The following is a 57671-nucleotide window of genomic DNA, read 5'->3' as shown; positions in this document are numbered from 1 at the left end:
CCTTGGTGGAAACACCCGGCAGCGGCTCGTCCAGGTCTGGCATCGCCTGCACCTGGCGTAAGTGCTTGGTGGCCTGGGCAGAGTACCTGGTGCCCCAGGGCGTCCGGGGCATCATGGTGGAGTTCGAGGGCACGGACATCCGCAGCCGGGAAATCCTCATCGCGTCTCCCACCCCGGCCAACACCTCGTTCGGCGTCCCGGTGGCTTTCTCCAACAACCGCTTCCTCGTCGCCTGGAGCAGTGATGCCCTGAGTCTCCCGAAGGTCTTCGCTGCCCGCGTGACGTACGATGGGACCGTGCTCGACCCGGGTGGCTTCCTCCTCTCGGACACACCAGGAGCGCAGACCTTCCTGGACGCTGTCGGGACAAGACAGGGCTTCCTCGTCGCCTGGAGCGACTCGCGCACAGGGACCCTGGACATCTTCGGAACGTTCGTGAGACCCGATGGCTTCGTGCCCAACCGCGAGGGCTTTCCCATTTCCACCGGCCCGGATGAAGACTTCACTCCCGCCCTCGCCTACGACGGGCACCGGGTGCTCGCCACCTGGGCCCGGCAAAGCCCGGGACAAATCACCCTCCTGGGCAATTTCGTGAGTGCTGGCGGCACGCTGGATCCTGAGGACAGCTTCCTCTTATCGGATGGCGCGTTCGCCCGCGAACTCGACCAGGATGTGGTCTCCCTGAACGGAAAGTTCTTCATGGCCCATGGCGCCGCGTCCATCGTCGACGAGCCACCCTTTCAGGTCATCCTCGGTACCCGCGTGAAGAAGGACGGTACGCGTGTCGATGATCCAGCCATTCGTATCTCGCACTCGCCATCGGTCGAGGAGACTTTGCCGGCGTCCCAGCCCTTGGCGCCGAAGGGGCGGACACAGGACTGAAGCCGCCCACGTCGCGATGCACGTGATTCACACCGTGCTTCCTTCCATGCAGGCGCCATCCCCCGCGCTCTGCCCTCGCGCGGAGGCCAGGTGAGCACTCGCCGGGGGCAATCCCAGGTGCTCCAGAATCGCTCTCACACCTCCTGCTCCCTTCACGGACGCCAACACCCGTAAGCCCCGGCTCCGCCCCTGCTTGTCGAGGATGGCGCTTGCCATCAGAACGTTTCTGGCGGCCTTTGCGGAGTCCGAAGCAGGAGGAGGTTCGGCTGCTTCGCAATGAGTTCATCTTCCCTTTTTCTGCTTCACGGCTCGTTTCACGAAGTGTTTCAGAAGGAATCGCCCCAGTCGTATTTCTCGCTTGAATTGGGTTACACCCACCAGCATCCTTGCATCTGCAGCCTTCAATCGAACAAAGTCCTCAGCAATCGGATGATTCATTCCCTCTTGAGATAAAATAATCTCTGCGAGGAGTCTCGAAGCTTCTGAAATGAGGGGACCTGCCCCACCGCGTGGCTGCACTAGTCCAAAAATATAGAGATTAGCTATTCCAGGAGCCATCATATTGGCCACTCGTTTTGGATAGCCATTTTCCCATTCGAAAAATTTCCTATCCAGAAACGGAAGGGAGGCGTGAAAACCCGTGGCCCAAACCAAGGTATCAATCTCCTTTTGAGTTCCGTCCTTGAAGTACACATTTTTATTTTCGAATTTCTCAATATCAGGCTTGGGTGAAATGCGTCCATGCCGAATGAAATACATGAGTTGAGAATTAAGGATCGGATGATAGTCGTACAGGTTATGGTCTGGCGTTGCCAGCCCGTATTTTTCATTGGATCCATTGGTCAACCTGAGCATCGTCTTTAGAAAAAGCTTCTGAGCAAACATCGGGAACCAAGGGCGATCAACCTCGGCAGTGGGTATGCCAAGCACAGTCTTAGGAAGAAAGTGATATCCACGTCGCATGGAAATCGTACTTTCAAAATTATAGGTGGCGGCTTCAACAGCGATATCGCATCCAGAGTTTCCAGATCCTACGACGAGGACTCTTTTTCCATCAAAATCACTGATATTCTTATAGTCTTTTGAGTGAAGCGATTTTCCGGTAAAGACTCCTGGGTACGCTGGTATACGTTTGTCCCAGTGATGGCCGTTAGCGACGACTACGCCCCGATAATGCCGAGTCTCACCGCTGCTGAGGCGAACATTCCAGCCCTTCATTCCTTTGGCATCAACCGGAGTGATGTCTGTGACTTCTTTACGAAACTCAATATGCTGTCGGAGATTAAAAGAGTCTGCAAATGACTTCAAATAATCCAACACCTGAGCTCTGCTGGGAAAGTCAGGGTAGTGCTCGGGCATTGGAAAGCCAGTGAACCCAGTAGAATCCCGAGAGGAAATCAGGTGGGTAGAGTCATAAACGCCATCCAGCCAGTTACCACCCACCTCAGAGTTCTTGTCTAGACAATCGAATGCAACTCCATAATCCAAGAATGCCTTGGAAACCCCCAGTCCGCAAAATCCAGCGCCAATGATGCAGTACCGATCCGAAGTGGATTGTTGAGGTGAGGGCTCAGTGGATTGCATAGAGTTTGGGTTCTTTTTTTGTGCACACATATTGAACTCCCTACAACACTTGTTGAACTCGGGTCAAATGTGAGGTGCTTCAGAAACGCGCGCACCCCTCGGGCTGCCTTCACGTACGCCAAGACTCGCCGCCTGCCTCCACACCTCACGCAGGCGAACACCTCGAAGCCGAACGTCCTCTTCAGCAACTCTGCCCAAGTCAGTCGCGGCGTGCGCTCCTTCTTCGCATCCTCATTCGCCGCTGCCTCAGGCGATGGGCTCGCCTCTTGATGAGCCCCAAGTGCTCCGTAGCGGCATAGCCGCTCCAACCCCTGCCTGCCGTTCGCATGCAAGTGCGTGCAAAGCGGAGCCGAAGAACGGGATGAATGACACGGCCCCGGCCTGCACACCCCGTAGGCCCTGCCGCCGTGCCCTCCGTCGCTGCAGGGCTTGCCCCCGCGCGCAGGAAGAGGGTGAGAACGTCCGAGAGGAGCCCCACGTCCTTGAGCAGCACCCACCGCACCCGATGCGCAAAGGACAGCGTCCACTGCCGGTAGGGCACATGCGGCAGCACCTGCTCCACCCGGTGCACTGCCGTCACATGCGCTCGCTTCGCGTTGCAGGAGGGACACACCCCTCGTCCCTTGCACCAGAAGGCGACGAGAAACGCGTCCTTGCCACTCTCGCAGCGCACCCGCGCCAAGCCGTGCGCCAGCACTCCACACTCCAGGTACCGGCGAGACGGGACGGAGCGGAGGAACAACCCACTGTGAGATCAAGGCGTTAGCCAGTAACAACGCGACCTGCTTGGGGTTTTGCTTCCGCCTTGCCGTGGGTTCGATTCCCGCCGCCTCCATCCCGAGAAGCTTGGCAACCCGGTGAGGTTGCTGGGCTTGACGAACTTCAGCGCCCGGGCGGCCCGATTCGCACCCTTGACAACCCATAAGCACCAACTTACGCGCTGTGCATGCAGAGCGAGGCCGTGGCCGAAAACAAGATCACGCGTGGCGAAGCAGCGGTGAAGGACCTCACGGCGCGCTTCGACATCTCGCAGCCGACGGTCTCGCAGCACCTCGCCACCTTGAAAGACGCCGGCCTCGTGACCGGACGGCGCGAGGGGCGCTGTGTCTATTACAACTGGATCTCGCACTACCGTTCCTTCTAGACGGAGCACGCCGGCCGCCTCGAACAACTGCTGGAGAAAATGGACCCATGACGCCCACCGACAAGACCGCACCCTCCAAACAGTTCCTCGCGGACAGCCACGGCCTGATCCGCGTCCAGGGCGCCCGTGAGAACAACCTGAAGGACGTCAGCGTCGAGATCCCCAAGCGGCGTTTGACGGTGTTTACCGGCGTCTCGGGCTCGGGCAAGTCGTCGCTGGTGTTCGGCATCATCGCCGCGGAATCACAGCGGCTGATCAACGAGACCTACAGCGCGTTCGTGCAGGGTTTCATGCCGGCGCTGGCCCGGCCCGAGGTCGACGTCCTGGAAGGGCTGACGACCGCGATCATCATCGACCAGGAGCGAATGGGCGCCAACTCCCGCTCGACGGTCGGCACGGTGACCGATGCCAACGCGATGCTGCGCGTGCTGTTCAGCCGTCTCGGCAAACCGCACATCGGCTCGTCCAACGCCTTCTCGTTCAACGTCCCGTCGGTCCGCGGCGTCGGGCAGATCGCGGTCGAGAAGGGAGAGGGCAAGACCGAGAAGCGCGTCTTCACCGTCAACGGTGGCATGTGCCCGCGCTGCGAGGGCATGGGCTCGGTCAACGACATCGATCTGTCCCAGCTGTACGACGACAGCAAATCCCTCAATGAGGGGGCGCTCACGGTCCCCGGCTACACGGCTGACGGCTGGTACGTGCGCACCTTCGCGGGCTCGGGCTTCCTGGACCCGGACAAGCCGATCCGCGACTACACCAAGAAAGAGCGCCACGACTTCCTCTACAAAGAGCCCACCAAGGTGAAGGTTCAGAACGTGAACGTCACCTACGAGGGCCTGGTTCCGCGGATCCAGAAGTCGTTCCTGTCCAAGGACGTCGACGCGATGCAGCCGCACATCCGGGCGTTCGTGGAGCGCGCGGTCACCTTCACCACCTGTCCCGAGTGCAACGGTACCCGCCTCAACGAGGCCGCCCGCTCCTCCAAGATCAAGGGGATCAACATCGCCGAGGCCTGCGCGATGCAGATCAACGACCTGGCCGAGTGGGTGCGCGGTCTGGACAAGCCGTCCGTCGCGCCGCTGCTCACGGCGCTGCGCGAGACGCTCGACTCGTTCGTAGAGCTCGGGCTGGGCTACCTCAGCCTCGACCGGCCGTCCGGCACGCTGTCGGGCGGTGAGGCGCAGCGCACCAAGATGATCCGCCACCTCGGCTCGTCGCTCACCGACGTGACCTACGTCTTCGACGAGCCGACGGCCGGGCTGCACCCCCACGACATCCAGCGGATGAACAGCCTGCTGTTGCGGCTGCGCGACAAGGGCAACACCGTGCTCGTGGTCGAGCACAAGCCGGAGACGATCGCGATCGCCGACCACGCCGTCGATCTCGGCCCCGGTGCCGGCACCGCTGGCGGTAGGGTGGTCTTCGAGGGCACCGTGGAGGCGCTGCGGGCCAGCGGCACGCTCACCGGGCGTCACCTGAGCGACCGGGCCTCCCTGAAACCGTCCGTGCGGACGCCGTCGGGGGTGATGGAGGTGCGCGGTGCCCGCACCCACAACCTGAAGGGCGTCGACGTCGACATCCCGCTCGGCGTGCTGGTGGTGGTGACCGGCGTGGCGGGCTCGGGCAAGAGCTCCCTCATCCACGGCTCCGTGTGTGGCCGGAAGGGGGTGGTCTCGGTCGACCAGACGCCGATCCGGGGCTCGCGGCGGAGCAACCCGGCGACATACACCGACCTGCTGGAGCCGATCCGCAAGGCGTTCGCGAAGGCCAACGGCGTGAAGCCCGCCCTGTTCAGCGCCAACTCAGAGGGGGCCTGTCCGGTCTGCAACGGCGCCGGGGTCATCTACACCGACCTGGCCATGATGGCCGGCGTCACCTCTGTGTGCGAAGAGTGCGAGGGCCGGCGGTTCCAGGCGTCGGTGCTGGACTACCGGCTCGGCGGGCTCAACATCGCCGAGGTGCTCGACCTGCCAGTGGATGAGGCGGTCCGCTTCTTCGACACCGGCAAGGCGCGCACGCCGTCCGCGCACGCGATCCTCCAGCGCATGGCTGACGTGGGGCTCGGCTACCTGCGGCTCGGCCAACCGCTCACCACGCTGTCAGGGGGAGAGCGGCAGCGGCTCAAGCTCGCGACGCACATGGGGGCCGAGGGCGGTGTCTACGTGCTCGACGAGCCGACCACCGGGTTGCACCTGGCCGACCTCAAGCAGTTGCTCGGGCTACTGGACCGGCTGGTCGACTCTGGAAAGTCGGTCATCGTGATCGAGCACAACCAAGCGGTGATGGCGCACGCCGACTGGATCATCGACCTCGGGCCGGGCGCGGGCCACGACGGCGGGAGGATCGTGTTCCAAGGCCCCCCGGCCGGCCTGGTGGCGGCGAGGTCGACGCTGACCGGCGAGCACCTGGCGGCATTCACTGGCGGCCAGAAGAAGTCCCACTGAAAGGGAGGGCGGCGATAACGCCTTGAAGCGCACGCCGCCCTCCGAGGGCCTGAGGCCCTGTTACTTCCGAGTGATGCGGAACGACGAGATGATGTCGTTGAAGTTGTAATTCGCCAGGTTCGGCACATCACAGCCACACGCGATGGCACTTCCGGCGAAGTTGATGTCGTTGAACACCGTCCACTCGTAGCCGGGGGTCACCTTGATCGAGGAGATGCGGTCATTGAACTGCGTCCCGACCCACGAGCTGTCGCTGGTGGCGCAGAAGCTCTCGCCCCGGTAGTCGGCGTCCGTGTAGAAGCAGACGCCGGTGTTCGAGCCACCACCGCCGTAGATGGCGCGAATGGCATCGAGGTCGCCCTGGGTGAAGGTGTTGAGGCGGTCGTTGCCAACCCGCTCCGGGGGGAAGCCGTTCTTGGGAACGTAATCCCAACGGCCATTCACGTAGTAGTTGCGGTAGTGCATCATCGACTCGAAGTCGTACGCCCCGATGGGCGTGCCCGCAGAGCCCCAGTCAATGGCGTTCTGGCTGCCACCCGCGTTGACGGTGACCCAGTTGTCGCGGTCTTGACGTACCTGCTCGTGCGCCAGGCCGACCGCGTGGCCGAGCTCGTGCCGGGCCGGGTTCACCCCACAGCCGTTGCCGATCGACAGGTCCTGCCGTCCGCCGATCTTGCCCACGTAGCTCCAACAGCCGTCGCTGGTGACGATCCGCACGTAGTCCGCCTGGTTGGTCCGGGGCACCCAGCGGATGGACGTCTTGGCGTCATAGTCCGCCTTGGCGCCCGCGAAGGCCGAGCGCGTCTCCGCCGACGCGGCGGGGTCAATTTCGTACGGGATGACACCGTTGGGCCACTTCTGCCCGGTGGCGTTGATGATGCCAGAGCCCATGGCTCCGACTTCCGTGTCACCGTCCAGCCGCAGCATGATCTGCTTGTCCGCGCTGATCACCTTCGTGCCAGAGACTTCACCGATCACCTGGTCGCCGACGAAGGCGTAGTTGCCCTTGAGCACCGCCGTGACGGGATCCTTGATACCGGCCAGCCGCACCTGGAAGGTCCGGCCTTTCGGGTACTGGGAGCTGTACACGGCGTCGCTTTCCACCGCGCGATCGTGCTCGCTGCTCACCGCGTCCAACTCCTGCTCTCCACACGCAGTGCTCAGCAACCCCAAGGCCAGAAAAGCAGCGTGACGCATTCCACGGTTGAACATGTCGCCTCCTTCAAGTTGTGCAACGCAGCCTGAGGTGCGGACCGCGCACCTCCTCGAAACCCGCAGCCACGATGAGCCATCAAATCATCGAAAACAAGCAAAAGTAGTCATAACTGCTTATGCCGCCATCGCAGACTTAACTGCTTTTGTGAAAAATTCCGCGTCGAAACGTTTGTGGGGTTGGAAAAGGACCGATGATTTCCGGAGGCCTGTGGCGTCAAAGAGGCACTGCACTTCTTTTTCGGAGGTCCCATGCACCTGCCACACCGGAATTTCTCGCTTCTCGTCCTCTGCCTCGTCGCCCTGGGAACGCAGGCCTTCGCTCAACCCAAGCAGAAGGCGCCCGGCAGCTACGCGAAGATCAACGGGCTCGAGCTCTACTATGAGGTTCATGGCAAGGGCCGGCCCCTGGTGCTCCTCCACGGAGGGCTCGGGTCGACGTCCATGTTCGGCGACAACCTCAAGGCCCTTGCGAAGCACTACAAGGTCATCGCGGTGGATCTTCAGGGGCACGGGCGGACGGCCGACATCGACCGGCCGCTCAGCGTCGAGCTGATGGCCGACGACGTGGCGGCCCTCATCCAGCACCTCAAGCTGGGACGGGCGGACGTGTTCGGCTACTCACTTGGCGGTGGCGTCGCGCTGCTGGTGGGCCTGCGTCATCCGGAGCTCGTGAACAAGCTCGTCATCGTCTCCACGGCGTTCCGCCGCAATGCCTACTACCCAGAGATCCTCGCCCAGCAGGGGCAGGTCAACGAAGGGGCCGCCGAGATGATGAAGCAGACGCCCATGTACCAGGGCTACGTGGCCATCGCTCCCCGCCCCCAGGACTTCCCCAAGCTCCTGACGAAGATCGGCGAGGCGATGAAGCAGGACTTCGATTTCTCGAAGCAGATCGCCTCGCTCCAGGCGCCCACGCTGGTCATGGCGGCCGACGCGGACCTGTTCCCCCCCTCGCACGCCGTGGAGTTCTTCGGACTGCTCGGCGGTGGCAAGCGGGACGGGGGCTGGGATGGCGCGGGGCGGCCGAAGTCGCGGCTCGCCATTCTGCCGGGGCTGACGCACTACAACATCTTCGCCTCGCCGCTCATGGTGTCCGTCGCGCTGCCGTTCCTGCAGGAAGGCACCTGAGGCCTCACACCGGCACGGCGCTTGACTGAACGCACTTTCAGGCCCACCGTGAAGGCATGAAGCCACGTCCGGTCTCCAACCCACCCAACCCCTGGGCCAGCACCGAGGTGGAGTACCTCGAGGAGATTCCACCCTCCCGGCTGGAGGTGCTGGAGGACCACAGCCGCGAGGTGATGGCTCGCAACAACAGCCCGGACGTCTGCTTCACCTGGAGCGTGAATCCTTACCGGGGGTGCATGCACGCCTGCGCTTACTGCTACGCCCGCCCCACGCACGAGTACCTGAGCCTGGGGGCGGGCACGGACTTCGAGACGCGCATCGTCGTGAAGCCCCACGCCGCGGAGCTGCTCCGGGAAGCCTTCGAGCGCCCCCGCTGGCAAGGCGAGACGGTGGCCTTCAGCGGTGTCACCGACTGCTACCAGCCCCTGGAGTCCTCGCTGCGCCTGACCCGCGCGTGTCTGGAGGTCTGCGCCGAGTACCGGAACCCCGTGGCCATCATCACCAAGGCGCCCCTCATCGAGCGGGATCTGGACGTGCTCCAGACCCTGGCACACGAGGCCCAGCTGTGGGTGAGCATCAGCCTGCCCTTCCACAATCCGGAGCTGGCGCGGGCCATGGAGCCCTACGTGGCCACGCCGAAGCGGCGCCTGCTCACCATCGAGCGGCTGGCGGCGGCAGGCATCTCGGTGGCGGTGTCCGTGGCCCCCATCATCCCGGGCCTCAACGATGAGGACATCGCCAAGGTGCTCGCCTCGGCCCGGGAGGCCGGGGCCACGCGCGCCCACTACACCCTGCTGCGGCTGCCCGGCCCCGTGAAGGACGTCTTCGAGGAGCGGCTGCGGGCCAAGTTGCCCCTGCGCGCCGAGCGGGTCCTGCACCGCATCCGGGAGACGCGCGGCGGAGAGCTGTCCGACGCGCGCTTCCAGCACCGCATGCGTGGAGAGGGGCTCTACGCGGAGACCATCTCCCAGCTCTTCCACACCGCCGCGCGCAAAGTCGGCATGCGCATGTCCTCCGTGACAGAGGATGCGCCCACCCCGTTCCGGCGGCCCGCGCGGCCCAAGGCACAGCTCAGCCTCTTCTGAGCCGTCCCTCAGTCCTCCTTGCCGAGCATCCCGTCCTTGAGGCCCCCGTCCACGGGGCTCTTGCCCAGCCACACCCCGAAGAGCGCGTCCGCGAAGTCCTTGCCCTCCACGGAGATCTCCTGGCCCGCCTTGCTCTGCACGCTCGTGCCCTTGCCCGGCACATAGGTGAGCACCAGCTCATCGCCCTTCTTCAGGTCCGGGATGGCCGCCTTGAAGGTGTCCAGCCGCTGTTGCAGCGCGGGCATCTGCGCCTTGTTGTTCTTCTGGATGCCGTCGGAGATGGCGTCGGTGATCTTCGACTTCTCCAGGTCGCGCAGCATCGTCATCCGCACGCGCTTGATCTGATCCGAGCTGAGGATCTGCGTGGCGTCCTGCGACGGCGTCTCCAGGTAGAGCCCCACCGTGTAGACCTTGAAGATGGCCTTGGTGCGCAGGCCCGCCCCGTTGAGCTTCAGCTCCTTGCCCTCCACCGCCAGGGTCGCGGGAAACTTCACCCCCGCCACCGTCTTCTCCTGGGCGAGGGCAGGCAGCGCGAGGGTCAGGCTCAGCACGAGGGCGGACAGCGTCGAGTTCATGGACTTCTCCCGGTCAGCGGATGGACCCCCTGAGCCTAACCGCGTGTCCGGACGAATTCGTCCATGAAGGACACCAGCGCCCGGACATTGTCCACTGTCACCGCATTGTAGAGCGACACGCGGATGCCCCCCGCGCTGCGGTGCCCCTTGAGCCCCACCATGCCCGCCTTCTTCGACTCGGCCACGAAGGCCTCGTCCAGCGCCTCGGTGGGCAGCCGGAACACCACGTTCATGTACGAGCGGGAGTCCTTCTCCACCGGCCCCCGGTAGAACTCCGGGTGGCGGTCGATGGCCGCGTAGAGCAGGTCCCCCTTCTGGCGGTTCCAGGCCTCCAGCTGCTTCAGCCCGCCTACGTCCTGGATCCACGACAGCACGTTGCGGCACAGGTAGATCGCGAACGTGGGCGGCGTGTTGTAGAGCGAGTTGTTCTCCGCGTAGGTGCTGTAGCGGAAGATCTTCGGAATGTTCTTGCTCCCCCGGGCCATGAACTCCTTGGCCACCACCACGATGACGATGCCCGAGGGGCCTACGTTCTTCTGCGCGCCCGCGTAGATGAGCGCGAACTGGCTCACGTCGATGGGCTTCCACAGCAGGTCCGAGCTCATGTCCGCCACCAGCGGCACGGCGCCCACGTTCGGGAACGTGTGCCACTGCGTCCCATAGATGGTGTTGTTGCTCGTCATGTGGACATACGCCGCCCGGGGGTCCACCTTCAGCTCGTCCTGCCGCGGCACGCGCGTGTAGCGCTTGTCCGCGTTCACGGTGGTGGCCGCGATGCGCGGCTTGCCGTAGTACTTCGCCTCGTCGAAGGCCTTCTCGCTCCACACCCCCGTCATCAGGAAGTCCGCGCTGGTCTCCGGCGTGAGGAAGTTCATCGGAATCTGCGCGAACTGCTGCGAGGCGCCGCCCTGCAGGAAGAGCACCTGGTGGGTGTCCGGGATGCCCAGCAGCTTCGTGAGCAGCGCGATGGCCTCCTCGTGGACGGCGTCGTACTCCTTGCCGCGGTGGCTGTGCTCCATGATGCTCATGCCCGAGCCCTGGAACTCGAGCAGCTCGTCGCGGGCTCGCTCCAGCGCCGGCAGGGGCAGCCCGGCGGGTCCAGCGTTGAAGTTGATGACGCGCATGGCGGTGTCCTCGCGGAAAGGAATGCGGCGCCGCCCATTCTCTCCGAGCCGCCCCCAAGGGCCAGCACGAAGCGTGGGCCGTGTTGAGCGGCGGGCCGGAGGGCGGCCAGCAAGCCCCGCTCAGGGACTGAGGATGAACCCCTCGCGGACGCACTCCGCCACCGCCCGGTGGAGGGTGTCCACCGGCACGCCCGTGGCCGCCGCCACCGCCTCGGGCGACAGGTCCTCCAGGGCCATCTTCACCACCAGCAGCGCCCGGTCATGGGCGGGCATGAACCACGTCGTCAGCTGCTGGGGATGGCGCCACAGCAGCGCCATCTCCTCCCCCTCCTGAGGCGCGAGGGCCTGGCACTGGCCCCGCACCCAGGCGCAGAGCCGGAACGGGTGCTGCAACATCGCGAGCGTGGGGTTCACCGTGAGCCGCTCCACCGGCACCGGCAGCGGCTCCTCGGAGGCGTAGACCGTCCAGTCCGTCCACTCGAAGCGTGCCAGCGCGGGGATGAACGCCTTCAGCCCCAGGGCCTTGGCCTGGTCCGCCACGTAGGCCGGGAACCCCTCCCCCAGCTGGTTCATCTCGTAGTGCCGGGCAGGCCGTTGGACCTCAAACCCATCCAGCAAGGCGGTCCAGCACCCGGGGCCCACGCTCGCCTGGGTATATGGATAGAGCTTCGCCAGCGTCGCACGGACGTGGTGGCTCACGAACTCGCCGTAGAGCGCCACGCGGGCGGGGGCTTCGTCCCAGCCGGGGTGGGAGGCCCGCAGGCGCTCCAGCCCGGAAGGGGCCGCCAGGAAGTCCGTCATCGAGTCGAAGAAGTGCCGCAAGCCAGGCTTCATCGCACGGCCTCCTTCAGGAGTTTCCGGGCCCCGTCCGCCTCGTCCAGCACCGCCTCCAGCGAGGGGATGTCCTGGTCCCACTCGATGAGCGTGGACACGGGCCCGGTGCGCTCCAGCACGTAGCGATAGAGCGACCACACGTCGTCACACACGGGGCCGCCATGGGTGTCGATGAGCACGTCCGGCCGGCGCTCGTGCCCGGCCAGGTGAATCTGCACCACCCGCTCCAGCGGCAGCGCGTCCACGAACGCCCGCGGCGCGTAGCCGTGGTTCTGGGCATTCACATAGATGTTGTTCACATCCAGCAGCAGGCCACAGTCGGCCTCTTCGGCCACGCAGCGCAGGAAGGTGGCCTCGCTCAGCGTCCCTCCCGGCATGCGCGCGTAATAGCTCGGGTTCTCCAGCAGGAAGGGGCGGCCCACCCGGTCCATCACCTCGCGGACCCGGGGAACCACGTGCTCCACCGCCTCCTCGTTGAAGGGCAGCGGCAGCAGATCATGCAAGTACACCCCGCCCAGGCGCGAATAGCAGAGGTGATCCGAGAAGAAGGGCGACTCCAGCCGCCGCGTCAGCGCTGCCAGGCGGGTGATGTAGCCGTCGTCCAGCGGATCCGGCCCGCCGATGTTCAGCCCCACCCCGTGGGGGAGCAGCGGCCAGCGCTCGGCACAGGCGTCCAAGGCCTGTTGAGAGCGTCCGCCCAGGGTCAGAAAGTTCTCGGGGACGATCTCCACCCAGTCGAGCGCGCGCTCCGTGAGCGGCAACGTCTCGTAGAACCCGCGCCGCAGCCCGATCCCCGCGCCGAGGAACTTCAATCCATGCCTGTGGGCGTAGCCGTGGGACACCGGAGGCTCCTCGGAAGGGGACAACACCCTTGGCGAGAAGGCCTCTTCCCGCCAAGGGGTCCTGCGCATGCGGCGTGAGGCGGGCGGTTACTCCTTCTTGCCGCCGCACTTCCCCTCGCCACACTTCCCCTCGCCGCACTTCCCCTCACCACACGTGCCCTCCTGGCCCTTCGGGGCGGAGGGGGCCGCCATGGTGTCGCCCGCGGCTCCCTGCTCGGGAGCAGCCGCCTGGCTGCCGGGAGACGGGGCCGAGGTATCGCCGGAGGCAGGGGCGGCCTCCGCGGACTTGGAGGACGCACAACCGGTGGCCAGCGCGCTGAGAGAGAGGGTGCCAACAACCGCGGCCAGAGCCTTGACGTTCATGGATGCTTCCTTTCGAGACTGCGTGGAATGGACTGCGAGGACGGGGGGACAGTGGCATACCGCCGTTCATCCGCTGCCACTGCGGGGAAGCTGCTGACACTCCGGCTTTCCAGAGTTTCACGCAACAGGCTCTCCCGGGCGGGATGCAACCGGATGCCGCCCGGCGTGGGCGTCACCCCCAACGCTTCTAGCAAACCCCCCAACCCGGCAAAAGCAGGTTCACGCAGGTGCCGGGCCCGCACTTCGTCGAAGACGGGTTTCCCCGCCACGGCGTCCACGGCCGCGCCATAGGCCGCTGGCGTCGAGGTGGGTCCCTCCCGGGCCAGGTGCTCCAGCACGTCCTCCAACCCCCGCTGGTGCTGGGTGGCTCGCCGCAGCTCCACGTCGAGCATCAGGGAGAGGTACGCGCCCACCCAATAAATCCCCGGAGGTGCGTCCTCTTGAATCATCTCCTCCAGCGTCCGCCCCGCGGCCTGCGCCTTTCCTCGCTCGAAGCCCTCCAGCAGCCGCGTCCAGGCCTGCACGGGCGTCAGCCGTCCCGAGCGCGCCCGGGCCAGCTCCGTGAAGTAGGTGGCCAGCCCTTCGGAGATCCACGCCGTGCGCGGCTGGAAGGCGGGGTGGGTCAGGTGCAGCAGCTCATGGAGCGCGGCCCAATCCCCTTCCAGCGCGTCCAGGCGTGCCTCCTGTCCCACCAGCAGGGAGATGCTCGGTGGAGCGCTCCACATCAGCATGCCGAAGAGGCTGGGACGGCTGGAGCCCTCCACCGGGACGACGTGCAGGGCCACCCGTGGGAAGGGAAACGCCCGCCGCACGGTGAGCAGCTGCCCCGCGGTCCGCTCCAGCCAGCCGCAGACCGCCGCCTCCTCCAGGTGGCGCATCGGCGCGACGAGGGCCACGTCCAGCACCATCCCCGGCAGCCGGGCCTGGCACCGTCTTCCCCCGAAGCTGTGAAAGCCCGAGTCCACCAGGTCCTCGGCGGTCAACCGGTAGTGCCCTGCCGCATCCGGCACCCAGGGCAGCAGGGCCTCCGCCCCGGTCAGCGAGAGCTCCACCCGCCGGGACGGCGAGGCCCCCCAGGGGCGCAGCAGCCAGGCCCTCCCTGCCAGGTGCCGGGCCTCCCCCTGCCCCATTCCGGTGAAGAAGCCCGGCCCCCGCTCGCGGATGATCTCATCCAAGGGGTAGCGGTAGCGCAGCGAGCGCGTTCCCGCGGGCAGCCGCACCCGGCCTCCGGAGACGGGCAACCCCACCGCGGGCCCCTCTCCCCCGGAGAATGCCCAGACGGTCTTCACCCCACCCGGCTCGGTAAACAGAAACTCCTGCGCTCCGTCCTGATCGAGCACCACCTCCACGTCCAGGGCGTGCCCGGACTCGCGCACATAGGCCACGTGGTACCGCAAGGCCCTGGGGGCCTCCTGCGGCCCCGGAGGGGCCACGGGCTTCACCGTCTGGCAGGCAGACAGCCCCAGCAGAAGCGCCAGGAGCCCCGGCCCCCCTCCTGTAAAAAAGTGCCTGCCTCCCCTCTTTTTCATGGCACACCGTGTTAGTAAAAGTTTGACAACGTCATGAAAAGGTTCGGCGCCCCCCTGGCTCTTGCCCGCCACCCTGCGTCACAAGCTCCGGAAACGATTGCATTTTCTTCAGCGCGGGGACTGCTTGGGCGGAGCCGTTCGTTGGTCCTTCAACATGGGGGAACGCCTCCTGAAACGCTGGTTGCAAATCGGTAAATCGGTTTGCAAAGTTCCAGAGAGCAGAAGGCCCCGGCCAGGGGAGGCCTCTGTGTGGACCAGGGAATGAACGAGAACGCACTCAACGCGAACGTGGGCCTCAAACTGCGGGGCTTGCGGCTCGCACGCAACATCAAGCAGACGGATGCCGCGAAGGACCTGGGGGTCTCCCCCGCGTACCTGAACCTCATCGAGAAGGGCAAGCGGGTGATGCCCTTCCCGCTGCTGTGGAAGGCACTGCGCTACTTCGATCAGGACCCCGAGCAGTTCATGTCCACGCTGGGCGAAGGCCGCGTGGACGAGGCCCTGGCGAAGCTCCTGGACGAGCCGCTCCTGAAGAGCCTGGACATCGACTCCGAGTCCCTCCAGAGCCTGTCGGCGGAGCCAAAGCTCGCGGGCACCGTGGCCGCCCTCTTCAACCTCTACAAGAACACGCGCACCCAGCTGGAGAACGTGCTGACGCAGCTGTCCGCCGAGGAGCGGACGCGCGCCCAGACGGGCCAGACCGGCGGCACCGGCCCCGGGCTGCGCTTCGACTACTCGCCCTTCGACGAGGTGAGCGACTTCCTGGAGTCCCACCGCAACTACTTCCCGGAGCTGGAGGAGCAGGCGGAGGCGATGCGCCGGGACTTCCAGTTGGAGCGGCTGCTCACCAGCGCCCAGCTCATCCGCTTGCTGGAGGAGCGCTTTGGGTTCCGGGTGCAGTTCGAGCATGCGCCCAGCGGCTCGTCCGTGGTGCGCCGGTTGGACCTGGAGGAGCAGACGCTCACGCTCTCGCCGGACCTCACCGAGCAACCGCTGAAGTTCCAGGTGGCCACCAGCCTCGGCCTGCTGCTGATGGACCGGGAGAAGCTGGTGGAGCGCATCGTGGGGCATGGCCGCACCCGCCACGCCGAGACGCAGCGGCTCATCAAGGTGAACCTGTCCAACTACTTCGCCGGCGCGCTGATGCTGCCTTACGGGGACTTCTTCAAGGAAGTGGAGCGCACGCGCTACGACGTGGAGCTCTTGTCCAACATCTTCGGCACCACCTACGAGACGGTGGCCCACCGCTTCTGCAACCTCTCGGACCCGAAGCGCACGGGCATCCCCTTCCACTTCCTGCGCGCGGACATCGCCGGCAACATCTCCAAGCGCTACAGCGGCACGGGGCTCAAGTTCGCCACGGGCGGCGGCTCGTGCGGCAAGTGGGCCGTGCACCTGGCCTTCCTCAACCCCGGCCAGCTCACGCGCCAGTACTCGATGATGCCGGATGGGGCCACCTACTTCTGCTTCGCCAAGGTGCAGCTCCAGCCCATCGAGGGCTCCATCGTCAAGGGCACCGCCTACTCCATCGGCCTGGGCACCCACGCGGAGAACGCCAAGTACCTGGCCTACGGGCTGCCGACCAATGACTTGCGCAAGGACGCGGTGGCCAGCGGCATCACCTGCCGCTTCTGCGAGCGGACCGATTGCAACCAGCGCTCCGCGGCCAGCTACCGCTTCGCCTTCGCTTTTGACGAATACACCAAGAAGGACTGCTTCTTCTCGCCCCTGCTCGTCCACGAGGGCGGCAAGGGCGAGCGGGGAGAGCCCCTGGACAAGGCGCCGCGGCGCCGGAACAAGGACGGCGAGGGCTGACACCCTCTCCGGGCCGGTATAAGAGCCCCCTCACGATGAGCCTGACGGACAGCGAACGCGCCCACATTCAGAAAGCCCTCCAGACGCAGCGCGACGCGCTCGCGGCCCTGCGCTTCACCGGCAGCCCCACGGAAGTCGGCAACGGGCTGATCCAGCTCGCCGAGCTTCACGGCATGCTCGAGGACCATGCCGGCAGCCGGCAGAGCTACGAAGAGGCGCTTGGCTTCTTCAAGACTGCGGGCAACAAGGCGGGCCAGGCCCAGGCGCTCTACGGGCTGGGCATCGTGCGGGCGAACTTCGAGGACCACCCGGGCGCCATCGAGCGCCTGGCGCAGGCCGCGGCCCTCTACAACGAGCTGAAGGACCAGGAGGGCGAGGCGCTCTGCCGGGCCTGCGTCGGTGAGTCCCTGCGCGCGCTCGGGCACACGGACGGTGCCGAGGAGAAGTACCAGGAGGCGCTGATCCTCTTCCGCCAGCACCGGAACACCCAGCGCGTGGCCGCGCTGCTGCTGGACATCGGCGACATCCGCATGGAGGCCGGGGACTACAAGCGGGCCCGGGAGCGCTTCCTGGAGGCCCTCTCGCTGCTGGAGAAGGGCGAGGACCCCGAGCCGCTGGCGCTCTGCCAGCTGCTGCTCGGCGAGTCGGAGGGGCTGCTCGGCAACCACGAGGCGGCGCGCCCTCACCTGCTCCAGGCGGTGTCGCTGTACGGGCAGTTGCACGAGCACACCTTCGAAGCCCGGGCGCGGTGGGACCTGGCCCTGGCGTGCTACCACCAGCAGGACTGGCCGGCGGCGCGGGCCCAGTTCGAGGCGGTGCTGCCCCTCTACGAGGAGCAGGGCCGCGCGGACGAGGCCGCCAAGGTGCGCAACGTGCTGGCGCACTTCACCGCGCGCGGGGTGTGACTCAGGCGTGCATGCCCGAGCTCACCGCGAACGCCAGCATCCCCAGGATGCCCACGGCGTAGAGCGCGTAGCGCCACTCCCCGCGCAGCCCCAGCATGGTGCCGGCCACCGCCAGCCGGGCCACCGGCGTCATCAGCAGCAGTGACGCCGCGCCCTTGCGCAGCGTGTCAATGGAGACGGCCACATCCTGGGATTGCGGCAACACCTCCAGGACGAGCGACGCGAGGAACATCCCCCCGCTGATCAGCGCCCCACCCTGGAGAATCCGGACGATCCACCGCTCTCCGGCGGCGGCTCGCCCGATCCGCTTCTGGGCCCGGGCGGCTGGCACCGCCACGGGTGCGCGAAGCGGCTCCGAGCCATCCAGCGCCGTACCTTCCCCCTGCGGCGGTGCCACCGGTACCGCCGCCTCCCTCACTTCAAGATGCTCGGCCACAATCCCGCGCCTCCCTTCCACAACATCTGCACCGCCACCACCAGCAGCAGCCCCGCGAACAGCCTCTTGAGCACCGTGGTGGAGACGTATGGCATCAGCCGGCTGCCGCAATGGGCGCCCGCCAGCACGCCGACAATCAAGGGAGACACGAGCGCCAGCTTGAGGTGCCCGCGCCAGGCGTAGGAGGCCACGCTCGCGGCCCCCGTCACGCCAATCATCAGGCTGCTGGTGGCGCTGGCCACCTTGAAGGGCACGCCCATGCCGTAGCTCATCAGCGGCACCTTGAGCGGCCCCCCGCCCACGCCCAGCAAGGCCGACAGCCCGCCCGCCACGAACGAGCCCGAGACGCCCAGGGGGTAGTTCTCCGGCGTGTAGCGCTCCTGCACCGCCTCCCCCTTCGGGGAGCGAACCAGCAGAATCTGAAGGCCGACGTAGAGGGCGAACAGGCCGAACACCACCGCCACCATCGCCGGGGCGATGTAGACCGCCACCAGCCCGCCGATGATGGCGCCCATCACCGTGGCCAGCTCCAGGGTCAGCCCCAGGCGGATGTCACTCAGGCGCTTGTCCACGTAGCTGGCCGCTGCCGCACACGAGCCGGCCACCACACACATGAGGCTTGCCGGCACCGCCTCTTCCACCGGCAGCTTGAAGCCCAGCACCAGCAGCGGCACCAGCACCACCCCGCCGCCCACCCCGAGCAGTGAGCCCGCCAGACCCGCCACCATCCCCGCGGCAATGAGCAGTAGAACCGTCATCTCGCCACTGAGAATAGGGGCCGGTCCTGGCTTCGGATAGCGCCATTCCCCCCCGCGCTCCGGGCTCGCCTGGACGGCCGCTTCCCTCTCGTGGGCAACTCACCCTGTCAGACAAGGTGAGCGTTGAGTACCCGGCTCCGCAAGCCCTGGATCAAGCGACGCACGCGCCGATGACGCCTTCGGGAAACTCGTCCAGGAAGCGGGCACGCGTGCGCGGGGTGAAGGTGCCCCGGGCCATGTAGACCAACAGGCGCCGCAGCACGCCCCGGGCCTGCTCCAGCGACCCTTCCACCTCGGCGAAGAAGTCGAAGCCATCATGCCGGTACAGCTCGTGGAAGCTCAGCTGCGAGTACGCGGGCAGCCCGCGCAGACGGCCCAGCGGGCTGGAGAGGACGAGCCCCTTCAGGTAGAGCCCCCGGACCCACCCATCCACCTGCGCCTTGGTGGGTGCCTGTCCGGCACGCTCCTGCGTGGCCAGCCGCACCAGCTCGTAGATGCCGCGCCCGATGCCCCGGTAGGGGAACCCCGAACGCTTGATGACCTGGAACCGCTCCCGCAGGGCGGCGGTGCCCAGGGGCTCCTTGCCGTCCAGCTCCCGGAGGTAGAACAGCGTCTGAACCCATTCTATCTGCTGGTGCGCCTCCAGCGCGCGCACCCCCCGGCGGCGGTGGGCCACCACCATCCGCTCCACCTCGCCGTGAAGCCGCCGGTCCAGGCACAGGTGCAGGAAGTAGCCCGCCAGCAGCGCCAGGCCCGGCTCGGTACCCACCAGCGCCCCCGTGGCCACCAACTCCGCCATCTTCAGCCCCAGCCCCACCGGCGCATGCTCATGGTAGAGCCGCGCGAAGGCCGAGAGGTCCTGCGCCGGCAGCAGCGCGGACATGCCGCCCCGGAGCCCCTCGTACAGCGGAAGCGCGGGAAGCGCGGCGCCGAAGCGCGCGTACGGCAGGTCCTCGGACAGGGCCCGGGCAATGTCCGCGGGCAGGTCGCCCGGCTGGGCGGCGAGCCGCTCGATGGCTGTCAGGTGCAACAACATCGTGGGCATGCCGGGCCACTGCTACCCAGCGCGGCGCATCATTGCAATGGCCGAATGAATCCGGCGCTTTGCGTGTGACAGGGGCGGCGGTACAGTCCGCGCCGCTTTCTTCCCCCTCCTCTGGAGCCCATCCCCATCATGAACTTCAGCTTCGCCTCCGGCGACGCCGTGCGGGCCGGCGGCGCCCTGCTCGTCATCCCCCTGTTCGACGGCGACCTTGGAGACACCCCGCCCTCCGCGATGGCCTCCGCCGAGAAGGCCCTGGAGGGCAAGCTGAGAGCCGCCGCCGCCCAGGAAGGCTTCAAGGCCAAGGCGGATCAAAGCGTGTCCATTCACACGCTGGGCCGGCTCGCCGCCGATCGCGTGCTGCTGCTGGGCCTGGGCTCGCGCGCGAAGTTCACCCCCGAGGTGCTGCGCCTGGCCGCGGGCCGCGCCGCCAAGGCCGCCCAGAAGCTCAAGCTGGCCGACCTCACCTTCACCCTGCCCGGCACCGAACAGCCCGAGGAGGCCGTGCGGGCCATCGTCGAGGGGCTGCTGCTCGGCGCCTACCGGTTCGACCACTACAAGAGCACCGCCAAGGAGGAGAAGGCCTCGCCCCGGGCCACCACCGTGCGGCTCGTGCTGCCGGAGGGGGTGCAGAAGTCCCCCGCGCTGGAGCAGGCGCTGGAGCTGGGCCGGCGCGTGGCCGAGGCCACCAACTGGGCGAGGGACCTGGTCAACGAGCCGCCCAACGTGGTGAACCCCGAGCGCCTCGCGCAGGCCGCCCAGGAGGCCGCCAAGGAGTCCGGCCTCAAGGCCACCATCGGGGGCCAGCGCGACATCGAGCGCCTGGACATGGGCATGTTCCTGGCCGTGGCCCGGGGCAGCATCAACGAGCCCCGGCTCATCCACGTCGTCTATACGCCCAAGAACCCCAAGGACGCCAAGCGGGCGCCCCTGGCGCTGGTGGGCAAGGCCATCACGTTCGACTCCGGAGGCCTGTCGCTCAAGCCCTCGGACTCGATGATCGACATGAAGACGGACATGGCCGGCTCGGCGGCGGTGCTGGGCGCCATGAAGGTGATTGGCGCGCTCAAGCCCCCCTTCCCCGTGCACGCCTTCATCGGCGCGTGCGAGAACATGCCCTCGGGCAACGCGTACCGTCCGGGCGACATCCTCACCTCGCGCCTGGGCAAGACGGTGGAGATCACCAACACGGACGCCGAGGGGCGGCTCGTGCTGGGCGACATCCTCACCTGGGCCTGCGAGCACAAGCCCTCGGCGGTCATCGATCTGGCCACCCTGACGGGCGCCTGCGTGGTGGCCCTGGGCAACTACATCGTGGGCGCGTTCGGTGAGCACGACGCCACGGTGGCCGCGGTGCTGGAGGCGGCGCGCGCGGCGGGCGAGGAGTTCTGGCGGATGCCCGTCACGGATCTCCAGAAGGACGCGCTGCGCTCCGAGGTGGCGGACATGAAGAACTCGGGCGAGCGCTGGGGCGGCGCCATCAACGCGGCCCTGTTCCTGCGCGAGTTCGTGGGCGCCACGCCGTGGGTGCACCTGGACATCGCCGGCCCGTCGCAGAGCCCCAAGGAGCGCGGCTACTTCAACAAGGGCGCCACGGGCGTGGGTGTGCGCTCGCTCGTGGAGTACGTGCGGCAGCGCACCGCCGAGGTGGCCGCCCACCCGGAGGAAGAGGCCGCCGCGCCGGTCAAGCCCGCCAAGGGCGCCAAGCCCGCCAAGGGCAAGGCCCCGCGCGCCTGAGCCCGCTTGCCGGTGAGGGGTTCCTCCCCTCACCGGGCGTCCGGCGGTCAGCCCTGACTGGGCAACGGCCGGACGGCGCCGAAGAGGTCCTCCACGCTGCGCTCGCAGTCATCGCAAGCCTTCGCGGGCCACGTGGCCAGCAGCATGAAGAGGTGGCCCGGGCTGCCCTCCGTCACCGCGACGCGGCCGTGCACGCCCTGCCCCACCTGAAAGTCGAAGCCCACCGCGCTGTCGGACAGCGGGAGCGGCTCCAATTCCGAAGACACGAAGTCTGGCTGCTCGCTCAGGCCCCGGTTCAGCTGCTCGGCAATTTGAGTGGGGGAGCCCACGGCGGGGGCCACCTGGAGCACCACCTGGGCCCCGGTCATCCGGTGCCGGAGGATGACGGGAACCGCGGCGCCATCGGAGGACTCCTGCGGGGTGGACTCGTCGAGCTGCCACTCCGCGGCGGGCCGGACGATCTCGAAGCCCAGCTGCGCATCCACATAGCGGCGCGCCGGGGCGGTGGACTCCGCCGGGGCAACGCTCTGCTCAGCAGGCTCCCGGATCGCGGGCTTCGAAGCCCCGCACGCCGTGCACAGCACCCACACCGCACACCCCAGCCACCCCATCCGCCCCATGTCCCCACTCCCCGCCAGAATGCCCTGAGGGCGAAGTTGGCCATGCACCAGAAGGGCCGCCAGGGGCCCCCGGGCTCGAAGCGGAGCAGGTGTCAGCCGGATGAAACTTCCAGGGCGAGGGCACGCGCGGCGGCCACCGGATCCGGGGCGGTGTGGACCGGCCGGCCCACGACGAGCAGGTCCGCCCCCGCGCGCACCGCGAAGGCCGGCGTCTCCGCACGGGCCTGGTCTCCCCGCTCCGCGCCCGCGGGGCGGATGCCCGGGGTGCAGAGAAAGGGCGAGGGGCCAAGCAAGCGCCGAAGCCCCTCGGCTTCCCGGGGTGAGCACACGAGCCCGTCCACCCCGGCGCGGACCGCCAGTTGCGCCAGCCGCTGGGCCGCTGCCTCGGGGGCGCTGGAGAAGCCGATGTCCGTCACATCCGCAGCGGACAGGGAGGTCAGCACCGTCACCGCGAGCACCCGGGGCGGGGGGTGGCCCTGGCGCTGAGCCCCCTCGCGCGCCCCCTTCACGGCGGCCTTCACCATCGCCTCGCCACCCGCGGCGTGAACCGTGAGCAGCGCCACCCCCAGGGCCCCGGCGCGTGCGGCCGCCAGCTCCACGGTGTTGGGAATGTCGTGCAGCTTCAGGTCGAGGAACACCCGGCCGCCCAGTTTCTGGAAGGCGGTCACCGCCGCGGGCCCGTGCTCGACGAACAGCGAGAGCCCCACCTTGGCGTAGCCCATGAAGGGCGCCACGCTCGAATAGAGGGCGAGCCCCTGCTCCAAGGGCATGTCCACGGCGAGCGCAAGCCGCTCGCGGGCGGCGGAACCGTCCATCACGTCAATCCCTCCTGGAGGGCCCGGTAGGTGAGGGAGAGCTGGCCCGCGATGTCGGGCGGCAGCGCGTTCTGCGCGGTGAAGAGCGCATAGGAGACGAACGCATCGAGCGCCTCCAGCGTCAACGCGCGCGAGAGCGCCTCGTCTCCGGAGGCCACGTTGTTGCGGATGAGCGCCACGTCCACCCGCCCATCCTCGTCCAGCGTCACCCCCGCATAGGCATCTTCCAGCCCGGCGGGAGGCGAATCGAGGAAGCTGCTGAGCATGTTCACATCGCGCCCCACCTCCTGGAGCGCGCGGTAGACCAGCGAGAGCAGCAGGTTGTAGCGGTCCTCGGGACCGAGCGTCTCTGGGGAAGGGCCCCAATCGAAGGAGCCCGTGGCGGCGGCGGCCTCCGGCAAGGGCTCAATCACCAGCTCCCCGGTGCCCAGCCGCTCCTCCACCCAGCTCAGGAAGGCATGGATGCTGCCTTCGTACGCGGGGCGAAGCTCCTTCAGCGTGACGCCTTGGCGGGCCCGGGCGAACAGCGCCTCTTCTCCCGGGGGAACGGCCCGGGGGCCTGCCACCACCCGGGTGTCCTCCGGGTACAGGCGGCGCATGCGGTTGGTGGCCTCGCCCCGCTTGATGCCCTGGATGACGAGATCCCTCGTGCGCTCGGGCAGCTTCACGACGTCCGAGACGGGCGGCTGCGTCTCCAGGAAGAGGAAGTTGCCCTCCATCATCTCGAAGAGGTTGAGCACCACCTCGCGCACCAGGAACGTCATGGCGTTGTAGAGGTTCGACTCGGAGACCATCCCCTCGGTGACGAGCACCTGGCCCAGCCGCCGCGAGGGTGTCACCAGGCTGACGGCGTGCAGGAGCTGCTCGGAGGTGATGAGCCCCAGCTGGACGATGACGGCCCCCAGGCGCTCGTAGCGCTCGGTGGACGTGGCGAAGACGACCTGCCCGTCCCGGAACGACACCGTGCGGCGCAGCGCGCCCTGCTGGATGATGAGCTGGCCGCTGCGGATGCCGGACAGGACGTGGGAGAACACGTCCTCCATGAACAGCGAGCCCAGATTCCCGGCGAAGTAGCCGATGAGATCCGGCGGCTCCCGGAGGAGGATCATCCCCTCCGGCGCATGGAAGTGCGCCGACAAGGGGCGCAGCGGGGACAAGCCCGCGGCGAGCGGCCGCTCGAGATCCAGAGCAACCGCTTCACCGGTGATGCGAGGAGTGGCCTTGGGTCGTGGAGGTACCACGGCGCCACTCTACTTCTTCTTCTTCAACTCCGCGTCGATGATGGTCTTGAACTCGGAGGCCGGCACCGCGCCCGACAGGGCGATGCCGTTGATGAAGAAGGCTGGGGTGCCGGTGACCCCCACCTTCTCGCCATCGGCCATGTCCTTCTTGACGAGCTCGGCCTTCTTGTTCGAGTCCAGGCACTCGTTGAAGCGGGCGGAGTCCAGGCCCAGCTCGGTGGCGTACTTCTTCAGGTCCTCCACCTTGAGGTTCTGCTGGCTGGCGAAGAGCTTGTCGTGGAACTCCCAGAACTTGTTCTGGTCCTGGGCGCAGGCGGAGGCCTCGGCGGCCTTGGGCGCCTCGGCGTGGAAGCTCAGCGGGAAGTGGCGGAAGACCAGCTTCACCTTGCCCTCATAAGCCTTCAGCACCTCGTCCACGTTCTGGTTGGCCTTGCTGCAGAACGGGCACTGGAAGTCGCTGAACTCCACGATGGTGATGGGGGCGTTGTCCGGGCCCTTGGAGGGGCCGGTGGCGGCCACTTCCGCGCGCTTCTCGGGCAGGTTGATCTGCACCTCGGCCTTGTCCTTCAGCTGGGTGAACAGGGCCTGGGCGTGCTCGCGCTTGGCCTGCTCGCTCAGCATCTTGACGATCTCCGGCTTCACCTGCTCCAGGGTGACTTCCGGGGGCAGCTGGCCGCCGGCCTTCGCCTGGTCGTAGATCTTCTGGATCTCCGCGTCGGAGGGCGTGGCGACCTTCGACTCCACCTCGGCCTTGATGAGCGCGTCCTCGTTCTCCAGGCCGCGCTTCTTGGCCTCGGACTGAACGAGCTTCTCGATGATGTAGCCATCGAGGCCGCGCTTGATGAGGTCCTGCTTGCGCTTCTCGAGGTCCGCCATGGGAGGACCGATGCGCGAGGTCAGCTCCCCGTACGTCACCTTCTGCTCGGCGCCGTCCAACTTGTAGGTCGCGACGACCGCGTCGGAGGCGGGCTCACACTGGCCCGCGGAGGCCGTGGGGGCGGAGGTGGCCGGCGACGTCTGCTTGTTGCAGCCGGAGAGGACAGAGGCCGCAATGAGGGCGGACAGGACAAGACGGAAGGGACGCTGGGACATGGGCCCGGGGTCTTAATCGAGGAGTCCGGGCCTCGCAAAAGAAACTTGGCTAAGCGAGCAGCGGCTCCAGCTCCAGTCCCCCCGGCAACTCCGGAAGGCGAAGCTCCGAGCGCTCCACGTCCATCCGCCGCAGCGGCACCAATTCGTAGCAACCCGGGTCCGACAGCACCTTCTGCACCAGCTTGTGGTTGAGGGCGTGGCCCGTCTTGAAGACCTTCAGGTGGCCGATGACGGGGCGCCCGAACAGGGACACATCGCCGATGGCGTCGAGGATCTTGTGCCGCACGAACTCGTCCGAGAAGCGCAGGCCCTCGGGGTTGAGGATGGACGCCTCGTCCACGACGATGGCGTTCTCCAGCGAGCCGCCCCGGGCCAGCCCCAGCTTCTTGAGCATCTCCACATCCCGGAGGAAGCCAAAGGTGCGGGCGCGGGAGATTTCCCCGGAGAAGCTGCGCTCGGACAGCTCCACCTCGTAGTCCTGGCTGGAGACGAGCGGGTGCTTGAAGTCGATGGAGCAGGTGATGCGGAAGCGGCGCGAGGGCACCAGCGTGGCCTCCTTGTCCCCTTCCGTCACGGTGACGGGCCGCTTGATGACCAGGTAGCTGCGCGGCTCCTCCAGCTCGCGGACGCCCGCGCTCGCCACCATCTGCACGAAGTGCGCGGCGCTGCCGTCCATGACGGGCACCTCGGGGCCATCCAGCTCCACGCGCACGTTGTCGATGCCCAGCCCGGCCAGCGCCGAGAGCAGGTGCTCCACCGTGCCCACCTTCACCCCGTCCTTGCCCAGCGTGGTGGCCATCGCCGTGTCCACCACGTACTCGGACAGCGCGGGGATGAGCACCGGCCGGGGCGTGTCCGTGCGGACGAAGAGGATGCCATGGTGCGCCGGAGCGGGCCGAAGGGTGAGGTTCACCGTTGCGCCCGAGTGAAGCCCCACTCCCTGGCAGGAGACGGAATGGCCGAGCGTGCGCTGGTTGTCGAAGGAAGGCATTGCCGTGTCGCCTCTTTCACTGACGTTCACTGCGGTCCTGCTGCGATGCGCGAACAGAGCAAGCTACGTGCCATGTGCTGGAAGGGCCAGGGCCGCTCCGGAGAAGCCCCGGGGGCTTCTATGTCCCGGAAAACCTTGGGGTTTTTCCCTCCCTGCCGAAGGAATCCGTCCCCTCGGGGACCGTCCTTCCTCCCGCCGCCACCTCCCTACGCCCTCGACCGTGACATTTCTGTCCGACATCCGTCACTTGGTTGCCCCGAGGAACGAGCAAGCTGCCCCTCGGCCGTGACGCGCCGGGGTCCATAACGCAAGGAAGTGCCTGGAAGCAAACACTCCCAGGCACCGGGCGGACGTTCAGTGAGGGGGGGGGGCCAGGAAGCGGTCCCGGAGGGCCTCGGCTTCCAGACGATCAAAAGTACGGCCGCGCAGGAGCACCCGCCGGCTCACGGAGGCGAAGGTGCTCTCCAGCGTCTGCGAGAAGCGGCGCAGGTCCTCGATGAGGCGCTGGCGGATGCTGGGCCCCTCGGGCGGCCAGGGCAGCTCCATCAAGAGCGCGGTGAAGCGGTCGAAGGGCTCGTAGTCCGAGTAGCGCAGGAGCTGATAGCTCACCTCCTGGAAGTAACCGAAGTAGGACTTGAGCGCGGAGAGCGCCGCCTCGGCGGCCGGCAGCGACTCGCCCGACAGGGCGTGCTCGGTGGCGCGGCACAACTGCCCGAAGACCCACAGGTCCTTGCGCAGCCGCAGGGCCATCTCCTCCGGGGCGGCGAGCCGCGCGAAGGCCCCTTCCCCGCCGTTGCTGCTCGGCTCGAGCGCCTCGGCCAAGGCCACCACCTGGCCCTGCAGGAGCGTGGTGAAGGCGGCGGCGGCCTGCATGGGCGCATCCGGCTCGCTGTCCAGCGACACCAGCACCTCGCGGGAGATGCGCTCCGTCTCCTTCATGATGTCCCGCGCGGAGCGAAGGCCCACGGCCTTGAGGCGCTTGGGCCCCACCCCGGTGGCGAACTCCTGGCGCAGGTACCCCACGAGGCTCACCGCCTCGCTGCGCACCAGCGCGAGCACCACCCGCGCCCGGGGCGGAGACGGATCCTCCCCATCCCGCCCCACATAAGAGAGGTAGTGCAGCAGGCGGAACAGGGCGAGGAACGCCGTGGTGAACAGGCGCCGGGTGTCCTCCGGCTGCTGGGCGAGCAGATCCAGCACGCGGACCGAGTGAATGCGGTCATACTCGATGTGAAACTCAAGCGGCCGGAAGGGTCGGAAGTAGCGGTTGAGGACGATCTCCCGGAGGGCCAGGTTGCCCACATCCGAGAAGAGCCCCAGGCCACAGGTGGGCAGCTTCAGCAGGTGGTCGATGAGGTTGCGCAGCGACTCGAACGACTCGCGCAACACGAAGAGGCTCTCCTGGGGCGTGTCCTGGTCCAGCTCCTCTTCCAGGAAAGCGCGGCGGACCCGGTCATCCGCCAGCTGCGTCTCCACATACTTACGGAACACCAGCTTCGAGTCCGAGTCGGGATCCAACAGGCGGCGCGCGATGCGGATGGCGCGGTGGATGGCGTCGCGGACATCGCCCAGCTCGGAGCGAAAGTCGCGGGTGACCAGGGGACGCGCCTGGGCATCCAGCACCCCATTGTGGAGGTTGAAGTAGCGCTCCACGCCGCGCAGCAGCATCTCGAACTCGAAGAGCTGCTCCTCGCGGCCCTCCACGTTGACGCCGCGCAACCAGCGCTCGCGCTCGGCGAGGAAGCCAACGCGCGAGGACTGCGTGGCGCGCATCAGGTCCGCGTAGAAATCCCGGGCCACGCGGGGGGGCGGCGGGACCGGCTGCTTGGCGCGTGCCTGGCTCATCGGAAGCACTTCCCTCTCAAAAGAGGCTCCCCTGCGGGGAGGCGGGCGGAGGAGCCCTCTTGAAATAACCGTAGGCCCGGTGGGTCGCCATGCGGCCACGGGGTGTGCGCTGGAGGAAGCCCTCCTGGAGGAGGTAGGGCTCGTACACATCCTCGATGGAGTCACGCTGCTCACCCACACTGGCGGCGATGGTCTCCACCCCCACCGGGCCACCCCCGAACTTGTCGATGATGGTCAGCAGAATCCTGCGATCCATGGAATCCAGGCCGCTGGCATCCACGCCCAGCCGGTCCAGGGAGTCGCTGGCCAGCGCCTGGGTGATGCGGCCCTCGCCCTCCACCTGGGCGAAGTCGCGCAACCGGCGCAGCAGCCGGTTGGCGATGCGGGGCGTGCCGCGGGAGCGGGTGGAGACTTCCTTGCTGGCCTCGCGATCCAGGGGAACCCCGAGGATGCGCGCCGAGCGGTTGAGGATCATCTCCAGGTACTTGGGCTCGTAGTAGTCCAGGCGCTCCTGAATCTGGAACCGGTCCCGGAGGGGCGAGGTGAGCAGGCCCGTGCGGGTGGTGGCGCCGATGAGGGTGAAGGGCGGCAGGTCGATCTTCATCGCGCGCGCGGCCGGGCCCGTGTCGATGGTGATGTCCAGCCGGAAGTCCTCCATCGCCGGGTAGAGGTACTCCTCGACGGCGGCGTTGAGCCGGTGGATCTCGTCGATGAAGAGCACGTCGCGCTCGTTGAGGTTCGTGAGCAGGCCGGCCAGGTCCCCCTTGCGCTCGAGCGCGGGACCACTGGTGACATGGATGCCCACGCCCAGCTCGGAGGCGATGATGTGCGCCAGCGACGTCTTGCCCAGGCCCGGAGGCCCCGAGAAGAGACAGTGGTCGAGCGCATCCCGGCGCTGGCTGGAGGCCCGGACGTAGACCTTGAGCTTCTCGACGACGGTGCCCTGGCCCACGTACTCGTCGAAGGTCCGGGGGCGCAGGGAGGCCTCCAGACGGACATCGTCTCCCTGCACCTCTTCCGACAACGTATCGGACTTCCGCTTCGTGGCCATGTCAGTGCTCACCCTACCAAGAACGGCGCGCGTGTCGCCGTTCATCTCCCGGCAGTAGACTCGTGCGCCACGCCGGCCGGCTGTCCAGGGGGCACGAACCCGTGAAGGGCCTCGTCTTCGATTTGTCCTTGCCCAAGTACGTCCTCGCCAAGGGGCTGGGACGGCTGTACCCCAGGCTTCACTACGGCCTGGGAAGCTGTCTTTCCCTGAGAGAGCTGCCCTCCCCGGCCCTCCCGGGGCCCGGCTGGGTCCGCTTGAAGCCCCGGCTGGCGGGGCTCTGTGGCTCGGACCTGGCCACCCTCTTCTTCAAGGTCAGCCTCCAGCTGGAACCCTTCAATAGCTTCCCCGCCGTGCTGGGACACGAGATCCTCGCCACGCTGGAAGAGGACGGTCCGGGACTGGAGGCCGGGCAGCGGGTGGCCGTGGATCCGCTGCTGCCCTGCCGCTTGAGAGGACTGGCGCCCCCGTGCAAGCCCTGTGCGGCCGGACAGGAGAACGGGTGCGAGCGCACCGCGGACGGCTGCCTCGCCGCGGGCCAGATGCTCGGCTACCAGCGAGACCTGCCCGGCGGCATGGGCACGGGGATGGTGGCCCACCCTTCCCAGCTCCACCCCTTGCCTCCGGGCGTCTCGGACAAGGCCGGGGTGCTGGTGGAGCCGCTGGCGGTGGGCCTCCACGCCGTCCTCAAGGTGCCCCTGAAACCCGAGGACCGGGTGCTCGTCATCGGCGGAGGCGCCGTGGCCTTCGCGGTGCTGTGGGCGATTCGGGCATTGGGCTACCGCAACCCGGTGACGCTGCTGGCGGCCGAGGAGTACCAGCGGAAGCTGGCCCTGCAGCTCGGCGCGGATGACACCGTGCTCGTGCAGGAGGACGCGGCGGAAGCCCGGGAAGTCGCCCGGCTGACCGGCGCCCGGCTGTACAAACCCATCCTCGGCCCCCCCACGCTCACGGGAGGCTTCGAGGTGACGATCGACTGTATCGGCAGCCCTGCCTCCGTCCAGGACTCGCTGCGCTACACCCGGGCGTTGGGGAAGGTGGTGCTGGTGGGGGCCGCGGGGCGCCTCAACGGGGTGGACTGGACCATGGTGTGGCGCCATGAGCTGACCGTGCTGGGCTCGTACGTGTATGGCACGGAGACCTTCCGGGGCGAGCGGAAGCACACCTTCGATCTGGTGCTGGAGCTGCTCTCCCGGCGCGAGGGGCCGGATCCCTCGGTGCTCGTCACCCACCTCTTTCCGCTCTCGCGGTACCAGGAGGCCATCGAGGCCAACCTGGCACGGGGGCGCTGGCAGTCCGTGAAAACCGCTTTCGACCTGACGGTGAACCCATGACGTCGAGCTTCCGCCCCCTGCCCTCCCTGGCCGCTGCCCGCGCCGAGCCCATTGCCGGCCTTCGCCTCCAGCACCTCCGCCGCGCCGCGCAGGAGGCCCGGGAAGCCTTCGTGGCCGAAGGCCCCGTGGCCGCGGTGGCCACCTGTGACTTGATCACCTTCCCCTACCCGGCCCAGTTCGCCTTCAGCGGGGCAGCCCTGTCCCCGGTGCCCTATGTGATGATGACCAACCGGATGCAGGTGGTGCAGTTCCGCGAGGGCGGGACGCTGCGCACGCTGCTCTTCAACCCCAGCGACTACGAGCGGGGCTACGCGGCGCCCTTCTACCGGAGCCTGCGCGAGCGCTATGGGGCCTTCGTCGCGGACAAGATGATGTCCACGCGGCATGGCACGGTGGAGGGCCACCTGGCGGCGCTGGGGCTGAAGCCCGAGGACGTGGACTACCTCGCCTTCGACCACCTGCACGTCCAGGATGTCCGCCGCTGGCTGGGCGGCACGGGCGACCCGGCCTACTTCCCCCGGGCGAAGCTCCTGGTGCAGCGCGCCGAGTGGGAGGCCGTGAAGCACCTGCACCCGATGCAGACGGTCTGGTACGTGCCGGACGGCACGGCGGGAGTCCCCGAGGATCGCATCAAGCTGCTGGAGGGCGACGTGTGGCTGGGCCCGGGGGCCGCCATCCTGGCCACGCCCGGGCACACGCTGGGGAACATGTCCCTGGCCGTGGCCACGGGCAAGGAGGTCTTCGTGGTGAGTGAGAACGGCGTGGCCACGGAGAGCTACACGCCGCTGCAGTCCGCCATCCCGGGCATGCGCTCCTTCGCCGAGCACATGGGCCTGGAAGTGGTGCTCAACGGCAACACCCGCGAGCACTCCCTGGATCAGTACTCCTCCATGGTGGTGGAGAAGCTGTTCGCGGGGCCTTCGGCGGTGGAAGAAGCGTTCGTGAACTTCCACCCCTCCTCCCTGCTCACGGCCTCCCTGATGGCGCCAGGGGTGTCCCCCACGGTGGTCTTGCCCGCGCCCCACTTTGGAGAGATCCGCCCGGCGTCAGCGCGCCGGGCGGCGTGAACCCGGCGTCAGTAGGAGTAGATCACAGGCGCCTGGGCGCTCGTGAAGAATCCAGGGAACACCGCAGTGTATTGGGTCGCGGTTCCATGCGCGCACCCCGTGGTGGAGTAGTTGTAACAAATGACATTCCCCCCCGCCTGTCCCTGAACCACCAGGGTCGCGTGGTTGTAGACGGAAAGCTGGGTCACGAACGCCGACCCTGGACCGCCGCCGCCGCCCCCCGGCGGCTGGTAGCCTCCGCTCAGCGAGGCATGCCTCAGGACGCTGGTTGTATTCAGATCCGCCTGGACGACATGGGCCCGGGTGAAGAATCCCATGCCCCGGATGGTGTACCACTCGTTATACCCAACCACGAACCCGGCCTGCTCCACGTTGATGAAGATGTCCGGCTCGTACGTGGACGTTCCCACGAGGGTGGAGGCAGGCGCCGTCTGACAGGTGCCAGAGGGATCCGCCTCGATACGGGCGTAGATATTGAACGGGGGCGCGGGATAACCGGTGACCTGATCCTGCTCGACCCGGACCTTGTACGTACAGCCATTCCAAACCGCTTGAACTTCCTTGCTGAACCCGATCTGCGCCTTGCCGAACTCCCCCTCGGCGGCTGCGGCCCCCATGGGCGAAACCAGAGCAACGGCAACTCCCAAAGCAAACGTCCCCATCCAACGCATGGTTGACCCTCCCGTTGATGCCTGACTCCGTGAAGGGGCAAACCTTACAAGGCGGTGTCGAGAAAGACATGTCCATAACGTCACAAGTGCGCGTGTATGCGAATGAGAGACCCCATGACCCAAGGTGTTCCCCAACGGCACTGAACCACTGTAAGATTCGCGCCCTTCCGCAAAGGGCTCACATGCACCGTACTTGGATCCCCGCTGTCATGCTGTTGGCGCTGCTCGTTGCCATGCCGGACAAGGCCCACGCCGATGGGCTCGGCCACATCCCCTATGGGGACAATTGCTGGGGGGGCACCCCGGACGCCGACCGGGACGGGCTCGCCGACGCGTGCGAGTACCAGCTCGCCTATGGCTTCATGCCGCTCTTCTGGTTCGACGGCGGCGAGAGTGGCCATGCCCGGCGGCCCTACTACGCCGTGAAGAGCACCAGCTTCGCCACCCGCACGGTGCAGATCCTCTACCTGGACACCTTCTTCGATGACACCGGCGTCACCACCGGGCACGACGGCGACCCCGAGTTTCAAATCTTCGAGGTCCATTACTCCGGCGGCCGGTGGTACCTCGATTGGGCCTACCTGTCCGCCCATCGCAAGAGCAGCTGCGACTCCTCGGCCTGGTACTCCTACAGCCAGCTCGAATACGACACGGCGAGCGACGCTCGCAATGGCTACCGGGGCTGGCCAGTCCTCTACGTCGCCGAGGACAAGCACGCCACCTACAACACCCTGAGCACCTGCGATCAGGGCTGCTTCCTCCAAGACTATTGCAGCCGCCATACCTCGCAGTTCCTCGACCCGGCGGACCGGCTCGTCTCCCGGAACGTGGGCTCGACGGCGGTCCAGCTCATCAACTCCGTCACCCTCAATGGCAAGACCGAGCGTCTGCTCGATGATGCGCCGTTCAAGGGATGGGATGACCAGTGGTACCGGCCCAACTCGGAAGGATACGGCCGCCACCTGAAGGACTTCGGGTTTTAACGCCGGGTGCGCAACGCCTCCTCCAGTCCCCCAGGCCCTCGCAGCCCCCGGGCGCGCCTCGCTTGGCTGGGGGGAGGAACCTTGGCGCTCGTGCTGGGCCTCCTCGCCGGATGGCCCAGGCCGGACGGCGAGGCACCGGTCCCCGCCCCGGCGGAACGCAGCCCGCTGGCTCCGCAACGGCCCTCCCCCACCCCCCCGGCGCCCTCGCGGTCTTCGGCCCTGCCCGCCACGCCTGAAGACGCCCTCTCCGAAGCCCTCGGAGAGGAACGGGTGCTGCTGCCGTCCAGCGTCAGGGTCGATCGCATCGAGCAAGACCGGCCGTGGGTATGCGCGGGCGAGCTCATGGGCCTGTCCGCGCACCTCGGCGGCGTGCCCGAGCCCGGCGCGGTCTTTCGCTGGGTCTGGCCGGCAGCCGCGGGCCAGGCCGAGCTGCACCCTGGCCCTACCCTTCAGTGGAAGGCCCCCCCCGTGGCGGGCAAGTACCCCGTGCGATTCCAGGTGTGCAGGGACCTGGGCGAGCGGCGGGTCGGCGTGCTGGCCGAGCGCGAGATCGAACTCGAGGTCCGCCCGTGCGGCGAGGACGCGGGACAACAGCAAGAGCCCCTCCACATTGGCGTCACGCAACGGGGGCCGGGGACCTTCACCTTCCAGGCGCGATACCGGGGGGACGAGCCCGTCTCCACGTACACCTGGGACTTCGGCGATGGCGCCCGGTCCACCACGGCCGAGCCCAGCCTCACCCATACCTATGCGCTCTCGGGCCTGGGCGCGCAGGAGACCCGGAGCTTCACCGTCAAGCTCCAGGCCCGCCTGGAACGCGGCCTGACCCTGGAGGCCACCACGTTCGTGCTCACGCGCGGACAACCCGCGCCCAGCGAGCTGCCTGCCGTCGAGCTCCAGGTCTCCCGCTGGAAGCCCCGCGCCGGCGGAGCCGGTTGGCAGAGCGACGTGGTGGTGCGCGCCCCGGATGGCACGGACCTGACCTGGGAGCGCCTCGAGCGCGTGTTCGTGCCCTGGCAAGGCGAGGCAACCGTGGACACGCGGGCCTGGCGGGAGCGGGTCCATGTGGAAGAGGACCTTGGACACGGCGGCTTCCGGGGCCATGTGACGGTGAGCCCCTCCGAGGCCGGGCCGGAGCTCAAACAGATCCTCGACTTCCTCTACGGCCGCGACGCGGCGGGACAGGAGGTGGTGGTGTCCTGGAGCCCTTTCAAGCGCGAGCCTCCCGCGGACTCGCCCCAGGCCCCAGGGCCACCTCCTGTGAAACCCTGACCCCGGTGGCTACCGGTGGCTCGTGGGGTGCTCGGCGGTCAGGGGGATCTGCCCCTTGAACAGCCGGTTGATGTCACCCGCCAGCCGCAAGTAGAAGTCCGCGGACACGGAGACGCCATCGGCGTCCAGGGTCAGGAAGTACTGGCTGGAGGGCGCCATCGAGCTGTTCTCCGCCGCCTTGGCGATGGCCGTGCCCTCGTCGTACTCGTCGAACATGGCCACGTAGCCGGTCGAGATGCCCACGCTCTTGAGGTCATACGCCTGGCGCCACATGAAGTCGCCGTGCAGCCGGGGGATCTGGTTCTGGGGCCCACCGTGCAGGTTGTACCAGGAGAACCCCGGCCACATGACCGCCTGATAAGCGATTCCGTTCTGCTGCGTGTAGGCGAAGTCCGGCTGCCACTGATTCCGCATGTAGTGATCCACGCCATCGATTCCCCCGAAGCGGCCGACGAACCAGGGGGAGATCATGTCCAGGGACTTGTAGACATTCTCGAAGCCCGTCCGCGAATCGTTCGTCCCCGTGCGCCAGTAGGTGGGCACGCCGCCAATGACATAGATTCCCTGGCCCTTGAACCAGTTGATGATGTCCGTGGCCTCGGCGGCCGTTCCGGGACGGTCGGTGAAGCCAATGCCCCAGATGCAGACGACGAGCTTGCCATTCTGCCGGGCATACGCGGAGGAGGACGTCAGCTGCATGGCATTGACGATGTTGGCCGTCCAGTCGTGCTTGACCGCGTTCACCCAGTTGCTGGGGTCCATGCCGGTGATGTCATACATGACATAGAACTTCCGGCCGTAGGCCTCCGCCGCGTTCTTCACCTTCACCGCGACGCTGTCGCGGTTGGTCCGCCAGCCGTCCGGGGTGGTGCTCGCGCTGGCCCCGAAGCGTTGCAGCGCGGCGCCGTCGATGTTGTAGGTCTGCATCCACTCGAAGTGCTTGTTGACGGTCTCCGGATCATACGAGGAGAAGAGCCGGGCGGGCTGCCCATTGCCCAGGTTCCCCAGGTTCGTCGAGTACAGCTTGGTGTACTCCCGGAGGTCCGGATAGAGATCGAAGTTGACGTTGGAGTTGGGCGTGGGCGCGCTGCTGTTCTTCGACCAGTGAATCCACCCGTTGTTGGGAGACCCATCCCCGGCCGCGTTGAACCAGCCCTGATACCCGGCGAACAGCTTCCCGACGACGTCTCCGCCGCTGGCCGCCGCCGCCGAGAACTTGAACCAGCTCACGTTGAAGAGGCCGCCCGAGCCACTTCCCGTGAACCGCAGGTACAGGGTGTGCACCCCGCTCACGCTGTTGATGGCGCACGTCCGGGTGACCCAGGTCTGCCAGCCGCCCGTGGCCGGGATGGGGCAGGTCCCCGCGAGCGTTCCCGTCGCCCCGTCGAGCCGGACCTCGATGTTGCCCCCGGCCCCGGCGCTGGCGGTGCGGGCCTCGAAGGTGGTGGCGCCACTGCCGAAGTCCACGTTGTTGAAGGCGATGAAGTCGCCGTTGTCGATGAAGGCGACATTCTGGCCTCCCTCGCTGGAGGCCTCCAGCTGCGTGCCCGACTGGCTGTCATGGCTTGACGCCGCCGTCTGGTTGAACGCGGACCGGTTGACCGTGGGCGCGGAGCCATACACCTCGAACTCCGAGACCTGGCCCCCCGTGGCGCCCGAGTTGGCCGTGAAGTTCACCCTCACGTACCGGGCGCTGACCGCCGTGAAGTTCAGGGTGACCGTATTGGTGCCCGGGCTGAACGTGTACGCGGCGGGGGCGAGCACCTGCGTGTAGGTGACGTCGTCGGTGCTCCTCTGCACGGACAGGGTCTGCGTGCGGGCGCCCCAGGACGGCGGCAGCTTGAGCACCACCTGGTTGATGCTGTTCGCGCTGCCCAGATCCACCCTGAGCCAGTTGGGATAGGCGTTGGCCGCGGCCTCCCAGTAGGTGGATGGGTTTCCGTCGTTCGCGTTCGCGGCGGTATAGACCTGGGTGTAGCTGCCCGCCGTGATGCCCTGGGCATTGAGCCTCAGCGGGAGCGCGTGCACTCCCAGCTCCGGTGCCAGCGTCAGGCTGTCCTCGGGAGCACACGCCAGAGCGCCCACCCACAAGCCCCCGATTCCCAACATCACTCCCCAGCGGCGTCCCCGGCCCTTCGTGAAATTCAAGCTCACTCGCGTCTCCTTGTCTGGCACAGGCCAATAAAACCACTATTTCCATGATTTCATAGAATCACGCAATAACTGGATTCTGTTCACTGAATAACGCGATGCGAAGTCCGGCCAGGGCAAGGGCGACTATCCAGGCACCTTCCGGACTTCAGCCGATTCCTGGCCAGCCAAGAATTCACGGAAAAAACGCGTGCAATCCATGCTTTGGCTGGCCTAAGGATGCCGCCCCCTCTGCTTCCCGGCTGGCGCGCCCTGGAGCCCGCCTGCCCCGTGGAGTCCATCGCCCGGCACCCCTCCCTCACCGGCTGAGCCTTCAGGTCCCCATGGCAACCCTGCTCTTCACGCCCTTTCCTGGCCGTGGCCACGTCCATCCCACGCTGAAGCTCGCCCGGGAATTGCGCGCCCGCGGCCATCGCGTGGTCTACGCGGGTCCACTCGACTCACGGGAGTTGATCACGAGCGAGGGGGGAGAATTCGTCCCCGTGATGGAGGAGCAGTTCCCCGCGGGCAGCTTCGCTCCCCTCGCCGCCCCCACGCTTCAGGAGCACCTCTCGCAGCTCCGCCTGTTCGTGCGCCGGGCGGAGCACGCCCTTCAGGCCATCGAGGCGGGCGCGTTGGACAGCCTCTTCGAGCGCGTGCGCCCGGACCTGCTGGTGTGCGATCCCCTGCTGCCCTACCCGGCCCTGGTGGCCCATGGCCTCCAGGTCCCCACCGTCTTCTTCAACACCAACCTTCCCCAGCCACTGATCTTCCCCTTCCTGGATCCCACGCGTACCAGCCGCTTCCTGCGGATGCGCGTACGGGTCATCCGCGCGGGGTTCTCGCTGCTGGGGAGGCTGGGACTGGCGCTGCGGCTGGAGCCATACAACGAGCGGATCGCGCGCCGGTATGGATACCCCGTGGAGTCACTGGCCCAGGAGCCTGAATACCTCGTCCGGGGCCTGCCGGAGATGATCCTCGCCCCCCGTGAGTTCGCCGAGCCTCCCGGTCCCGTGGATTCGCGCTACCTCTTCGTGGGACCGGGCATCGACCTGGAGCGCTCCGAGCCAGCTTTCCCCTGGGAGCGGCTGGCGGCGGACACGCCCCTCGTTCTCTTCTCCATGGGCAGCATGGGGGGCTACAGCCGCACGCTGGAGAAGCGGGTGCTGGACGCCGTGGCCGGCGCGGCGAAGGCGCGGCCTCAATGGCAGTTCGTCCTGGCGGTGAACCCCACCCACGAGACCACGCGCTTCGACAACGTGGCCCCCAACGTGGTGGCGGTGAAGTACGCCCCCTTGCTCCAGCTGCTCCCACGCGCCGCCGTGAGCATCACGCATGGCGGCTTCAACACCGTGAAGGAGTGCATCTACTTCGGTGTGCCCATGGTGGTGGTGCCCCTGACCTATGATCAACCCGCCGTGGGGCGGCTGGTCGAGCGCAAGGGCCTGGGCGTCGTCTGTCCTCCCAAGACGCTGACGTCCGAGAGCCTGCTGCGGCAATTGGACGTGCTCGTGGGAGCTCCGGCGCGTCACGGCGCCATGACCGCCATGCGCGACTGTTTCCACCAGCGGGAGCAGGACAGCTCCGCCGTGGATGCCATCGAGCACCTCCTCCAAACGGGGCCCTCATCTGGCTCCCGGGAGCAGCGGGGGCGGGGTCATCCCGTCCGCTTCTTCGGGCTCGCGTAGGGAGCCAGAAGTCCGGGCTGGTCCACCAGGCAGCGCAACGCCTTCCCGGCAAGCATCTCCAGCCGGTGGATGAAGCCGAAGCCGTGCTCGTCACCCACTTCGTGTGCCAGCTCATGCAGGAGGATGCCGAGCGTTTCTGGATCCAGCGGATCGTCCAGCCGCACCTGGCCCCGCACGTTCACCCGCAGCAGGTGCCGCTCGCGATCGTATTCCGCGTCTACCCGGGCGCTGGGGTCACGCACCTTGCGCTCGAAGAACTCCACGCCCACCTCCCGGCCGGTGAGCTCCCGCGACAGATGGCGCACCAGCTCCACGAAGCGCTGGGCCCGGGCACCGGGGTGCACCTGGACGTCCCGCGGGGGGCCTTCCATCCGCTCCACATACGCGTCCGCGGACTCCACCAGCGTCTCGAGCTGCTCCAGCGCGGAGAGCGGCATCCCCCGTAGGTCCACCACTTTCGCCCCGAGCTGGCGCGCCCGGTCATCCACCCGGGGCCCCACCGACAGCACCGCCCGGGCCGGCAGCACCTTCGCCACGTAGGCTTCGAGCGCCTCCTGGCCCAGGGAGAAGTGCGCCAGCACCTCGGTCACCCACGCGCCCGACAGCTCCTGACGGGTCAGCTCGGGCGCCATCGACTCGAGGAGGATGGCCGCCAGCGTGCGCTTGTAGGCATCCCTCGCCGCATCACGCTCGGCCGCCAGCGGAATGCGCTGCTGCACATCGACGTGCCAGGGAAGGTGGTGCGCCTCCACCGGCAGGCCCAGCTCGAAGAGGTGCGGCGTCTCCCCAGGGCGCGGATAGTAGAGGTCCACCCGGGTGGCCCGCTCGGCGTACCGCTCCACCCCATGGTGCAGCTCCACCGTCTCCAGCGGGCAGTCCTGCAGCGAGTCCTTCGCACGCGGAGGCCGGACCACACGCCCGTTGATGACCAGCTCCACGCCCGGCGGGGGGATGGTGAGGCGCAGCAACTGCATGGCCGCCTCCCGCTCGCGGGCGCTCGTGCGGCGGAAGAGCCGCAGGCACGTGCCCACCTGGCGCGTATTGGGCTTCACATGGCGTCCGGCGCTGTCGAAGACGAGCGTGCGCCCCACCGTCTCCACCTCGGCGTGGTCGCTCGCGGCGATCATCTCCTTCAGGCCACGGCCCTTGCGGCCCCGCCACGTGGGCGGCGTGTCCTTCTCCCCGAGGAAGACGGTGAAGGCGAACTCGTCGCGCGCCAGCCCCGTGGGGGCGTCGTCCTCAATGCGAACCTCGTCCTCCGCCAGGCGCACCTTCACCCGGCGGGCCCGCTGATCGAACGCGTTCTGCAGTGCCTCGCGGACAAGCTGACCGAGCGGCCGGGCGCGATTGGAGCGCCTCCAGCCCTCTTCCGACAACTCGAACCACTCCGAACGGCCATTCCGGCCCTGGCTCATCACGGCTCTCCCCGTCCCAGGCTCCCGCGAACACCTGCGCCGCCGCGGGGCAGCCGGACCTGGAAGAACACCAGGGGAGGTGGGACTCTTCCCGCCCCTCAGGAGACTCCGGCGGACCTCAGCCCCCGAGCGCCACCGGGACGGCTTCCGCCTCGGGTTCGACGAGCGACTTCTGCTCCCAGGCCCGGCTCTTCCACCGGTACCAGAAGATGAGGCCACGCATCCATTCGTCCGCCGCGATCGCGAGCCAGATGCCCGGCAGCCCAAGCTGGAACTTGAACACGAGCGTGTAGCCCAGCGGCAGGCTCATGCAGACCATGGAGAGCAGCGCCATGTAGACGGTGAACTGCGCGTCCCCGGCGGCGCGCAAGGCATTCACCAGGACGAGGTTGAAGGACCGTCCGGACTCCAGCACCAGGCTCAGCAGGATGAGCTTCGCGGTCAACAGGACGATGTCCCCGTTGTCCGTGAACAGGCTCACCAACGGCTGGCGTATCAGGATGACGAGCACGTCCACCAGGAGGGTGATGGCCACCGCCCACTTCAGGCTCTGCAGGGCCCGCCGGAAGGCCTCGTCCGGCTGGCGCGCGCCCACCATCCGCCCCACCACGATGGCCGTCCCCATGCCAATGGCCAGGCTGCACAGGAAGACATACTGGGAAATGGCCATCGCGTACTGCCGGGAGGCCAGCGCCACGGGCCCCAGGAACGTGACGAAGTACAGAAACACCGTCTGGCAGGAGTGGTAGGTGACCTGCTCGATGGCCGCGGGAACGCCCACCTTCAGGATCTTCCGGATGTACTCCCTGGGGAACGCCACGAAGTCCCGAGGCACGAGCCGCACGTCCATCACCCGGTAGAGCAGCCACGCGAAGACCACGAGCGCGGCGGCCCGGCTGATCCCCGTGGACACCGCGGCCCCGGTGATGCCCATCTCGGGCATCCCGAAGTGTCCGAAGATCAGGGCGTAGTTGCACAGCACGTGCAGCAGGTTCATCCCCAGCGACACGAACATGGAGTACCGCGTGAAGCCATAGGTGCGGATGAGCCCGGCGAACACATTGATGAGGGCTTGCAGGAAGATGAAGCCACCGGCGATCCGCATGTAGGCCCGGGCGTGGACCAGCACCGTGCCCTCCAGGTTCATCCGGCCCAGGATGAAGTCACCCAGCGACAGCAGCGCCGCGCTCACCACGAGCCCGAGCATCAGGTTCATCATGATGGCCACGGCCGAGATGCGGGAGGCCTCGGCGCTCCTGCGCGCGCCGAGATACTGCGCCACGACGATGGAGGCGCCGTGGCTGATGACATTCATCATGAGAATGCACAGGATGATGTACTGATTGACCACGCCCGCGGCGGAGACGGCGTCGTCGGACACACCGCTGAGCATGAGCACGTCCGAGGTGCCCATCAGCATGAACAACAACAGCTCCAGGAAGATGGGCCAGGTCAGCCGGAACAGCCCCAGGGAGGGTTGCGGTACGTCCATGCCCTCGCGTGTCTCATGCTCCACTCAGGCTGTCGAGCCCCACCTGGCCGCCTGGTTCACGGCCTGGAAAGTTGATGCTCGAACGGTCGCTCGGCGCCCGGGCGCGGGGCTCCCTCTCAGAGGGAACAGGCCTAGGGACGCGCCACGAGCAGCCACGCCGGGGCCCACCAGTAGGCGTACATCCGGTGGCGCTCAACCCGCGTGAAGCCCGCCTCGCGGAGCAGCGCTTCCCATTGGGCCAGCGGTACCTCGAAGTTGGTGCGGGTGACGCTGCGATCCACGTAGCCGAACAGCACGGGCATCAGGAAGCCCTGCGCTACCGTCTCGAAGTCCGCTCCCGTGTATTCCGCCAGCCCCTCCTGGTAGCGGCCGAGCACATGCCTCACGGTCTCGGGCTTCAAGGGCTCGTCCATGGACGGAGGATCGAACTCGGCGATCAGCAGTGCATCGCAGTGAGCGCGAAGCCAGCCCAGCAAGGCGGGCCGCTCCGCAGGCGCGAGCGATTGCAAGCTGAAGGTGGCCTGCGCCACCTCCCAGCGGCGCGGCTGGACGTGGGGCTGGGCCACGAATGCCTGCAAGCCCCCGGCAAACGCCTCGAACACCACGCCCCGGGTGGCCAGGGCCTCGGTGGTGCGTTCCAGCAGGGGAACTGCGGGCTCCACCAGGGTCACCCGCTGGACTGCGGGAGTTAGCGCAGGCAGCAGCGCCCTCCCATCTCCAACACCAATGTCGAGCAATTCAAAGGGTGCGCCGGGGTAATGGCGGGACAGCGCCGCGCTCGTCTGCTCATACAGCGGCACATTGCCACCGCCCCGGATGAACGCGGCGAAACCTTCCGCCGAAACATAGACATCGCGCTTGCCTTCCCGGGCGACCCGCGCCAGGTAGGTTGCCGCCGAGCGGGGAAGCAGTGCTTGGGGAGCCGCCCGCGCCGCATCCTCCGCGAAGGCAGTGGCCTCGCGGTAGCGCTCGTCCGCGAAGGCCAGCAATGCCAGGTACAGGAGGCTCTCCGGCGTGGCCGGTGCGGCGCACGCGGCGGCCTCGAGCCCCTCGGCACGGTAATGGTCCCAGATGGGCAGAAAACCATCGCTCATGGGCCCTCCTCCTTGAATGACAGGCCTCGCTCCGCCAGTGCCTTCTCCAGGAGCCCAAGCGCTTTTGGCCCCACGCCGTGAAGCTGGCCAAGCTCTGCCTTGCGCATCCGGCTGACCTGGCTCAGCCGTGTGATGCCCACGCTGGAGAGGGCGCGGAGCGCTGGATTCCCAATTCTTGGGAGGCCGTCCTCACGTTCTGCATCTGGCATTGCATTCCTCTTCCGAAAACCTGTCATGACCTCAACGATCCTAGCGCCGCTCCGCTCGGGTTCACAATGAAGTGTTGAACGAAGCTGTATCAACGGGGACGCCAGGAACATCCGTTCTCCGCACATCCGGAGTGGAGCGTCGCCGGCCCAAGGGGCGGGTTCTCCGCAGGGTATGGGTTACCTAGACTGGGGGCCCATGCTCTTTGCCTTGCCCTGACGTTGGGGTTGGCCACCGCCGGTGGAAGATCGCTCACAACGGGCGTTCGGGAAAAAACAGACAGCCTTCGCCAAGGTGGATTGCGCCATGGTCATCATTTTTACATTGGTTGCCCTGGCCCTCGCCATTCTCGTGTCCCTGAAGGGGGCCTGTCAGTCGGATGACGCTTGTGCCGCCAGCGCCGGGCTGCTGGGCGAAGGGCTCGATGGGCGTGTGTTATCGGGGGAACTCGAAGGCATCCCCGTCTGGATGGGCATGGAGATGCACGAGGTCGCGGAAGAAGGGCTCATCCAGTTCTGCGTGGTGCGCGCGAAGGTGCCCGGTCCCCTGCCCCGGGGGTTCGTCGCCGCCCCGAGGCGCTGGACGCCAGAGCCCGGCCCGATGCCCACGGGAGACCTGTTCTCCTCGGGAGACCCCGAGCTCGATGAGATGTACCTCTTCCAGAGCGAGGAGCGGGACGAGGGCCGGGCCTTCGTCCAGGACGCCCAGGTACAACAAGCCCTGCGCAGCGTGCTGGGCTCTGGCCAGGTGGCCTTCGTGGAACAGGGCCATGCCGGCATCGCGTCGGTCGGGGTCATCACCGAGACCGAGGAAGCCCAGCGCAAGTTCGCCGCCGTGGTCCGCGCGGCCCAGGGGCTCACGGAGTCCGGGCGTGTGGCCGTCGGCCAGTAATTCCGGGTGGGCACGCAGCGTGCTTCATCCCATGCGCATTTATTCATGCACACGGGACACATCCCCCTCATGTGTCACCCGATGGACCCCCTTCACGCCAGACGAGCCCTCTTGTAACCCCCTCCCTTCATAGACAGATACATGCCGCTGAATGGCTTGTTCCGCGCTTCGCGGGAACAGCCCTGCTGAATCCGGGGGGAGTGACATGTTACAGGGCATTGGGTTGTTGTCACTGTGTCTGCTTGCGGGAACAGGGGAAACCTCCACAGGCCCCCTGTCCGCCACGCCCCTGGCACTTCCGGAAGACAATCCCTCCTGGCTGCGGCAGCACGGGACCGGGGGCGATGATGCCGGCACGGGCATCGCCGCTTCCTGTGAAGGCACCTACTCCGTGGGGTACACGGGCGGCGCCTTCGATGACCACCCGAACCTGGGCAACGTGGACTCCTTCCTGGTCAAGCACAGCCTGGATGGCGTGAAGCAGTGGTCTCGCCAGTTCGGCGGCGCGGGCATGGACGTGGCCGTGGCCATCGCCTCTTTTGACGTCAATGGCCAGTGCGTCAATCCGGAGCTCTATGTGGCAGGCCATACGTCGGGCAGCATCGACGGAACGGCCTCCGCGGGAGAGACCGACATCTTCCTCACGAAGTATGACAAAGCTGGCAACCTGCTGTGGTCACGCCAATTGGGAACCCCCGCCGCCGATACCGCTGCCTCCGTCGCCACGGACAAGCACGGAAACGTCTATGTGGCGGGATATACCGTGGGCGCGCTCGCGGCGGAGTCCGCAGGCGGCCAGGACTTCTTCCTCGTGAAGTATGACGCCGCGGGGACGCTGCTGTGGAAGCGGCAGTTGGGCACTGCCCAGCATGAACAGGCCCGGGGCGTGGCATGCGACGCCGAGGGCAACATCTACGTGGGCGGCCATACCTTCGGATACCTTGATGGCAATACCAACGCCTCGAATGGCACTTCCACCTCCGACCTCTTCCTGACCAAGTACGACGCCACGGGACAGAAACTGTGGACGAAGCAACTGGGCACGCCCGCGAGCGAGGTGACGCAGGGCCTGGCTACCTCCCGGCGCTCCAATGGCGTGGTGGACATCTACCTGGCGGGCCACACCACTGGCAACTTCGCCCTCCCCACCAAAGCGGGCATGGATTCCGACGGCCTGCTCGTGAAGTTCAATGACGCGGGCGCGGTCCAGTGGAAAAAGCAGCTCGGGACGCCAGGCAATGATCTGTTCTTCGGGGTGACATCGGATGGCGGCGGCAACGTGTACATCACCGGCAACAGCCCCAACGACATCGACACCCACGCAATCCTGGACAGCGATGACGTCTTCCTCTGGGTCCTCAAGGACACGGGCAACCTGCTCGTGTCCCGGCAAATCGGGTCTATCAACCCATGGAATCCCCGCGCCCAGGTGGATTTTGGAGCGGGAATCGCCACCGACAAGGGCGCTGGCGTCTACATTGCTGGATACACCGAAGGGCAGTTCTCCAGCATGGCCAGCGCGGGCGGAAAGGATTTGCTCGTGTTCAAGTATGCAGAAGGGTGCAGCGTCAACACGCCTGCCCAATGCAGGTTGGGATATGGGTGGGGAGATCCCCACTACGTCACCTTTGATGGCGCCTCCTACGACTTCCAGGGCCATGGGGAGTTCATCCTGACCGAGGCCAGCGCGGGAGACCTTGCCATTCAAGCGCGCCAGTTGCCCTGGAATGGATTGACGCACCTCAGCGTCTTCGCTGCCTTTGCCATGCAGCTTGGACGGGATCGCGTGGGCTACTACCTGGGGGCTGTCCATCCCGTGAAGGTGAACGGGCAGTCCGTGCCCATCTCCGGGGAGCTGGCGCTGCCCGGTGGCGGCCGCATTCTCCGGCAGGGGGGAAGCTATACCTTCGAATGGCCCACGGGCGACCACCTGGTGATCAGCCCGGAACACAACTACGTCAACGCCCACCTGCGCCTATCGCCTTCGCGTTCTGGCACCTTGAGGGGTCCCCTGGGCAACTTCAACGGCAACCGGGCCGATGACTTCGCCTTGCGCGATGGAACCTCGCTCGTTGCCCCGCTTTCCTTCACCCAGATGTATGAGGGCGAGACGGCGTACGTGAACAGCTGGCGTGTCTCTCAGGCCGAGTCCCTCTTCGACTATGGCCCCGGCGAAAGCACGGCGTCTTTCACCGACGTCCATTTCCCCTACCCTCCGGCGCACATCCCCTCGGCCGTTCAGCAACAACAGGCTCAACAGCTCTGTCAGGCCGCGGGCGTGACGAGTCCCATCCTTTTGAAAGGCTGCATCACGGACGTGGCCGCCACGGGGGACGCCTCCTTCGCCCAGAGCGCGGCGGCCATGCAGGGCCACGCCCAGCAATTTCACTGACCACGGGCCACTCCCCTCCTCAAAGATGCCTTCTTGACTCTTGTGGGTCTCCCACATAGGAGACGGCATCTCCATCTTGAAAACGATAATCGCTTTCAAGAACCGGGATGGCTCTGTATCCCGAGAGGACGGTTCACATGCACAACACGGCAAAGGGCTCCGGCAGGAAGGCGATGCTCGCCGGGGCGCTGGTTCTGGCGCTGCCCCTGGGGTTCATGGGCGGCTGCAGCCACGGTACCAAGCAGAGCCCCCCGCCTCCGTCCAACACCATCCCTGAGGCGGGCCCGGGCGATGGCGGCATGCCCCCGGCCACCGATGACACGGACCTGGCGGTGGTGCGCTTCAACACGGATGGCACCCTGGACACCAGCTTCGGCACCAACGGCATCGCCACCGTGGACCTGGGCACGGGCATCGCGATCTCGCGTGACACCCTGTGGAGCATGGACAAGGACGCCTCGAACCGCCTCGTCCTGTTCGGCGGCCGCAAGTCGGACCCGAACCGCGCGGACCTGGACTACGTCGTGACCCGGCTCACCGCCAACGGCACGCCCGACACGTCGTTCGCCACCAACGGCATCCACGCCCTCAACGTCTCCAACCTGAGCGATCAGGCCCGCAACGGGTATGTCCAGCCGGACGGGAAGATCATGGCTGCGGGCTACCTCTCGCAGCCGACGGGCGTGGGCGCGCAGGCGGCCAACCGGATCCTGCTCCACCGCCTGGATGACAGCGGCAAGCTGGATCCCTCCTTCGGCTCGAAGGGCGTGGTGAACTCGGCGCCGTTCAAGTCCTCGGACCCCGACAACGTGGAGTGGGGCATGGCCGAGGCCTATGCCGCGGGCTACCAGTCTGGAAGCTACGTCACCACGGGCTATGGCCGTACCGCCCCCTCCGGCACGGTGGACCTCGTCTCCTTCCGCTACACCTCGGCGGGTCGGCTGGACCCGTCCTGGGGCACCAACGGCGCCTACGTGCTGAACCTGACGGGCGCGGATGATCGCGGCCGGGATCTGGCCATCCTCAAGGATGACCGCGTGTTCATGGTGGGCAGCGCGACCCCTGCCCCGTCCAACATCGACGCCCTGACCGTGATGCTTCAGCCCAATGGCCAGCCGGACACGGGCTTCGCCCCCCAAGGTTACAAGACCTACGACTTCGGCCGCGCGGACGAGGCCTTCTTCGACGCGGCGATCTCCCCGGATGGCGCCTGGGTCGCCGCGGCGGGCTACTCGGCCGCCTCGGCCACCGACAGCGACGCGGCCCTGCTCGTGCGGTCGACGGCCGGCACCGCGGAGTTCTCCGGCGTGGTCTCCCTGTCCGAGACGGGCAACAACCGCTTCTGGTCCGTCGCGTTCAACCCGGCGAGCACCCAGGTGTACGCCGCGGGCTTCATCACCGAGAACGGTGACAGCCACTTCGCCGTGGCGCGCTACAACACCACTGGCACCCTGGACACCACCTTCGGGACCAACGGCATCGCGAAGCTGAACATCGTCACCGCGGGCGCTCTCGAGACGGCCCGCGCCGTCACCGTCCAGTCCGATGGCAAGATCGTCGTGGCGGGAATCATCGAGAAGCGCTGAGCGGCACCCCATGGACACGGAGGGGGCCCGCCCTCTCCGTGTCCGGAGGAACGGGCCCGCGGTTGGCTCAGCGTGGCCCCCCGAGCGCCCGGACGAAGAACAGCTGGATGTCGTCGTAGTAGTAGCGGTCCGCGGGCGGCCGGGGACCGTGGGGCTGTCCCGGCATGATGAGCATCTCGAAGTGCTTGCCTGCGCGAATCAATGCGCCGGCCATGCGCATCGTCGTGGACAGGGAGGCATTCACGTCGCTGGAGCCATGCATCATCTTGAGCTGCCCCTGGAGGTTCCCGGCCAGCGCCATGTTGGACCCGGCCTGGTAGGCGGCGGGATTCACGCTGGGAAGACCGAGGTAGGGCTCGTTGATGATCGCCTCCTCCTCCAGCGCGCCCGGAGCTCCCGCGTAGCCCGCCTTGAAGACCTCCGGAGCCATCAGCATGCCGCGCAGGGCGAAGTAGCCGCCCCACGAGTGGCCGAAAATTCCAGCACGCTCCATGTCCATCCAGGGACGGGTGGCCGCGGCCTGCTGGAGGCCCGCGACATAGTCGGGAATCTCGGTCTGTCCGATCCGGCCATAGGTCGCGTCCTGAAAGGCTTTGCTCCGGCCGGGAGTGCCCCGGGGATCGAGCACCATGACGGCGAAGCCCATCTGCGCGATGGCATGCGCGTGGAGCGCCTCGAAGGTGCCGATGAAGCTCCAGGGCACGGCCGTGATGAAGGGTCCTGCATAGATGTAGGCGATGACCGGATAACGCCTGGCCGGGTCGAAATCGCGCGGCTTGTAAAGCACGCCGTGCAGGGGCGTGGTGCCATCGGCGGCCAGGACGGTGAGTGCCTCCGGAGGCTTGTAGCCCAGCGCTCCGAGGGCGCTCTCATCGGCCGTCGTGAGACGAAAGCGTGTCTTGCCGTCCGTGGACACCATGTCCCGCAGCCGCGGCTGAGTCCGGGAGGACCATGCGTCCACGTAGTAGTTGCCAGACGGCGAGAAAGCGACCCTGTGCATCCCCGAGCCTGACGACATCCGCTTCAACGCGCCGCCCTTGAGGCTTCCCCGGTAGAGCAAGTGCTCGTACGGCGCAGCGCTGTCGGCGGAGGCCAACAGGAAGACCGCGTCGCCCTTCGGCGCGATGCCAGCCACTTGATGGACGGGGAAGGCGCCCCGGGTGACCTGGCGCACGAGCTTGCCTGCGAAGTCGTAGAGGTAGACGTGCCGCCATCCGTCGCGCTCGGACAACCAGAGGAAGCCGGTGCCGTCCGGCAGCGGTGTGAACTGGCGTGCCCAGCCCTCCAGGGAGAAATCCAACCCAGCCACGAAGCTCTCCGGCCGCTCTTCGCGCAACACCCGGCGGCGCTTCCCCGAGCCAGGCTCCACTGCCGAGAGGTCCAGCCGCTTGCCGTCGCGCGACATGTGAAGGATCAGCGCCTCACCGCCGCTGGGGCGCCAACCGGCGAACCAGTCATAGGTCTCTCCTTCCGCTGGAGGAATGCGTGTCACGCGGCCTGTGGCCGGTTCGATCACGTAAAGCTCCTGCCGCCCCAGCGGCGTGCCCGTCTTGACGTAGGGAACCAGGCTCACCTGCTCAAGGGCACTTGAGTAGTCCACGACCGGAATCTTGTGAACGTCGCGCAGATCGTTGCGCCAGACCATCAGGAAGCGGCTGTCGGGAGACCAGGCCCTCTCGGGAATCTGCCAGCCGTAGTGCTCCTCACCGCCGCGCTTGATCCGCGTGCGTCCGTCGCTCCCCAGGACCGCGAAGCCACCATCGCGCGGCACCGCGACGGCTTGACCGTCAGGAGCGAGGAGGTTGCCTCGGGAGAGGGACAGGGCGGCCAGGCCGTCCGGGGCCAGCGCCGTGACGCGGCCATCCGACAGGCCCAGGCCGAAGAAACGCTCGTCGATCCGGAAGACGATTCCCTGCTGATCCGGAGCGATGGCGAAGCCCAGCTGATCCGGCAGTTGGACCGGCTTCCCCATCAGCTGCGAGAGCTGGGCGCGCAGCCCGGCGCTGGACAACAGCGGCTTCATGGCCCCCGTCCTGGCATGGACCAGCACCCAGGTGCCCGCGTCCGGCCCCACCGCCGACCAGAAGATCAGCCGGTCTCCCTCGCGGAGCCATTGCGACGGAACCAGGCTGTCGCGAACGAGCTGCGGAAGCCGCATGTACCGGTCGGAGAGGTCCAGCCGCGCCTGCAGCTGCGTGTCCGACGTGGCCAAGGCGAGCACACCGGATTCGAGCGCCAGCGTGGGCGTGCCAACGAAGGTGGCGATCAGGATGCCGAGACGGAAGAGGAGGCGTCGCATGGCCGCAAGGTAGGAAACGGGATCATGAATGACCAATATCTCTTTCACCCCGGATTGAGACGGATATCGTCTGGATATGGAATTCCGCCAGCTTCAGCTCTTCGTCGCCGTCGCGGAGGAGCTGCACTTCGGCCGGGCCGCTGCCCGGGTAGGGATGGCCCAGCCGCCGTTCAGCCAGCAGATCCGCAAGCTCGAGGCCGAGCTGGGGGTGGAGCTGCTCACCCGGACGAGCCGCCGCGTGGCCCTGACCTCCGCGGGAAACCGCTTCCTGGACGACGCCCGGGAGCTGCTGGCGAGGCGCATGGAGGTGATCTCCACCGTCCGGCGAGAGGCCCAGGGAGAGACCGGGCCCCTGCGAGTCGGCTTCGGTGCGTCGTCGGCCTTCGGGGTCCTCCCTCGCATCGTGCTCCGGTTCCGGTCACGGTTTCCGGAGGTGAAGCTCGAACTCGACGACCGCGAGAAGCTGGACATCGGCGTCGCGCTCAGTACTGGCGATCTGGATCTCGCCATCGTCCGGGCGCCTTTCCGGCATGACGGGATAACGGTGGAACAGCTGCTCCGGGAACGTTTTGTCCTGGCGCTCCCGGTGCGGCACCCCAGAGCACGCCAGAAAGCCGTCGCCCTGGCGTCGCTGGCGAGCGAACCCTTCATCCTGTTTCCCCGGCACTCGGCTCCAGGTCTGCACGACACGATCACGAGCATGTGTCTCGGTGCGGGCTTCTCGCCGCTCATCCACCAGGAAGCCAGCTCCTGGCCCTCGGTCGTCGGCATGGTGCAAGCGGGACTCGGAATCACCCTTGCTCCGATGTCGGCCCAGGCACTGCGGCCGCAAGGGGTGGTGTTCAGGGAGCTGAGCGGCGGCTCCGCATGGGCGGAGTTGGCAGTCGCCTTCCGAGGTCCACACCTCATGCCTGCGGCGGCGCACTTCCGTGCGATCGCGCACGAAACCATCACGCTGGCCCAGGCCGCCCACCCATGAGGCGTCTTCTTCCACCATCAGGGCGAACCAGAGCCGCTTGCTGTCATTGCTGGTCGTGACCCGTTCGATGTCGATGCCGTAAACGGAGTAGGAATTGGCAGGCTACTGCGCTTCATGGCCGAGAAAGCGATTGCCGTTGGCAAGCTGGTGCGTAGGAGGCTCGGGACCATTCCCGAAGCCACTATGCACGTTCGCGATGCAATACCTATGAAACTACCGAGCGTTTTTGCACGTTGGGCAGTACATTACGCGCTCCTGCTGATGCCTGTCCTCTGCACAGGGATGGGGTGCTACATGAACGGAATGGGGTGCCAACCAGGCGACGACACCAAGACGTGCTGCCTCAAAGAACACCCCGGCTCCTGGGAGCGCTGCACAGGGACGGCTGGACCCAAGATCCAGCCCAAGCCCAAGAACAGGCCTGGTCCGAAGAGGAAGCCCGAGCCGGTATCTCCCCCCATCCCAACGCCGGAAGAACAAAAAGAGTGGAACAAGCGATGCCAGGAGAGCTACGTGAGATGCCGTGAGTTCGTGGAGGGTGACGCGGAGTGGCGCGTTTACGGTGAGAGCCAGTGCCGCTCTTGCTTTATCCTCTGCCAACGTACAGGGACGTGGCCAGCGGAAGCCAACGAGAAGCCCTGTCCGGGAGGTTGAGCATGCGGCGCACTCGCAAAGACTGGTGGCACAGCGTCTCAAGACGCAGCGATGATCTCCTGGCCCAATTGTTCAAGACCGGCGCGCCATACATGGAGATCAAGCGTGCGGTGCTCGCACAGGCGAAGGAATTCAAGCGGGAAGCAAGAACCCCCGCCGAGCGGTTGCACGTCGACCGGCTGGCGATGCAGTTGATCATCACTCAGGCATACGCGAGCGGTGAAGAGTGGAAAGAGTTCGGCCCACTCCTGCTCCGTTGTCAGCGGCTCGGATATGCGGACATTACCCATCGAATCAACGTGGCGTGCCTCTACGTCCAGTCGTTGCCCCGCTTTCCGCAGAAAGCACGGCAAGCGTTCGCCATGTTGGACGGGGTGGAACAGATCCTCAAGCGCATCCGCAAGAGCCATTATCTTCGCCGCGAAGGGATGCAGGGACTCGCCCATGCGCGAGCGGTAGCGGCATCAGCAGGCTTGACGCCAGATCGCTAGCCGCTGCCTCAGCGCCTCGCGCTTGCGGGCCTTCTGCGCCAGCCGTCCTGTCATCGGCTCGATGCTCTTGCGCTCCCCATCCAGCAGCAATGCGTACTTGCCCAGTTGCACTCCATCATTACACACCCTACTTGTGGGAACGGAACGCCACCGTTCCATCGTTAACGGGAGGATGCGAGATGGACATCCAGAAGAATGCCGAGGCTCTCGCCTCCGCCGAGCACCTGTTCCGGCCGGGGGTCGCGGCGTGGCCGGTCATTGAGCTGCAGGAGGACCGAAACTCCTCGGAGGAGGTGCGATCGTGAGCAAGCCTCGGATTCTGGTGACGGGCGGTACGGGCAAGACGGGAGCGCGGCTGGTGCGGAGGCTGCGGGAATTGGATTGGCCGGTGCGGCTCGCAAGCCGCTCGGGCAAGGCGCCCGAGGGGGTGGAGGCCGCGCGCTTCGACTGGCTGCGGCCAGAGGGCCATGACGCCGCACTGGAGGGCGTGGAGCGGGTCTACCTCGTCGCTCCCGAGGGAGTGCCCGACCCTATCATTCCCATGAAAGCCTTCATCGAGCGGGCGCTCGGGGCGGGGGTGCGCCGCTTCGTGCTGCTCAGTTCCTCGGCGGTTCCCGAGGGGGGACCGTTCATGGGCGGACTGCATCGCTTCCTGCACGAGCGCGCGCCAGAGTGGGCGGTGCTGCGCCCCTCGTGGTTCATGCAAAACTTCTCCGAGGGTCCCGCCCGGGACTCCGTGCGCGACGAGGATGTCCTCTATTCAGCGGCGGGGGACGGGCGCGTGCCCTTCATCGACGCGGGAGACATCGCGGAGGTGGGCCTCCGGGCACTCATTGACCCGGCGGCGCACAATACCGATCACGTGCTCACGGGGCCCCGGACGCTGAGCTACGCGGAGGTGGCCGACATCCTTGGCGCGGCGCGAGGCCGTGCCGTGCGCCACGTATCCATGTCCGAACAACAGTTCACCGAGTACTGGATACGCCACGGACTGCCGCCAGACTACGCCGCGCTGCTGTCGGCCTCGGATGTGGCCATCTCCAAGGGGGCGGAGGACCGAACGACCGATGCCGTGGAGCGAGTAACGGGCCGGCCTCCACGGGATTTGGTGGACTTCGCCCGGGAGACCGCCGCAGCCTGGCGCGCCTGAGGTTGCCCCTGCCCGGCCGCGTCCGGTGGGACCTGCGGACCGCCCAGCGTGGGTTCGATTGCCTGGGGCGCCTCGCTCGCCTCCTCCGCAACTTCGCGCCCAGAGCAAAGACGCCATGGAACACCCGGATCTCCTCAGGAGCCGCCCTTGGAGAGCGGCTCCCGGGTCCCCAGCTACTGGCAGACGAGCGAGTTCTTCGGGGGAGGGGTGGCCATCTGCTCTAGCAGCCGTGCCGTCTCGACTTGTTTCGCGTACTCCTCCCGTTTGATGACCTCGTTCCGGATGTAGGCGGAGATGTTCGCGGGCGATTGCAACATGCGTCCGAAACCGCCCCCCACCGCAGACACGGTGAGCGCGCTGACCGGCGGGTTCTGCAAGGTGTACTTGATCCCGGTGTACACGCTGGTGACGAAGGCAACGGGGTCAAACTTGGCGGACACGAACGGCATCTTCACCTCGATGCCATCGATGCCCATGCCAAACCCAAGCTCGAACTTCCAGCCCACCTCCACGCCCACACCGGCCGCCTCGGCATTCACCGACACGAGGTTGAGACCGATCGCCGCCTTGACCGACGTGAGGGAGACCTTCGCGCCTGCGGAGACCCCCATCATCTGGGCCGACACCTTGCCTTGGATGCCAGCGATCTCCGCCTGAGTGCCGTAGTACACGGCGGAGCCCTTGATCTGGACGTTCACCTGTGGCTGGCCCTGCTCCGCCAGGGTTGTCGTGGCGGTGACGCTGTAGCGAAGCACCTGCATCCCGTTCGAAAGGGTTTCCACCTGGCCCGTGTAACTCGCCATCCTCAGCTCGGTTGCCTTCCTCGCCGAATCGCCCAGGCCCTCCGACTCCGTGCCGGCCGGATCGACGAAGTCGAGGGGCTGGTTCCGGACGTAGCCGTACAGGTTGCACTCCACCGGACTGGCCAGGCACTTCTCGGGGGATTCGAGGAAGAGCGGGTCCGGGGTGGTGAAGCGGTTGAGGGTGGCGTCGTAGTCACGCACGCCCATGCGGATGAAGCCCAGGTCCGCGTCGTAGGCCTTCTGGACATAGTCCAAGGCCGCGGAGGACGAAGGGTGGGTGGCGCGGTTGCCAAAGGGCGAGGCCAGGCGAGGTGTGCCGTCGGCGTCGGCCAGGACGGTGCCGCGGTGGTCGGCGGCCAGGGGCTGGAAGGTGCCGTTCTGGAGCAAGCCCACCAGCTGGCCCTCCACACGCACGGGCAGAGACAGGCCGGACGCGTCCAGGTAGCTGCCACCCGGGAGATAGGCAGCCACCGGGTTCCCAGCGCTGTCCTGCTTCAAGAGGCGCTGACCGTCCTCATCGTAGAGGAACTTCCAGGTGGTGGCCCCCTTCTGAGCCTGAGCCACCTGGCCGTTGGGTCCGTAGGTCAGGAGCAGGCCGTCCTTGGACTGGGTGCGGCCCAAGGCGTCGAAAGTGTAAACGCTGTTGCCCGCCGTGAGGGTGTTGCCGCCCTGGAGGAGTGAGCGGGTGGCCGCCCCTTCCGTGATGGACGTGGGCAGGCCCGCGGCATCGAAGTCATAGCCATAGGCACCCTGAGCATCGGCCGAGCTGGTGAGAAAGCCTTGCACGGAGTAGCCGTACTGGCGGCTGAGGCTCACGCCCCCCACCTGCAACGCCTCGGCACCGGTGAGCCCCCGGGCGTTCAACGTCCAGCCCACGGAGGACATCACGGCAGGCGTCTGCTGGGTGACGAAGGTGCGGCGCCGGGTGAGGCTGTCATAGCCGAAGCCCACGGAAGTCCCCGAACCAAAGTCCGCCAGGGAGAGCTGGCCCAGGGCGTTGTACTGGAGGGTGGCCCAAGGCTGGCCATTGAGCCGGATGGCCTTGAGGCGGCCGTAGGAATCCCAGGCATAGGCGCGGGTGGTGGCGCCGAGAAACTGCCCGTTGCTGTCCTTGAGGGTGGCGCTCTCCAGCGAGGCGGCGCCTCCCTCCGCGTAGGTGGACTGGGTCTCCACGGTGCGCCACCCATGGAGGGTGAACGTGCTCTTGAGCAGGGAGCCATCCATCCGGTACTGCAGCAGCTTGGTGTAGCCCTCACCGGTGATGGCGGTGAGAAAGCCCGGCCAGGTGGTGTTGGTGGGCTGGGAGGGGGAGGCCCCATCGAAGTAGAAGCGGTAGGTCTGCGTGGCGCCGGAAGCCGCATCCGCATGGACCGTGTGGGTCCGCCGGCCGATGGCGTCGTACTGGTAGCTCTCGGTGCGCACCAGGCTGTCCTGGGGCGTGAGGAACAGCTTGGTGCTCAGCAGCCCCGTGGTGGGAGCGTACTGGTACGCCACGGTGGCGATGCCATCCCGCTCCACGCGGGCGACCCGGCCATAGCCATCGTATGCCACCCGGTGCCCCTGGCCGCCCGGCAGCAGCACGCTGCGCAGCCGGCCCAGGACGTCATAGCCATAGAGGTAGGCAGTCCGAGCCTCGTCCTCGTACCGGACGAGGCGCTTGCCGGCATCCAGGTAGCTGAGCCGGGTGTACGCGCCGTTGACCTTCGTCTCCTGGCGCAACAGGTTCCCCTCCAGCGCCCACGACGTGTCTGTCTTCTTCTGCACGTTCGCGTGCAGGCGGGTGAGCACCTCCAGCTCGTAGCCAAAACCGGCGGCGCGGGCGCTGGCCGTCCACTCGACGCCATTGAGCAGGGTGGCGTAGTCCAGGGTGGCCATGTCCGTGTTGGCCGGCAGGTTGGGGCGCATGTGGCTCAGGGACTTCAGTTGCTGGCGGCTGCGCGTGGTGACCCCATCGAACACCCAGCCCTCCGGAATGCGGGTGGCGGTGGCCACCTTCTCGCCGGCCGCCGTGGCGTACTCCTGGGTGGTGCTCTTGGCACCGGAGGCGGCCTCCACCAGGGCGGTGGCCGCGATGCTGCCCGGGCGGGTGGCGGTGGCGTAGTGGTACTCCAGCAGCAGGTTGGGGTTGGCCTCGGTGGCCGCCCCCAGGCTGTCCCACTGTTTGACGAGCCGCTCCTGCCCGTCATAGCGGAAGCGCTGCGTGAGGGTGTTTTGGCCGCGGCGGGTGACCAGGCTCAGCAGGCCATCCTGGGTGGGACTCCGCTCGGCCGCCTCCAGCACCACGCCGCCCGGCTGCGTCACCTTCTTCAACAACAGGCTCCCCGCCTCGTACTCGAAGGACGTGGTGCCCTGGGCCGGCGTGGACACGCTCCTCACGGTGGCGTCCCGGTTGTAGAGGACCGACTGCAGCACCAGGGGGCCTTGGGGCCCCAGCGCCTCCACCCGCTCTACCAGGCCCACCGCGTTCCGGGCGATGGTGCCCTGGTACTGGAAGTCCAGGGCGGACTGGGAGTGGGTGCCCGTCAGCGTCAGCGAGGCGGGCAAGCAATGCAGGTGCTGGGCGAGCGCGGGGAGGGATGAGAGCTGGGTGGCCGTGGTGAGGCGCCCCGAGCGGGAGGTGTGGACGGACTGAATGGGGCACAGCCCGGCGAAGGCCAGCGTCTGGCTCTTTTCCTCCACGCTGAGCGCGGGGTGGGCGGGGTCCCGGTAGCCCGTCCCCTCTTCCTTGAGACGCTTGAAGCCCACGCCCTGGAACACCGCATCCTCGTACTGGTGGTACTCGTACTCCTGCACGAGAGGCGTGCGCGCGTCGGTGCGGGTGGCGGACGTCATGAGGCCCGCGAAGGTGTCACCGTTGAGGAAGTTCACGGCGTGGGTGATGGCCGTGTCCTGGCGCACCACGCTGTCGAAGCCCACCAGGTACTTGCCCTCGCTGTGGTAGCTGGGGCCCAGGTATTGGTAGGTGTACATGGCCTTGTCGTAGCCGGAGGACTCCACCTCCAGCGCCGAGAGCACCGGCTGGCGGAAGCGGGCCCCCGGCGTGGCCGGCGTGCGCCCGTACTTGAAGTGCAGCACCGTGCCCTTGCCGTCATCCGCGGAGGCCAGCAGGCCCGTCTCGGGCCGGTCCAGCGCGGCCGAGAAGGCCTGGCCGAACTTCGTCACCGTGAGGCTGATGTTGCCACTCCCCGAAAAGTCGCCATTCGCCAGGGGGCTCGTCAGGCCGTCATAGAAGCCGAGCGCCGGAACGGAGAACTCCGCGAAGTGGGTGCCCGTGTTGATGAAGAGCGAGGCGATGTCCGCCCGTGAGAGCAACACGTCCGTCAGCCCGTCCCGGTTGACGTCCATGAAGGTGGTCGAATAGCTGGACAGCTCCGCCAGGTCCTCTCCCCCCGTGATGCGCACGGGGAGCGTCTGCCCGCTGGGCTCGAAGCCGAAGCGGCCCTTCCCGAGCCACACGACATAGCCGCCATCGAAGCGGGACACGAGGTCCGGCAGGCTGTCACCGTTCATGTCGTGGACCCAGGAGACCTGCGGGCTGAAGACGGGCATCAGCGCGCCGCCGTGGACGCCTCCGAAAGTGACTTCGTGCGGGCCCGTACTGGTGTTGGGGAGCACCTCGAAGCCCCCCTCGTAGACCCGGACGAGGTCTGGCTGGAAGTCGCGGTCGACGTCCACCAGGCGGGTGTTGGCGCCCAGCTCCCACGCGCCCGGCAGGGTGCGGGAAACCATCAAGGTGCCATCCCGGCCACACACCTTCACGTCCGTGTGGGTGAAGGCCGCGTTGTTGCGCACGGACACCACCTGGTAGGTGTCCACCTCGGGCCACATTTGCGTCAGCAGGCGCGGCTCATTCGAGTCGCTCTCCTGGGGGCGGCAGTCTGCCTCCGTGCCAGCCGCCGGGACCGGGAGCTCCTCGGCGCGGAAGCCGCTCTCCTCCTGCACGAACAGGGTGTGTCGCTGGCTGTGCTCGAAGTCGAGCC

Annotated in this window: 46 protein-coding genes (2 of these 46 cut by a window edge); 20 read left to right on the top strand and 26 right to left on the bottom strand. The window is 67.1% G+C overall.

The genetic code is table 11. The annotated features are described in order from the left end of the window. A protein-coding gene (locus tag KY661_RS13725; RefSeq protein ID WP_225410623.1) for a hypothetical protein crosses the window boundary here: on the top strand, positions 1 to 881 show its 3' portion. 463 nt of this gene lie to the left of the window's left edge; only the last 881 of its 1344 coding nucleotides appear in the window; its start codon lies off the left edge, out of view; the stop codon is at positions 879 to 881. Between the two features lie 282 nt (positions 882 to 1163). Here KY661_RS13725 and KY661_RS13720 read toward each other — a convergent pair whose 3' ends face one another. Both KY661_RS13720 and KY661_RS37720 read right to left on the bottom strand, forming a co-directional pair. Then, on the bottom strand, positions 1164 to 2465 hold the full coding sequence (locus KY661_RS13720; RefSeq protein WP_225410622.1) for a flavin-containing monooxygenase: 1302 nt from the start codon (positions 2463 to 2465) through the stop codon (positions 1164 to 1166). Positions 2466 to 2664: 199 nt separating this feature from the next. Further along, positions 2665 to 3138, bottom strand: a complete 474-nt coding sequence (locus KY661_RS37720) for a transposase zinc-binding domain-containing protein (RefSeq protein ID WP_398577190.1) — start codon at positions 3136 to 3138, stop codon at positions 2665 to 2667. A gap of 288 nt (positions 3139 to 3426) precedes the next feature. Here KY661_RS37720 and KY661_RS13710 point away from each other — a divergent pair, with 288 nt between their 5' ends. Both KY661_RS13710 and KY661_RS13705 read left to right on the top strand, forming a co-directional pair. After that, the gene (locus tag KY661_RS13710) at positions 3427 to 3609 is read left to right on the top strand and encodes an ArsR/SmtB family transcription factor (RefSeq protein ID WP_225410620.1); all 183 of its coding nucleotides are present in this window, start codon (positions 3427 to 3429) and stop codon (positions 3607 to 3609) included. A gap of 47 nt (positions 3610 to 3656) precedes the next feature. Next, positions 3657 to 6053, top strand: coding sequence for an ATP-binding cassette domain-containing protein (locus KY661_RS13705; protein ID WP_225410619.1), 2397 nt, complete (start codon positions 3657 to 3659; stop codon positions 6051 to 6053). Between the two features lie 60 nt (positions 6054 to 6113). Here the strand turns inward: KY661_RS13705 and KY661_RS13700 are convergent, their stop codons facing one another. Continuing rightward, a complete protein-coding gene (locus KY661_RS13700; RefSeq protein ID WP_075007080.1) occupies positions 6114 to 7265 on the bottom strand; it encodes a M12 family metallopeptidase in 1152 nt (383 codons plus the stop codon). A 252-nt stretch (positions 7266 to 7517) separates the two neighbouring features. Between KY661_RS13700 and KY661_RS13695 the strand changes: the two genes are divergently transcribed. Next, positions 7518 to 8396, top strand: a complete 879-nt coding sequence (locus KY661_RS13695; RefSeq protein WP_225410618.1) for an alpha/beta fold hydrolase — start codon at positions 7518 to 7520, stop codon at positions 8394 to 8396. 56 nt (positions 8397 to 8452) lie between these two features. Beyond that, positions 8453 to 9481 (top strand): PA0069 family radical SAM protein, encoded by a 1029-nt coding sequence (locus tag KY661_RS13690; RefSeq protein WP_225410617.1) that lies wholly within the window; start codon positions 8453 to 8455, stop codon positions 9479 to 9481. Between the two features lie 8 nt (positions 9482 to 9489). On the opposite strand, the gene KY661_RS13685 is transcribed toward KY661_RS13690, so the two are convergent. The 6 genes from KY661_RS13685 to KY661_RS13660 form a co-directional block, all read right to left on the bottom strand. Beyond that, positions 9490 to 10056, bottom strand: coding sequence for a chalcone isomerase family protein (locus tag KY661_RS13685; protein WP_075007082.1), 567 nt, complete (start codon positions 10054 to 10056; stop codon positions 9490 to 9492). 35 nt (positions 10057 to 10091) lie between these two features. After that, positions 10092 to 11180: a 3-phosphoserine/phosphohydroxythreonine transaminase gene (serC, locus tag KY661_RS13680; RefSeq protein WP_225410616.1), complete on the bottom strand. Its 1089-nt coding sequence runs from the start codon at positions 11178 to 11180 to the stop codon at positions 10092 to 10094. 120 nt (positions 11181 to 11300) lie between these two features. Then, the gene (locus KY661_RS13675; protein WP_225410615.1) at positions 11301 to 12014 is read right to left on the bottom strand and encodes an HvfC/BufC N-terminal domain-containing protein; all 714 of its coding nucleotides are present in this window, start codon (positions 12012 to 12014) and stop codon (positions 11301 to 11303) included. Continuing rightward, on the bottom strand, positions 12011 to 12856 hold the full coding sequence (gene bufB, locus KY661_RS13670; RefSeq protein WP_225410614.1) for an MNIO family bufferin maturase: 846 nt from the start codon (positions 12854 to 12856) through the stop codon (positions 12011 to 12013). Before bufB ends, KY661_RS13675 begins: the two co-directional genes overlap by 4 nt. Positions 12857 to 12943: 87 nt before the next feature. Then, positions 12944 to 13219, bottom strand: coding sequence for a hypothetical protein (locus KY661_RS13665; protein WP_225410613.1), 276 nt, complete (start codon positions 13217 to 13219; stop codon positions 12944 to 12946). Continuing rightward, positions 13216 to 14616, bottom strand: a complete 1401-nt coding sequence (locus KY661_RS13660; RefSeq protein ID WP_225410612.1) for a M61 metallopeptidase family protein — start codon at positions 14614 to 14616, stop codon at positions 13216 to 13218. The genes KY661_RS13665 and KY661_RS13660 overlap by 4 nt, the downstream gene beginning before the upstream one ends. Positions 14617 to 15009: 393 nt before the next feature. Here KY661_RS13660 and KY661_RS13655 point away from each other — a divergent pair, with 393 nt between their 5' ends. Together KY661_RS13655 and KY661_RS13650 are read left to right on the top strand one after the other, a co-directional pair. Next, the gene (locus KY661_RS13655) at positions 15010 to 16563 is read left to right on the top strand and encodes a helix-turn-helix domain-containing protein (RefSeq protein WP_075007087.1); all 1554 of its coding nucleotides are present in this window, start codon (positions 15010 to 15012) and stop codon (positions 16561 to 16563) included. 35 nt (positions 16564 to 16598) lie between these two features. Beyond that, positions 16599 to 17468, top strand: coding sequence for a tetratricopeptide repeat protein (locus KY661_RS13650; RefSeq protein ID WP_225410611.1), 870 nt, complete (start codon positions 16599 to 16601; stop codon positions 17466 to 17468). Position 17469: 1 nt separating this feature from the next. Here KY661_RS13650 and KY661_RS13645 read toward each other — a convergent pair whose 3' ends face one another. From KY661_RS13645 to KY661_RS13635, 3 genes are all read right to left on the bottom strand, one after another. Further along, complete coding sequence (locus tag KY661_RS13645) at positions 17470 to 17904, bottom strand: hypothetical protein (RefSeq protein ID WP_225410610.1); 435 nt, start codon at positions 17902 to 17904, stop codon at positions 17470 to 17472. After that, positions 17883 to 18662, bottom strand: coding sequence for a sulfite exporter TauE/SafE family protein (locus tag KY661_RS13640; protein ID WP_075007090.1), 780 nt, complete (start codon positions 18660 to 18662; stop codon positions 17883 to 17885). The genes KY661_RS13645 and KY661_RS13640 overlap by 22 nt, the downstream gene beginning before the upstream one ends. A gap of 151 nt (positions 18663 to 18813) precedes the next feature. Further along, positions 18814 to 19707, bottom strand: coding sequence for a hypothetical protein (locus KY661_RS13635; protein WP_225410609.1), 894 nt, complete (start codon positions 19705 to 19707; stop codon positions 18814 to 18816). Between the two features lie 129 nt (positions 19708 to 19836). On the opposite strand from KY661_RS13635, the gene KY661_RS13630 reads away from it, so the two are divergent. Continuing rightward, a complete protein-coding gene (locus KY661_RS13630) occupies positions 19837 to 21441 on the top strand; it encodes a leucyl aminopeptidase (protein ID WP_225410608.1) in 1605 nt (534 codons plus the stop codon). Between the two features lie 47 nt (positions 21442 to 21488). On the opposite strand, the gene KY661_RS13625 is transcribed toward KY661_RS13630, so the two are convergent. The 7 genes from KY661_RS13625 to ruvB all read right to left on the bottom strand — a co-directional run bounded on the left by KY661_RS13625 (position 21489) and on the right by ruvB (position 29096). After that, positions 21489 to 22061 carry a hypothetical protein gene (locus tag KY661_RS13625; RefSeq protein WP_225410607.1) on the bottom strand — a complete coding sequence of 191 codons (573 nt, stop codon included), beginning with the start codon at positions 22059 to 22061 and terminating at the stop codon, positions 21489 to 21491. 92 nt (positions 22062 to 22153) lie between these two features. Beyond that, positions 22154 to 22876 (bottom strand): orotidine-5'-phosphate decarboxylase, encoded by a 723-nt coding sequence (gene pyrF / locus KY661_RS13620; RefSeq protein ID WP_263437009.1) that lies wholly within the window; start codon positions 22874 to 22876, stop codon positions 22154 to 22156. Next, on the bottom strand, positions 22876 to 23985 hold the full coding sequence (locus tag KY661_RS13615) for a DUF4388 domain-containing protein (RefSeq protein WP_225410719.1): 1110 nt from the start codon (positions 23983 to 23985) through the stop codon (positions 22876 to 22878). The genes pyrF and KY661_RS13615 overlap by 1 nt, the downstream gene beginning before the upstream one ends. Positions 23986 to 24126: 141 nt before the next feature. Continuing rightward, positions 24127 to 25209 (bottom strand): DsbA family protein, encoded by a 1083-nt coding sequence (locus KY661_RS13610; protein ID WP_075007095.1) that lies wholly within the window; start codon positions 25207 to 25209, stop codon positions 24127 to 24129. A gap of 49 nt (positions 25210 to 25258) precedes the next feature. Then, a complete protein-coding gene (gene lpxC, locus KY661_RS13605; RefSeq protein WP_225410605.1) occupies positions 25259 to 26200 on the bottom strand; it encodes a UDP-3-O-acyl-N-acetylglucosamine deacetylase in 942 nt (313 codons plus the stop codon). A gap of 354 nt (positions 26201 to 26554) precedes the next feature. Further along, positions 26555 to 28045, bottom strand: a complete 1491-nt coding sequence (locus tag KY661_RS13600; protein WP_225410604.1) for a hypothetical protein — start codon at positions 28043 to 28045, stop codon at positions 26555 to 26557. Between the two features lie 16 nt (positions 28046 to 28061). Next, positions 28062 to 29096, bottom strand: a complete 1035-nt coding sequence (gene ruvB, locus KY661_RS13595; RefSeq protein ID WP_225410603.1) for a Holliday junction branch migration DNA helicase RuvB — start codon at positions 29094 to 29096, stop codon at positions 28062 to 28064. A gap of 101 nt (positions 29097 to 29197) precedes the next feature. On the opposite strand from ruvB, the gene KY661_RS13590 reads away from it, so the two are divergent. Next, positions 29198 to 30427, top strand: a complete 1230-nt coding sequence (locus tag KY661_RS13590; RefSeq protein WP_225410602.1) for a zinc-dependent alcohol dehydrogenase — start codon at positions 29198 to 29200, stop codon at positions 30425 to 30427. Continuing rightward, positions 30424 to 31494 (top strand): MBL fold metallo-hydrolase, encoded by a 1071-nt coding sequence (locus KY661_RS13585; RefSeq protein ID WP_225410601.1) that lies wholly within the window; start codon positions 30424 to 30426, stop codon positions 31492 to 31494. Before KY661_RS13590 ends, KY661_RS13585 begins: the two co-directional genes overlap by 4 nt. An 8-nt stretch (positions 31495 to 31502) precedes the next feature. On the opposite strand, the gene KY661_RS13580 is transcribed toward KY661_RS13585, so the two are convergent. Further along, the gene (locus KY661_RS13580; RefSeq protein ID WP_225410600.1) at positions 31503 to 32111 is read right to left on the bottom strand and encodes a hypothetical protein; all 609 of its coding nucleotides are present in this window, start codon (positions 32109 to 32111) and stop codon (positions 31503 to 31505) included. Positions 32112 to 32374: 263 nt separating this feature from the next. Between KY661_RS13580 and KY661_RS13575 the strand changes: the two genes are divergently transcribed. Both KY661_RS13575 and KY661_RS13570 read left to right on the top strand, forming a co-directional pair. After that, a complete protein-coding gene (locus KY661_RS13575) occupies positions 32375 to 33148 on the top strand; it encodes a hypothetical protein (protein WP_225410599.1) in 774 nt (257 codons plus the stop codon). 270 nt (positions 33149 to 33418) lie between these two features. Then, complete coding sequence (locus KY661_RS13570; RefSeq protein ID WP_225410598.1) at positions 33419 to 34420, top strand: PKD domain-containing protein; 1002 nt, start codon at positions 33419 to 33421, stop codon at positions 34418 to 34420. Positions 34421 to 34429: 9 nt separating this feature from the next. Here KY661_RS13570 and KY661_RS13565 read toward each other — a convergent pair whose 3' ends face one another. Beyond that, complete coding sequence (locus tag KY661_RS13565) at positions 34430 to 36574, bottom strand: carbohydrate-binding protein (RefSeq protein WP_225410597.1); 2145 nt, start codon at positions 36572 to 36574, stop codon at positions 34430 to 34432. Between the two features lie 320 nt (positions 36575 to 36894). On the opposite strand from KY661_RS13565, the gene KY661_RS13560 reads away from it, so the two are divergent. Further along, a complete protein-coding gene (locus KY661_RS13560; RefSeq protein ID WP_225410596.1) occupies positions 36895 to 38238 on the top strand; it encodes a glycosyltransferase in 1344 nt (447 codons plus the stop codon). On the opposite strand, the gene KY661_RS13555 is transcribed toward KY661_RS13560, so the two are convergent. The 3 genes from KY661_RS13555 to KY661_RS13545 form a co-directional block, all read right to left on the bottom strand. Next, complete coding sequence (locus tag KY661_RS13555; RefSeq protein WP_225410595.1) at positions 38208 to 39653, bottom strand: ATP-binding protein; 1446 nt, start codon at positions 39651 to 39653, stop codon at positions 38208 to 38210. The two genes, KY661_RS13560 and KY661_RS13555, sit on opposite strands and share 31 nt — an antisense overlap. A gap of 118 nt (positions 39654 to 39771) precedes the next feature. Next, complete coding sequence (locus KY661_RS13550) at positions 39772 to 41145, bottom strand: MATE family efflux transporter (protein WP_225410594.1); 1374 nt, start codon at positions 41143 to 41145, stop codon at positions 39772 to 39774. Between the two features lie 131 nt (positions 41146 to 41276). Then, on the bottom strand, positions 41277 to 42239 hold the full coding sequence (locus KY661_RS13545; RefSeq protein WP_225410593.1) for a class I SAM-dependent methyltransferase: 963 nt from the start codon (positions 42237 to 42239) through the stop codon (positions 41277 to 41279). A 513-nt stretch (positions 42240 to 42752) separates the two neighbouring features. Here KY661_RS13545 and KY661_RS13540 point away from each other — a divergent pair. From KY661_RS13540 to KY661_RS13530, 3 genes are all read left to right on the top strand, one after another. Then, entirely contained in the window at positions 42753 to 43337 is a 585-nt protein-coding gene (locus KY661_RS13540) for a hypothetical protein (protein WP_225410592.1), read from the top strand. A gap of 205 nt (positions 43338 to 43542) precedes the next feature. Then, positions 43543 to 45729, top strand: coding sequence for an SBBP repeat-containing protein (locus KY661_RS13535; RefSeq protein ID WP_225410591.1), 2187 nt, complete (start codon positions 43543 to 43545; stop codon positions 45727 to 45729). A 137-nt stretch (positions 45730 to 45866) separates the two neighbouring features. After that, positions 45867 to 47315: an NHL repeat-containing protein gene (locus KY661_RS13530; protein ID WP_225410590.1), complete on the top strand. Its 1449-nt coding sequence runs from the start codon at positions 45867 to 45869 to the stop codon at positions 47313 to 47315. 67 nt (positions 47316 to 47382) lie between these two features. Here KY661_RS13530 and KY661_RS13525 read toward each other — a convergent pair whose 3' ends face one another. Further along, on the bottom strand, positions 47383 to 49614 hold the full coding sequence (locus KY661_RS13525) for a S9 family peptidase (RefSeq protein ID WP_225410589.1): 2232 nt from the start codon (positions 49612 to 49614) through the stop codon (positions 47383 to 47385). 76 nt (positions 49615 to 49690) lie between these two features. Here KY661_RS13525 and KY661_RS13520 point away from each other — a divergent pair, with 76 nt between their 5' ends. The 4 genes from KY661_RS13520 (at position 49691) to KY661_RS13510 (ending at position 52888) form a co-directional block, all read left to right on the top strand. Continuing rightward, positions 49691 to 50593, top strand: coding sequence for a LysR family transcriptional regulator (locus KY661_RS13520; RefSeq protein WP_225410588.1), 903 nt, complete (start codon positions 49691 to 49693; stop codon positions 50591 to 50593). A gap of 656 nt (positions 50594 to 51249) precedes the next feature. After that, positions 51250 to 51738, top strand: coding sequence for a hypothetical protein (locus KY661_RS13515; RefSeq protein ID WP_225410587.1), 489 nt, complete (start codon positions 51250 to 51252; stop codon positions 51736 to 51738). 179 nt (positions 51739 to 51917) lie between these two features. Continuing rightward, positions 51918 to 52043, top strand: coding sequence for a hypothetical protein (locus KY661_RS37270; protein WP_263436977.1), 126 nt, complete (start codon positions 51918 to 51920; stop codon positions 52041 to 52043). Then, on the top strand, positions 52040 to 52888 hold the full coding sequence (locus KY661_RS13510; RefSeq protein WP_225410586.1) for an ergot alkaloid biosynthesis protein: 849 nt from the start codon (positions 52040 to 52042) through the stop codon (positions 52886 to 52888). Before KY661_RS37270 ends, KY661_RS13510 begins: the two co-directional genes overlap by 4 nt. A 173-nt stretch (positions 52889 to 53061) precedes the next feature. On the opposite strand, the gene KY661_RS13505 is transcribed toward KY661_RS13510, so the two are convergent. Continuing rightward, positions 53062 to 57671 carry the 3' portion of an RHS repeat-associated core domain-containing protein gene (locus KY661_RS13505; protein ID WP_225410585.1) on the bottom strand. 1060 nt of this gene lie beyond the right edge of the window, so 4610 of the gene's 5670 nt are visible here — the last part of the coding sequence; its start codon lies beyond the right edge, outside the window — the gene reads right to left on this strand; it ends in the stop codon at positions 53062 to 53064.

The organism is Allostigmatella hybrida (genome assembly GCF_020103775.1).
GTDB classification, from domain to species: domain Bacteria; phylum Myxococcota; class Myxococcia; order Myxococcales; family Myxococcaceae; genus Hyalangium; species Hyalangium aurantiaca.
The sequence above is the reverse complement of the archived record's forward strand: the minus strand, read 5'-3'. Positions and strand labels throughout refer to the sequence as shown.

What these genes read in the sequence shown, in the direction of transcription:
- KY661_RS13685 (WP_075007082.1), bottom strand. Translation starts at nt 10,056, where the DNA reads ATGAACTCGACGCTGTCCGCCCTCGTGCTGAGCCTGACCCTCGCGCTG.
- KY661_RS13545 (WP_225410593.1), bottom strand. Translation starts at nt 42,239, where the DNA reads ATGAGCGATGGTTTTCTGCCCATCTGGGACCATTACCGTGCCGAGGGG.
- KY661_RS13555 (WP_225410595.1), bottom strand. Translation starts at nt 39,653, where the DNA reads ATGAGCCAGGGCCGGAATGGCCGTTCGGAGTGGTTCGAGTTGTCGGAA.
- KY661_RS13690 (WP_225410617.1), top strand. Translation starts at nt 8,453, where the DNA reads ATGAAGCCACGTCCGGTCTCCAACCCACCCAACCCCTGGGCCAGCACC.
- KY661_RS13640 (WP_075007090.1), bottom strand. Translation starts at nt 18,662, where the DNA reads ATGACGGTTCTACTGCTCATTGCCGCGGGGATGGTGGCGGGTCTGGCG.
- lpxC (WP_225410605.1), bottom strand. Translation starts at nt 26,200, where the DNA reads ATGCCTTCCTTCGACAACCAGCGCACGCTCGGCCATTCCGTCTCCTGC.
- KY661_RS13695 (WP_225410618.1), top strand. Translation starts at nt 7,518, where the DNA reads ATGCACCTGCCACACCGGAATTTCTCGCTTCTCGTCCTCTGCCTCGTC.
- KY661_RS13550 (WP_225410594.1), bottom strand. Translation starts at nt 41,145, where the DNA reads ATGGACGTACCGCAACCCTCCCTGGGGCTGTTCCGGCTGACCTGGCCC.
- KY661_RS37270 (WP_263436977.1), top strand. Translation starts at nt 51,918, where the DNA reads ATGGACATCCAGAAGAATGCCGAGGCTCTCGCCTCCGCCGAGCACCTG.
- KY661_RS13650 (WP_225410611.1), top strand. Translation starts at nt 16,599, where the DNA reads ATGAGCCTGACGGACAGCGAACGCGCCCACATTCAGAAAGCCCTCCAG.
- KY661_RS13635 (WP_225410609.1), bottom strand. Translation starts at nt 19,707, where the DNA reads ATGCCCACGATGTTGTTGCACCTGACAGCCATCGAGCGGCTCGCCGCC.
- KY661_RS13665 (WP_225410613.1), bottom strand. Translation starts at nt 13,219, where the DNA reads ATGAACGTCAAGGCTCTGGCCGCGGTTGTTGGCACCCTCTCTCTCAGC.
- KY661_RS13610 (WP_075007095.1), bottom strand. Translation starts at nt 25,209, where the DNA reads ATGTCCCAGCGTCCCTTCCGTCTTGTCCTGTCCGCCCTCATTGCGGCC.
- KY661_RS13655 (WP_075007087.1), top strand. Translation starts at nt 15,010, where the DNA reads ATGAACGAGAACGCACTCAACGCGAACGTGGGCCTCAAACTGCGGGGC.
- KY661_RS13560 (WP_225410596.1), top strand. Translation starts at nt 36,895, where the DNA reads ATGGCAACCCTGCTCTTCACGCCCTTTCCTGGCCGTGGCCACGTCCAT.
- KY661_RS13720 (WP_225410622.1), bottom strand. Translation starts at nt 2,465, where the DNA reads ATGCAATCCACTGAGCCCTCACCTCAACAATCCACTTCGGATCGGTAC.
- KY661_RS13705 (WP_225410619.1), top strand. Translation starts at nt 3,657, where the DNA reads ATGACGCCCACCGACAAGACCGCACCCTCCAAACAGTTCCTCGCGGAC.
- pyrF (WP_263437009.1), bottom strand. Translation starts at nt 22,876, where the DNA reads ATGGACGGTTCCGCCGCCCGCGAGCGGCTTGCGCTCGCCGTGGACATG.
- KY661_RS13630 (WP_225410608.1), top strand. Translation starts at nt 19,837, where the DNA reads ATGAACTTCAGCTTCGCCTCCGGCGACGCCGTGCGGGCCGGCGGCGCC.
- KY661_RS13520 (WP_225410588.1), top strand. Translation starts at nt 49,691, where the DNA reads ATGGAATTCCGCCAGCTTCAGCTCTTCGTCGCCGTCGCGGAGGAGCTG.
- KY661_RS13525 (WP_225410589.1), bottom strand. Translation starts at nt 49,614, where the DNA reads ATGCGACGCCTCCTCTTCCGTCTCGGCATCCTGATCGCCACCTTCGTT.
- serC (WP_225410616.1), bottom strand. Translation starts at nt 11,180, where the DNA reads ATGCGCGTCATCAACTTCAACGCTGGACCCGCCGGGCTGCCCCTGCCG.
- ruvB (WP_225410603.1), bottom strand. Translation starts at nt 29,096, where the DNA reads ATGGCCACGAAGCGGAAGTCCGATACGTTGTCGGAAGAGGTGCAGGGA.
- KY661_RS13575 (WP_225410599.1), top strand. Translation starts at nt 32,375, where the DNA reads ATGCTGTTGGCGCTGCTCGTTGCCATGCCGGACAAGGCCCACGCCGAT.
- KY661_RS13580 (WP_225410600.1), bottom strand. Translation starts at nt 32,111, where the DNA reads ATGGGGGCCGCAGCCGCCGAGGGGGAGTTCGGCAAGGCGCAGATCGGG.
- KY661_RS13675 (WP_225410615.1), bottom strand. Translation starts at nt 12,014, where the DNA reads ATGAAGCCTGGCTTGCGGCACTTCTTCGACTCGATGACGGACTTCCTG.
- KY661_RS13585 (WP_225410601.1), top strand. Translation starts at nt 30,424, where the DNA reads ATGACGTCGAGCTTCCGCCCCCTGCCCTCCCTGGCCGCTGCCCGCGCC.
- KY661_RS13625 (WP_225410607.1), bottom strand. Translation starts at nt 22,061, where the DNA reads ATGGGGCGGATGGGGTGGCTGGGGTGTGCGGTGTGGGTGCTGTGCACG.
- KY661_RS13530 (WP_225410590.1), top strand. Translation starts at nt 45,867, where the DNA reads ATGCACAACACGGCAAAGGGCTCCGGCAGGAAGGCGATGCTCGCCGGG.
- KY661_RS13600 (WP_225410604.1), bottom strand. Translation starts at nt 28,045, where the DNA reads ATGAGCCAGGCACGCGCCAAGCAGCCGGTCCCGCCGCCCCCCCGCGTG.
- KY661_RS13515 (WP_225410587.1), top strand. Translation starts at nt 51,250, where the DNA reads ATGCGGCGCACTCGCAAAGACTGGTGGCACAGCGTCTCAAGACGCAGC.
- KY661_RS13700 (WP_075007080.1), bottom strand. Translation starts at nt 7,265, where the DNA reads ATGTTCAACCGTGGAATGCGTCACGCTGCTTTTCTGGCCTTGGGGTTG.
- KY661_RS13615 (WP_225410719.1), bottom strand. Translation starts at nt 23,985, where the DNA reads ATGATCCTCCTCCGGGAGCCGCCGGATCTCATCGGCTACTTCGCCGGG.
- KY661_RS13535 (WP_225410591.1), top strand. Translation starts at nt 43,543, where the DNA reads ATGTTACAGGGCATTGGGTTGTTGTCACTGTGTCTGCTTGCGGGAACA.
- KY661_RS13540 (WP_225410592.1), top strand. Translation starts at nt 42,753, where the DNA reads ATGGTCATCATTTTTACATTGGTTGCCCTGGCCCTCGCCATTCTCGTG.